Origin of the sequence: Bacillus sp. XT-2 (assembly GCF_025696525.1) — a bacterium.
In the GTDB taxonomy this organism is placed as follows: domain Bacteria; phylum Bacillota; class Bacilli; order Bacillales; family Bacillaceae; genus Bacillus; species Bacillus halotolerans.
In genome coordinates this window covers 115,344-173,014 of the sequence record NZ_JAHVOC010000002.1, presented here as the reverse complement: position 1 = coordinate 173,014, position 57,671 = coordinate 115,344, and the positions used below count along the sequence as shown (strand labels likewise).

The window sequence follows — 57,671 nt, the reverse complement described above, 5'->3', positions numbered from 1 at the left end:
TTGAAGCCCTGCTGTTCGCCTGCTTTTTTGTTTTTCAGGTATTCCTGATACGATTGTTCAATGTAGGCTTTCAGCTCTTGATTGATGTTCTTTTCAAACGCGGCATTCCCGATGTGATGCACCTGAGGATACTTTAATTCCTTGATCTTTTTGTACGTATGGCTGCTGACAGTCGGCGTTTTCGCTTGAACCGCTTGTAAAGATGGGGCCGCATATGCAAATACACTAAAAAGCAAAACAGCAGCAGCTACCGCATATTTCATCATTTTGTTCAATTTCATACAATCTCCTCCTTTTTGATCTTCTTTGTTTATCATTCCCTTTTTTCTGCAACGCACACTTTTATAGACTGATGAAGTGAAAAGAAGTTTCTAGGTCGATCTGCTCGATTTTTCCCAAATAAAAAAGAGACAACATACTGTCTCTTTTTTACTGTTTACGCTCAGCAATCACTTCGTGAACCGCTTGTGCCAAATCAATATTCCCAAACATCTCTAACACCGCAATGACGGTCTGGTCAGGTATGTGTTCTGACTCGTTCTTCGGCACGATCAGTTCTTCCACTGTTTTTTTCAAGCTTTCATTCAGCTTTTGCTGCGGATATGCTTTGGCATATAGCTCCAACGGATCAAGATCATGGTTCACACACCATTGGGCAAACACTAATATCATCATATTTTCGTCGCGCTCGTAAGCCTCTGCGAGCTGTTTTTCGTTCATATGTCATGCTCCTTATGAAAAGTATCTTCCTCTAAGATACAGGAGCGAATCAAATTCGTCTATCCCAATGGCGGTGGGCGGCAACTGCTTCGATAAACGCTTTGCTAAAGCCGGTGTAATCATCTTCGTCTTTTGCTGTCACAACGCCCGGCCCCTCTTTTGTGCCGACAGCTGATTTGAGGAGGTCAACTCCTTCGTTTGCCGCGCCGACCGCCTTATAGTGATTGTAGGCTTCTCTGATAAACGCCATCGCTTGTTTATCTTCTTTTAATTCAGGTCCTCCTGCGGCATAAACCGCGTCATACAGAACAGAGTCTGTCGTCAGGAATGTGGCGCTGACCTCAAGCTGCTGTCCGGCGCCGCTTGTGATGTACCCCAGCGTTTGACTGATGATATCCGCTGTGATCCCTTCTTGTTTTAAGGTATCAAGCACTGTTTGCAGTTCTTTTTCATCAAAACCATTGCCGGCGAGAACCGCGACCTTCCTCGTTGACGCTGTTTTCACTGTACGGGCTTGGCTTAATGCAGGTGAGGTAAGGATTTCTTTTGATGCTTTGCGTTTCGCCGGCGGCGCCACACCTACTCCTTTGGCGATTTCTTCTGCCAAGACAGTATCTACGTTGCTGAAGACATCTACGACCTGCCGCTGCACATCTTTGCTTTTGACCTTCCCGACCTCGAAGCAAAAGGCAGAAATGATGTGCTTTTTCTCAACCGGTGACATGCTGTTCCAGAACAGTTTTGCCTGTGAGTAGTAATTATTGAAACTGTCGCTCCGCTGGCGGATTTTTCTGCCCTCTACTTTCTCCTGATAGTGGACGTAACCGCCTTCTTCGGCTGACGCAGGAGACGGGTCATTGTTCTGCAGAGAGTTTTTATGATAAGCGACCGGCCCCTTGTTGATGGTCATCCGATGATAACCGTCGTACTGGTTGTTATGGAACGGACATACCGGGCGGTTAATCGGAATCTCGTGGAAGTTCGGGCCGCCAAGACGGATCAGCTGTGTATCCGTATAAGAGAAAAGCCGTCCCTGCAGCAGCGGGTCATTTGTGAAGTCAATGCCCGGCACCACATTTCCCGGGTGGAATGCGACTTGCTCCGTTTCAGCAAATACATTATCCTGATTGCGGTTCAGCGTCATTTTCCCAATGATCTTCACCGGCACAAGCTCTTCCGGCCAAAGCTTCGTCGGATCAAGAATATCAAAGTCAAATTTGAATTCATCTTCTTCATCTATCATCTGCACGCCTAGCTCATATTCAACAACGTCGCCGTTTTCAATCGTTTCCCACAGGTCGCGGCGGTGGAAATCAGGGTCTTTTCCGGCAATTTTCTGCGCTTCATCCCATACGAGAGAATGCACGCCGAGCACCGGCTTCCAATGGAATTTCACGAAACGCGCCTTTCCTTGTTCGTTGACAAAACGGAACGTGTGAACGCCAAAGCCCTCCATCATCCGGTAGCTGCGGGGAATGCCTCTGTCAGACATCGTCCACATCACCATGTGAGCCGACTCTGGATTATTGGCGACAAAGTCCCAAAACGTATCATGAGCTGTCGCGGCCTGAGGCATTTCATTGTGCGGCTCAGGCTTAAACGCATGCACCAAATCCGGGAATTTGATCGCATCCTGAATAAAGAACACCGGAATATTATTGCCTACTAGATCATAGTTTCCTTCTTCAGTGTAGAATTTCGTCGCAAAGCCTCTGGCGTCACGCACCGTGTCAGCGGAGCCTTTGGAGCCCGCAACTGTTGAAAACCGGACAAATACCGGTGTCTTCACCGAAGGGTCCTGAAGAAATTTCGCCCGGGTGAATTCTGTCATCGGTTCGTAAACCTGAAAAAAGCCATGCACGCCATAACCGCGCGCATGCACGATCCGTTCAGGGATTCTCTCATGGTCAAAATGGGTCATCTTCTCCCGAAAGTGAAAATCCTCCATCAACGTCGGACCGCGAACTCCGGCTTTTAACGAATGTTCGTCCTCAGACACCCGTACACCTTGGTTTGTCGTCATTTTCTTTCCGCTGTTATCGACCCTGTACTGTTCGAGCTGCTCGTCTTTTGAGTGTTCATTGACTCGTTTGTTTTGATCATCACTCATGTCTGCTCCCCCTTTTCCTATTCCAGATCTCAAAAATAAACATTCTACAGCACATTTACCCGTGGCGATCTGCATATAAACTGCTCATCTGCTCTCTAGGTTTTTAGGTCTACTTGTCAACATGAGGTCATAAATATTTGAAATAAGCCTTCTCGAAGCGTGGAAGCGCTTACTAAAATTGTGCTGTTGAATGGGGGAGGTCATATCGTGCTTGCGATACTTGGTTTTGTGATGATCATTGTCTTCATGTATCTTATTATGTCTAACCGGCTTTCCGCTCTTATTGCCTTGATTGTCGTTCCTGTTGTGTTTGCCCTGATCAGCGGATTCGGCAAAGACCTGGGCGATATGATGCTTCAGGGTGTAACAGGCCTCGCTCCAACAGGCATCATGCTATTATTTGCGATCCTGTATTTCGGCATCATGATTGATTCAGGTTTGTTCGATCCGCTTATTGCCAAAATCTTATCCCTTGTCAAAGGAGATCCATTAAAAATCGCTGTCGGCACAGCGGTGTTGACGATGACCATTTCGCTGGACGGAGATGGGACAACAACGTATATGATTACCATTGCTGCGATGCTTCCGCTATACAAACGGCTCGGCATGAACCGGCTGGTGTTGGCGGGAATTGCAATGCTCGGGTCGGGAGTCATGAATATTATTCCGTGGGGAGGGCCGACTGCAAGGGTTTTGGCTTCTCTCAAATTGGACACGTCAGAAGTCTTCACTCCGCTGATTCCTGCTATGATTGCCGGCATTCTTTGGGTGCTTGCCGTAGCCTATATTCTAGGAAAAAAAGAACGGAAACGGCTCGGCGTCATCTCAATTGAACACCAGCACGCCTCCGATCCGGATACTGCGCCGCTCAAACGCCCCGCTCTCCAGTGGTTTAACCTGCTGCTGACTGTCGTGCTGATGGCCGCTTTGATCACCAGCCTGCTCCCGCTTCCTGTTCTTTTTATGATCGCATTTGCTATCGCCTTGATGGTGAACTATCCGAATGTAAAAGAGCAGCAAAAGCGAATCTCAGCGCATGCAGGAAATGCGTTAAACGTTGTCTCCATGGTATTTGCCGCCGGCATTTTCACAGGCATTTTGTCGGGCACAAAAATGGTAGACGCCATGGCGCATTCTCTCGTATCACTCATCCCTGACGCCATGGGCCCGCACCTGCCCTTGATTACAGCCATCGTCAGCATGCCATTTACCTTTTTTATGTCGAATGACGCCTTTTACTTCGGTGTTCTGCCGATCATCACGGAAGCCGCCGCTGCTTACGGAATAGATGCCGCAGAAATCGGCAGAGCCTCTTTGCTGGGCCAGCCTGTGCATTTGCTCAGTCCTCTCGTTCCCTCCACTTATTTATTGGTCGGAATGGCGGGCGTCAGCTTTGGCGACCATCAAAAATTCACGATCAAATGGGCAGTGGGAACAACCATTGTGATGACGATTGCGGCACTGCTGATTGGGATTATTTCGTTTTAACGTGAGAAAAGGATTTCCGCTGCCGGAAATCCTTTTTTGGTAATTTAGTTGATATATTTTATGACAGGCAAGCTTTCAGCACCTGAAGCATAGTAGTAATTTAAAACACTGAAAAAGTCTATCGCTTTGCCGGTTTTCAGATCAACGATCAATATATGGTCCCCATAGTTCTGATCATCCGCATCAAGCCTTCTAGGTGTTTTTTTACCTAACGTATCAAGGAAAGAATCATCATAACCTACCCCGGACTGATAAGCTGATACATGATGCATAAAAAGCGTGCCTGTGTCTAAGTAAACCATGATGGCTGAGCTTGAACTTGCATAACTCGAACGATAAGTGACAGGGTCAGAAATATTTTTAACCTTCACATCAGAAATGGAATGGGTGCGCTGATTATACCCGCCTCCATAGGAAAAATAATATTCTCTTTCCCAGTCTAATGAAGATGTTTTCGTATTAGAATTGTACAGCAGTGTACCATTAGCATAAACGGAACCGTCTCCATACTCAGCAACAAAGGCTTGTAAATTAGACGTTACCGATTTTACACTTGAATAATTTGAAGGGTTTTTCGCATTTAACTGAATGTTATATGAATCTCCCGTCGTTCCTTCAGAGGAAACCCGGATCATATAATCGCCAGCGGGAAGCTCTTTTAAAAGCACTAAGTTCCCTGCTGCCATTGATATATTAGACGGCTGAGCTTCTCCTGTATCCCAATTGACAACATACAATTTCAGATGGTAATCGCTGTTGTCTGAAAGAATTCTTGTGATAAGGGTTCGATCTGACGAAGTACTGAAAAAGTACATATCATCAGGATTATTTTCATCAAGGACAGAGGTTGTATTGAAAACCTGGTCATCGGAGTTGTACATGGAACTTGTTTTAAAAACATTCTCATTCGAAGGCTTCTTCACTTTCATCTTTTCTGTTTTATTGTCCGTTTTAAGGCTTACTTGCTTCGCTTGATTTAATGAAACATCCTCAGTTTCCTTTTGTTTTTTCAGTTTTTCCTGCTGCTCCATGATTGGTTTATCTTTTAACACACTTTGCGCTGAGGCAGCATTTGAATTCATACATAAACTAAAAACAACAAGCAACACAGTACACAAAAAAGGCAGTGAAACAATTTTTTTGTTCTTCATATACAAACCCCTTTCCAATTTTATACTATACATATCGGCAAGGAGCTCGGATCATTTACATAAATATATTTATTTTCATAAATTGTTTATTTTTTCTATCGGTTCATTGACGCGCCATTCGAAGCAATCAGCTCTTTATACCAATAAAAGCTTTTCTTGCGGATACGGCGCAGGTCTTTCAGGTCGAATTCATCACGATTGACATAGATGAAGCCGTAGCGTTTAGAACAGCCCTGATGAGTGGAAATTAAGTCAATCGCAGACCACGGTGAGTAGCCGAATACGTCAACGCCGTCTGTAATCGCCCATTGAATTTGTTCAATGTGCTGCTTTATATAATCAATCCGGTAATCGTCATTAACTGTATCGTTTTCATCTAGTTGATCGAAAGCGCCTAACCCGTTTTCTGTGATGATCAATGGCAGCTGGTAGCGGTCATAGATTTCACGAAGTGTGGAACGGAAGCCAACCGGATCAATTTCCCAGCCGAAATCGTTTTTCTTCAGGTTCGGGTTGGCGCTGCCGCGGTAGACGCCGTCTTCTCCCGTTTTCAAATGCTGGTCTCCTCCTCGCGCTGCCTCGTCCGAGCCGTCGCCTTTGCTTGCTTCCGCCGTTTGAGACGTGTAGTAGTTAAATGCGATAAAATCAGGCTTCGCAGATCGCAGAATCTCCATATCACCATCTTCAATGACTGGCGTATAGCCTTTTTCTTTCATATATGCCCAAGCTGTCGTGTTATAACGCCCGTGAACCGCCATATCTAAATAGAGCCAGTTGCGGATTGCATTGTAGTTGAAGGCTGCGACAACATCTTCCGGTTTTGAAGATGCCGGGTAAATCAGCGCAATGTTTGGAGCTGGGCCGATCTTGGCTTCCATCAGCATCTCATGGCATAGATTCATAGCCTTCGCCTGTGCCACCAGCATGTGGTGATTTTGCTGATACAGTTCTTTTTTCGGGTTTTTCAGATTCGGATCAAGTGTGCCCAGCGCACTTCCATGCAGGATCATCATGTTTTGTTCATTGATCGTCAGCCAGTACTTGACACGGTCACCGAAGTGTTCAAACAGCACCTTCGAATAACGTTCAAAAGCGTCAATTGTAGATCGCTTTGACCAGCCTCCCTTTTCCTGCAATGCATTCGGCAGATCAAAGTGATACATCGTGACGATCGGTTCAATCTTATATTTGAGCAGCTCATCAATCAGATTACTGTAAAATTCAATCCCCTTTGGATTGATGTCTCCGTCGCCATCAGGAATAATTCGCGTCCAGGCGATAGAAAAACGGTATGCTTTAAAGCCCATTTCAGCAAACAGCGCAACGTCTTCTTTATAACGGTGATAATGGTCGCTGGCTACCTTAAAATCAGTCGTTCCCTCAGGATAGCTGTCGCGGGCGTCAATCACTGAAGGTCCCTTTCCATCTTCGTTCCACGCGCCTTCAACCTGATAAGCAGAAGTTGATGCTCCCCACAAAAAGTTCTCCGGAAATGCCGCAAGTTTGTTATAGTTCATCGTTTGTTCCTCCAATGTTTTAGATTAAAGAAAGAATTCTTTCTTCTGTTTTGACTTGCTTTTGATCAGTTTGAATGACGTCGGTATATTGATCTGTGTTTGTGATGATGATCGGCGTGTTCATATCAAACCCTGCTTTTATTAACTCCTCTAAATCAAATTCAGCCAGCAGATCGCCTTGTTTGACGGCTTGCCCCTGCACCACTTTAGGATAAAAGTGTTTTCCTTCCAGCTTCACCGTATCAAATCCGAGGTGAATCAGGATTTCTGTTTCCTGATGGGTGATCATGCCGAATGCATGGCCAGTCGGGAAAACGGTCGATATCACGCCATCTGCCGGAGCCACCAGCCGGCCTTTCTCCGGCAAAATCGCAATCCCCTTTCCAAGCGTCTCCGATGCGAACACCTTATCCTTCACTTCCGCTAACGGAATCACGCTTCCTTCTAATGGACTGCTGATCTGTTCATGATGTGCGACAGGTGCTGGCGGTTCCGTTTTGGCATCTGCTTTTTCTTCCGCGGGATCTTCAAAACCGACAATGTACGTTAGGATAATTGAGAGAATAAAAGATACCGAGATTCCCAAGATAAAGCCTGCAAACCCCTGTCCGTAGAAAATCGGGATGGTCAATAGACCCGGCGCACCTGAAGCGATGGCCACACTGTGAGCCTGCCCGATAATCGCCCCGCCAACAGCCGCACTGATGACACCGCATACAAAAGGTTTTTTCAGTCGGAGCGTCACCCCATAAACGGCAGGTTCCGTAATGCCGAAAATTCCGGTGACAGCGGCGGAGCCCGCAAGCGTCTTCAATTTTTTATTTTTCGTTTTTAACATGACTCCGATGGCGGCACCTGTTTGGGCAAACACAGCAGCTGCTGTAGCCGGTTTGATAGAATCCTGCCCGTTGACCGCAATATTGTTTAAAATAACCGGCACGATACCCCAGTGAATGCCGAAGATGACAAGGATCTGCCAAAGGGCTGCGATCACGGCACCGGCCAGCATCGGATTAAAATGAAAGATCGCCAGAATCACAGCCGCGATGCCATTCCCGGCATTTACGCCAATCGGCCCGAACACGATTAATGTGAGCGGCACGACCGTCACTAAACAGATCAGCGGCGTGATGAAGGTTTTTACACTGTCATGAATCAGCCTGTTTAGAAACTTCTCCATGCAGCTCATCACAAAAATCGCCAGGATGATCGGTATAACGGTTGATGTGTAATTCATTAAAACAACAGGAATGCCAAAAAAATCGGTATCCGCATTGCCATTCTTCAGTTCAATAATGGTTGGATAGATGAGCGCCCCCGCAACCGTGACAGACACAAACACGTTTGCGCCGAATTTTCGGGCAGCTGTAATGGCAAGCAGCAATGGCAGAAAATAAAACAGGCTGTCTGCGGCGGCATACAAAATCGTGTAAGTTGTATCCTCAGTTTTGAGCCAGCCGGCATTTGTACAGATCATAAGCAGGCCCTTTAAAATTCCCGCTCCCGCCATCACGCCAAGCAAAGGCGTAAAAATGCTCGATACGATATCAACCAGCCGGCCGAACAGATTCCCTTTCTGAGCATAACGCTCTGTTTGGTCATCCTGCAGCACACTTGATATCTTTCCAATCTCGCGATACACTTCGGAAACATGATTACCGATGACCACCTGAAACTGCCCGCCGCTTTCCACAACAGTCACGACATCGTCTAAAGCTTCTATTTTTTCTTTGTCTGCTTTTGAGCGGTCGTTCAGCGTAAAACGCAAGCGCGTCGCACAATGTACAAGCGAACGCACATTTTCTTCCCCGCCGACCAATTGTAAAATGTCTCTGGCTGCTGCCTGAATCCCCATTTCCCCTCATCCCTTCCGCTGAAAAATAAAAAACCTAAACTACCCCTGCCACAATAGGAACAAGTAGTTTAGGTTTTGCCTGCTGACCAGTAACAATCCTATAAAACTTCATCATTCGATTTTTCTTCAATTTTGCACCATCACCATCCCCTGAAAAAAATAAAAACCTAAATTACCACCAGCACAGACAGAGATCCTCCGCACTCATCGTAATTTAGGTTTTGCCTGCTTATCAGTAACAATCCTAAAATCATAATATATTGATGTGAGAAAAAATTAACACACGAAAACAAAAATGTCAACGCTTTCATCATGTTTGTTTGACGACCCTTTCAATATGAATCGTTAAGTACAGCAGCTCGTCCCTGGTGAGTTTGTGTTCATATTCTTGTTCCATATACGCTTTGATTTTCTTCGTGCAGTCATACGCGCGATGATATTTTTCTTTCACCGTTTCCAGCAAAAAATCGTCCTGGCTTTCAAGATAAGTTCCGTTAAAAAGACGCTGCGCGAAAAACTTCAGGTGAGTGACAAACCGGTAATAATGCAGCGATTCTTCATCAAATTCAATATTAAAATGATATTTTACAATACTTAAAATCTCTTGCATCACTTTTGTAATGTTAATGATATTGGGCATCTCTTCATTGAGTTCGGCATTCACGATATGGAGGGCAATAAAACCTGCTTCATCCTCCGGAAGGGAAACACCTGTCTTGTTTTTCACCATGTGCAGCGCTTCTTTGCCAATGGCAAACTCATCTTTGTACAGCCGTTTGGTTTCCCACAGCAAAGCATTTTTGATATCAAGGCCCTTTTTATTGCGCTGTATGGCAAAGTTAATATGATCGGTCAGCGACACGTAGATGCTGTCGTTCAGCTTTTTGCCAAGCTGTAACTTCGCATAGCTGATAATGTCCTCACACACTTCCATACACTCGAGCGGTATTTCATACAAAAGGGTTTTAAATTTCTCTGATACATCCTTGTTATCGAGAGTGAACACCTTCTCAATGCGTGCTTCATCGACCTCGTCGCCGGACTTTTTTTGGAACGCGAGCCCTCTGCCCATGATGACCAATTCTTTCCCTTGTTCATTGACCACACTAATTACGTTATTGTTGATCACCTTCGCAATCTTCATGACATGTCCCTCCAATCAGCTAAGAACAGACTACACCTTGATTGTACATTCTTTTTGTACTAGGTCAATATCTTCAGGGAAAGAGCAGCGATCCGGTCAATATACTTCACTCAGCACCGTCTGCCCGCTCTGTTTCTGAAGCAGCGCCTCAAGATGGCGTTCAAAGGATTCCTTATCTGCCCCCTGCTTCTTGACTATGCCATTCATTAAGTTGATGCTCTCAGCATTGTATTTCGTATATTGTTTTTTCAGCTGATCCAGCTGTTTTCTTGTTTGTTTAGCGTTTTTCGGTGTGACCTGATTGATGAGCGCGATCATGCTGCCGGTAATCTCAAAAAAGGTGTCTCTATTGACTTTAAGCTGCTGATTCTCATTGCGGCTCTTTTCTTGATTGCGGGTTTTTTGAAGCATTGCGAATGCCTCGCTGTTTTGTTTTTTTAGCCGGCCGTTTTCGAGTTTAATTGATTCAAGATTTTTCTTCGCTATATCTGCTTCCTCTTCTGTCATGCTGCTGCGAATGAAATATTCAGGGTTGCCGATCCCATAATCAAACGTCTCGCTTACGTGTACCATAGAACTGAAAACAACCGCCAGCTGCATATCGTTTGATAGGGTCTGAAAGTCTTGCTTTTTCTTGCTGCCCAGTGATTTTATCATGCTTTGTTTGATCGTCTTTTGATCATGTTGGGCAGCGTTCTGAACATTGCTTTCGCTTTCACATGCGCTCATCGCAAGAACAGCGACCAGCAGGCTTATCAACAAGCCTATTCGCCTCATGCTCTGTCTCCTCTCTGCTGAAACCCTTCTGGAAAAAGCGGCAAAATATAGTTAAATCGTACCAGATATTTGATGTGTCAGCAATAAACCAAAAGTATTATTTGACCTATATAGAACATAAACATTTTGTAAAAATTGACCACGGTTCCATCCTTTTCTATGCGTTTTCTCGTACAATAGAAGTATCGTTACTGGGGAGGGGCTCTGCAGATGAAACGTTTTACGAAACAAGAAAACAGCTGGGTTGTATATGACTGGGCAAACTCTGCTTATTCCATTGTCGTCACAACCGCGGTATTTCCGTTGTTTTATAAATCAGCCGCTGCGGAAGGCGGTGTCAGCGCTGCTCAATCAACTGCTTATTTAGGTTATACGATAGCGATTTCTACCTTTATTCTCGCCATGCTCGGCCCGATTTTAGGAACCATCGCCGACTATGAAGGCTGCAAAAAAAAGTTCTTCGGTTTCTTTGTGTCAGCCGGTGTCGCCAGCACCGCGGCGCTTGCCTTTATTCCAAGTGAACATTGGCTTCTTTTGCTGCTGTTCTACACCATATCGGCTGTCGGTTTTTCCGGCGCCAATGTATTCTACGACGCCTTCCTCGTTGACGTCACGCCTGAGGAACGGATGAATCTCGTCTCCGCCCGCGGCTTTGGCTTAGGCTATATCGGCAGCACGATCCCATTTATCCTCAGCATCGCCGTCATCCTGCTTGCACAAGCAGAAACGATTCCGATGTCCGTGTCTGCCGCAAGCCAGCTGTCCTTTTTTATAACGGCCGCTTGGTGGGGACTGTTTACCATTCCGATGCTGAAACACGTTCATCAGCGCTATTACATCAAAAGAGAACCCCGCATCATAGCCAACAGCTTTAAACGCCTCGGGCAAACGATGAAACGGATCCGGCAGTACCGGGCGCTGTTCCTCTTTCTGCTCGCTTATTTCTTTTATATCGATGGAGTCGGCACCATTATTACGATGTCGACCTCTTACGGGTCAGATTTGGGCATCAGCTCCACAAGTCTCCTGATCATCCTGTTTGTCACTCAGGTCGTCGCCGCGCCGTTTGCCATTTTATACGGAAGACTGGCGGAACGCTTCACAGGGAAAACAATGCTGTACGTTGGCATCGTCATATATATGATTGTCTGCGTATATGCGTATTTTCTGGAAACGACGTTTGATTTCTGGATTCTAGCCATGCTTGTCGCCACCTCGCAGGGCGGCATTCAAGCATTAAGCCGCTCCTATTTTGCCAAGCTCGTCCCGAAACACCATGCAAATGAATTCTTCGGCTTCTACAACATTTTCGGAAAATTCGCCTCAATTATGGGGCCGCTGCTCATCGCCGTTACCGCCCAGCTTACTGGAAAATCATCGACTGCGGTGTTCAGCCTGATCATTTTGTTTGTGATCGGGATTGTCATCCTCGCCTTTGTGCCGGAAGAAAACAGCACCAATGTCAGCCATCACGAAAATGACCTGCCCCTTTAACTGGGAGCAGGTCATTCATCATTTATTCGCTTTATTCACCTTAAGCTTTTTCCCTTTGACGGTTGTATCCTTCATGGCTTTGAGAACATGTGGGCCTTTTCCGTTTAAAATTTCCACGTACGAGGCGTTATCCATGATCGTAATGATGCCAATGTCATCAGCAGAAACCCCGTCGATTTTAGCGATCGTTCCGACAAAATCAACGGCTCTGATTTTCTTTTTCTTTCCGCCGTTAAAGTACAGCTTCATGATGTCTTTATTCAGCTCTTCGCTCTTGTCTTTTTTGATCGCCGGACGGTCTTTCAGTTTAGCGAGAAAATCCGGTTTCTTTTTTGCGATTTCCTCTTGGGACGGGGCTTCTAATGTCTGAATCCCGAATCCGATATACTCTTCTATTTCAGCTAGGAACCGCTTTTCAAACGGCGCCACAAATGAAATCGCTTTTCCCTGATTCCCGGCTCGCCCTGTCCGTCCTGTACGGTGTACGTAGCTTTCTTTCTCAAGAGGCAGATCATAGTTGATGACAAGGGCGATATTTTCGATATCGATCCCCCGTGCGGCGACGTCTGTCGCGACTAAATAACGGTACTCGCCTCTTTTAAATTCATTCATGACGTCAAAGCGGTCTTCCTGAATCATCCCGCCGTGAATTTTATCGCATGGATATCCTAAGTCATCCAATTCATCGGTCAGCTGATTCACATGCTCTTTCGTCCGGCAAAAAATGATGCAGCTGTCCGGGTTCTCAGTGATGAGTACATCCTTCAGCAAAGAAAACTTATTCTCTTCTCTGACTTGAATCACCGCATGTTCAATATTCCTTGTGGTGAGGCCGGCCGCTTTGATTTCGATATGCTCTGGGTTTTGCATATATTGGCGGCTTAATTTCTCAATATCCTCTGGCAGTGTCGCAGAAAACAGCATCGTTGTGCGCTTAACCGGAAGATGCTTGATAATCGCCTCCACCTGATCGATGAAGCCCATATTCAGCATCTCATCCGCTTCATCAATGACCAGATAGGAAAGGCGATCCAGCGGCAGCGTGCCTTTTTCAATATGATCCAGAACACGCCCCGGAGTGCCGACAACAATATGGCTTTTTTGCTTCAGCTCGGCTTTTTGTTTATCAAAAGATGATTTTCCAAACACAGCTGTCGCTTTGATTCGTTTAAATCTTCCGATGTTCGTGATATCCTCTTTTACTTGCACGGCAAGCTCACGGGTCGGCGTCAGCACCAGTGCCTGCGGTTTATTTTCGTCCCAATCCGCCAGCTCGCAGAGAGGAATGCCAAACGCAGCCGTTTTCCCGCTTCCCGTCTGTGATTTGACGACAAGATCTTTTCGTTCAAAGGCTGCCGGAATCACGTTTCGCTGCACCTCGGTCGGTTCTGTATACCCCAGTCCTTCCAATGCTCGTAAAATGTCGTGACTGATTTGATAGTTTTTAAAATGACTCATGTATAAACTCCTGTCTCTTGCAGATGTTCTCATTATACTCTAATTTACGGCATCGTATGTGTTTTGCCGAAAAATGACGTTTTAGAAGCCATCAATCCCCTGTCTTTTTAGTTCCTGAACGGCCAATCGCGCCAGTGCATCGGCACCCGCGCGGTTCGGATGCAGCGTATCTCCATTCATATAAAGGGCAAGCGTTTTTTCCGGACCGATCGATGTAAAGTAAGATGAACTGAGGACATTCAGGTCAATAAGCCTTGTTTTTTCTTCATCGGCCAAAGCCAAAATAGAAGCCCTGTACCATCGGTTTACAGAGGAATGGATGCCTTCAGAAGTAAAGTCTGTCGCCCGGCCCTGCGGTGTTGAAAGGATGACTTCCGCTCCCTTTGCTTTCACCTGCCGAATCATATCACGCATAATCTCCTTAAATTCCGCTTCAGATTCATTATGCTTCGGATTTGTATCGTTAATGCCGAGCTGCAAAATAAAGTAATCACCCGGTTTGATGTACTTCAAGATCGCTTCCAACTGACCGTCATTTCGAAACCCTCTCGCAATCTGCCCGCCTGACGCCATGTTTCTCACTTGAAAGGTACGCTTGTCGACATAGTGAGGCAGCATCTGCCCCCAGCCCGCCTGCTTGCTGCTGTTGAGCGGATAATAATTGCACACCGTCGAATCGCCGCCGATATAGATCGTTCGGTTTGTCACCGGCTGATCAGACAATTTCTTGATTTTTAGGGCGCTGAGCGTAAAAGCGGTACCCGCCTTGCCTTCAGTCACCAGCAGATTCAGTTGCCCGTCGGTGACAGGAATTTGAAACGTATCCTCCGCACCGTCTCCCGTCATATTGATGACCTGAAACACACCCTCCGCCGCCACACTTGCCCTCGCCGTATTGCCCAGCGTCACCTTCACCTCATAAAGACCCTTCGGAAGATCCACATTAAACGTGTTGTCGCTTTTCGTCCCATTCGCCAAAAATTGAACCGCGTCACTTTTCACGCCCGTCCCGGATGCCGCCACATCCTTCATATGTTCCGGCGTTTGAAAACCGTAGCCCCTTGACGGGTTATAACGGTCAGACGCCCTTACCCCAATGTAATCAGGCTCAACCGAACCGCTTCCAAAGTCAAACTGATATACCTTCGGCTCTGACGCCTTCAGACTCTCCGCCCCGCTGAAACCCAACATTAACATCATCACAAAACCCGCCGTTATCCATTTTTTCATTAAGAATCCCCCTCTATGAAAACGCATTCATTAATGCATACTCGGTGATTGTTTCTTTATGATGACTGAATGCAGAAAAAAATTGCATTGACAAAGGAAAAGGAAGATTTTATTATATCAATAAGTGATATATCATTAGTTGATATAAGAAATGAGGTGACCGTTTGCCAAAGCAACGTCCGCAGGAAATGGATCAGCTTACCGATCCAGCCTATTATATTGTCTTAACCTTGCTGGAGCCAAAACACGGATATTCGATCATGCAGGAGATTGAGGACATGACCGATGACTCCTTTACGATCGGCCCAGCTACCTTATATACATTGTTAAAGAAACTGTTGCAGGAAGAGATCATTGAGCTTGTCAACAACGACAACCCGCGCCGCAAAGTGTACCAGACAACCCTGCACGGCCAAGAATTACTCAAAAAAGAAATTCAGCGCAGAAAAGTGATGGCTGAACACGGCGAACGCGCTTTTCAGCAATTGAAAGGGGATTCATCATGAAACAGAAAAAATATATGATGTCCGACGGCTTGGCTTTTTCAGAAGAAAAAGATATGAAGAAACTCAGCGATATGGCCAGCAAAGGCTGGTTGCTCGATTCTTTTGCGGTTATGGGGTATAAACTTAGAAAAGCTGAGCCGCGGAAGTTGATTTACAGTATTGATTATCATGATGTTGGGGAAGAAAGCTTGGCGGAATACACCGAGATGTTTGAAGCGGCCGGATGGGAACGTGTTTGCTCTTCACAAGGTATGCATATCTTTTCGGCTGAGCCTGGGACTTCGCCGATATACAGTGATCAATCCACCATGAGAGAGAAATATAAAAGAAGCGAAAAAGACGTTCGAAACGTCACCTGCACCTTGACTTTCCTGACTCTCTTGTCAATTGCACTCCATTATTTGACCGGATTAACAAATTGGGTGCCTGTGGCTTTTCTGGTTGTGACTTTTCCGTTTCTCGTGACATATGCGGCAACAAAAGCAAGAACGCTTGGAAAGTGGGGAAAATCAGTGTGACTTCTTGTCACACTTGATTACATCCCACCCTCCGCAATAGAAACTCATTTGGTTTTCTTGATCATACACATAATAACGGAGCCTTTCCCATTGATCATCAGTCGGTAAAATCTCCAATTCAACCGAATCGATGGATTCAAGATCATCCAGCTTCGATGCACTGATGTCTTCAAACCGTAAATGAATGTCACAGGTTTGAGCAGATAGTTTTAATTCAAACACAGGAATTTGAATATAACGATCATCTTCTTTCATATAGAAAGAAAACTCGTTTAATGTAAATGGACCAGTATCCGTGTGAGAAAGATGCTGTTTCATTTTCTCGTATTGTGTGATATTCATATGGATTCCTCCTCCTTTTATGTTTCATCGCCAACCATATAGATCTCCGCAGCATCGTATTCAAACCACATGATCCGTTCGCCTGAGTCCGTTAGGCACTGGAGTTTGCCTTCGGAAAAATAGTTTTTATCCGGTTGAGGGTCAGTGATCAGAAAAACATCATCATTGATGGAAGCTAACAGAAATAGAAAACCTGCAATGTCCCGATCTGTTTCATGTACTATGCATTGGAAATGAAATTGCCTTTTCGCCAGCTTCGTCACTTTGTAAGCATAGCCTTTGAAAAACTCTGACAGGTCTTCTATAAATGAACCACCCGTTATCACCTGTATCATGATTTGCTCATAGGCAAGCCCCTGCCAAAAACGATAAAAAGACTCAGCATCTTTAAGTTCGCATGATGTAACGGTTTGGTCGGGCTTAAGCTCGACCATGTCCAAATTGCCGATACTGCTTATAGAGGTTTTTTCCTAAAATCCTCCTTATTAGTTGGATAGCGCAGCGCAAATCTCTTGTCTGACTTGCTCGTACAAAAGAATGTGATGATACAAATCAGTATCGTGTTTGATCATATCCAGCGGGATGTCAGGATACAGCTCAAAAAAGCTTTTCTCCAACGAATATTGCTGATGCCGGGGCATCCTTTTATTCGCCAGCACATAACCCAAACTGCCAGCAACAAGCATAAAAAACTCATATATTTCCGATTCAAAGCCGTACAATTCATCAGGATACGGCTTTTCTTCAAGCTCCTGCTGTCTCTTTCTCAGTTTTTCAAACACGCGATCCTCTCCCTTCCACCACCTCATATTGCCGGCAATAAAAGCGGAACGTCTGCTCCTCCCATTCTTCCACAAGGTAGATGCCTTGCGTCTGCGGTTTAATACGGAGAAGCACATCAGACATGTCCTTTAGGGTTTCCAAATCTCGTATCGTAACGGCTGAAACGTCTTTGAATGTAAAAATAATTGAACGGAAATGATAAACAACTGCTAACTCATCGTATAAATGGCGTCCCTATCTGTTTCTCGATAAAGACGCCATTTCTTGATATGCTGTAACAAAATTGGAGAAACTCCAGAAATATTCAATTCATTTGCCAATTTTGATTCCTCCGTTTGATGCTTCCCTATGCTCGATACTCACAGTAAGGCTTCAAATCAGGGAATGCAGCCTTTAACATCCTTTCTATTCCTTCTTCATTAACGGTAAAAATAAGATCTGACGAATCAAAAAAACCGACCTCAAAAACACATTCTTTCACAGGGGAGATATAGTCATCTTCATAAAAGTCAGCATTCCCATCAACAAACGGAACTTGTGTTAAATCGTACGGTATCGTCTCTTTAGGCACAGCAGTTAAAATAGAAAATATCACATAAATCTCAAATTCATTTAATATACGATGAAATTCCTCACCTGTGGTAAAAAGATAGTCTTCACGCTCGCCGATGATATCGTTCCAATGATTCTTATCCTCGGATAAATCCATCATATTCAAAATATCGCCAATTACCCAATTATACTCAGTGATAGGCAGAGGGAATTGTTTGAAAAAATCATTTAAAAGAAAAAGATCAGAATTCGCATATTCCAGACAATACCTGCTCATATGTACCTCGCCCCCAATAAAAGTCCCTTTTTACAACTCATACTTGATCAATTCCTCCATCGAGGTTCCCTTGAAATATTGATTAAGTACATCCTCAATACTCAAATGACCAAATAGCCCAATCGGATTGCTAAAGGTCTTCCCGTGTCTTTCGTCAACTTCTATTAAATCACTCTCTGCCGCTAGTGAATCGTTATGGCTAATGAGGTATTTTCCATCTTCATACATAACAAATGTTATAGCAGATTGATCAAATTTCTTCATCAGATCTATCGGCACCTTGGAAACAACCTTCCAGTTCCCCTGAAGAAAGCCTGTATATCCTGTATTCGCAATAAAAAGGGCTCTTTGCTTTTCTGCCATCATGAGAAAAATGTCTTTTTTACTCAAGCGTTCCTCTGTAAAAGTATCAAAATACTGAATGAGAAGATCATCATTTTTATCTTTAGTTAAATTTCCTTTCACCACTAATGCATATGTAAACTGATTGATTTGCTGTAAAGGGATTTCAATGACAGCACCAGGCCTAACTTCACTTAAAGTAGTTCTGTTTTTCATCTTTAGGTTGATAACGGTGACTTGTTTTCCTTCTAATTCTTTAAAAAATGAATCGCCGTCTGAGTTTAATACCTGAAAGAGAGTATAAACAAATTCATTTAGAGTAGGCTTGCGATCCAATTGTTCAAGGAACACAGCGTGAAAATCTTCGATGGCGTCGTGACAAATATCCAAACCATCATCACTTACGAATATCTTTTTATTCTTATATTTCTCTTCCCAAAAGCCCATGTTTCACCTCCGTTTTTCAGAACACTCATCTATTTGAAACAGAATAGGCGGATATTTATCTATCGCCTTCAATAATTCTTCACCAAACACAGTGATGGTACATTTCCACGGATCACCCAAAAGCCCCCAAGAAAAGCCCTGATGAAAAAAGAAATAGTAGTCTCCGTTTGGAAATACCGGAACAGGCCATTCGCCAAATTCATCCTTAGGCATTGTCTGGTGAGGGCTAAAGATATAGCCGTCATGCTGCCAGTCTAATGCGTACATCACATCGTTCTTTTCAGTACATGATTGAAATGCTTTTAAAATAGAATTCTCTAAATCACTCAGCACTCCGCTCACATCATTATGACCAGCTTTACTGCTCATCCCGCTTGAGATATCAAACACTCGATATGGATCAGGCGGGATGATGTGATGACATCTGCTTCCAGGCTTCCATCTTATGAGCTGGTTCACTTCTGACCAGCTGCTGTCTTGTTTTGTCTGACTTAAAGTGCGCCAATTCATCATGATCTCATCAACACCTTATTGGATATCCTGCTTATAAACACCAGAAGAAGTCACTGCGTAAACAGCGTTACTTGTCAGTTTCAGCTGTTGAACGTCTAGGGCTTCACCGTTCGAGTCACAGCACTTCACCTCTTGCATCGGCAGACTCACATCAGCAGAAATCAAATAAAGAGACGGCTTAAGGTCTGCTCTGTAACAGTTGACCGTCCCGATCCAAAAACCTTCTTTAGTTACTGTGAGCTGATCAAACACTTCTGATTTAGGTGCTTCATCCGACAGAATCCACACCCTTCTCACAACCGTTTCATCAAATGCGGCGACTGCATCTCCGTAATACAGCATATAAATCAATCCGTTTTTTTCTGCAAGCCCATAACAATCATCTACAACCGGCGCATCCATTTCTTCGAGCTTTCTATCAATATACATTTCCTTCTGCTTACCATCTAACGTAAAACACCACACACTATCACCCTTGGGATTTTCATCATGATAAATGCCTTCATCACATAAACCGACCCAAAGGTGTTGCTTCTCATCAAGAAGACAGCAGGAGACCCCTGAAGGCAAACAAAAAGCACTTCTCACTCTTCCCTCTTCTGAAAATACCTTTACCTTCGGCTCATGCGAATCGTAATAAACGAAAACATAGCCATTTGCACATTGTTGAAAGAGCTGAATATCGCTGCATGTAATCTGCTCTTTCACTTTAAAATCCTGAACAACACCGGAAGGATCATAGATTGAAATAGTGAGATCATCTTTCACCCCTTTTCCAATGTAGACACGTCCTTGTGCATCGGCATGAAAAAAACAATCTTGGGTGTCAATGTTGATGATTTTATTCATTTTTAATTTTTTCATTTGTTATGCTCCCAGGTTAGAAATGAAGTGATAAGAATAAGCCATTTATTAACTATTAGTAACGGACAGCCTAGTTTCATTAACGTTTTGATATAAAGCTACTTTCCAATTCAGTCTTAAATCGCGATGACGTTGTCTTTTACATTTCGTCTGGCTGCTGTTATGTTCTAAGTAAGAAAAGAGAGGCTGACAACCTCTCTTTTTTTATTTAGTGTTCAATTGGTATGCATAAAACGATTGATCATCAAAGCGAACTGTTTCAGCTTCTATCGCAATTAACATGCTGTTCATATTTATAAGAAAATTAGCGTTTGAATGGTAGTGTTCAATGTTAGAATTCGACATGTTTCCGATTCCTTCTGGGTGATAACTGAGCTCAAATATTTTCCAATTATATTCTTCCGGATCTATTTTTTCCAATCTCATGTCACCAACATCTGCACTATAATGAGTGGATGCCACATTTTGAAATAATATCTTATGCGTATATTCACCTTCACCTTCAAAAACCTTGATATTAAGGGTGAGCTCTTTTTTAAACACATTAAAACCTAAATGAAGGACACTGCACCCCTCATCTATATAATCAACCCAATCATTAATTGTTTTGTACATTGTCGTCTCCTACCTCGTTTTAACCATTAACGCATTGCAACAAGCAGAAAAACTAATTACTCCGTATATGGTTTGATCCAATCATTTAAATCATCTGTTGAATGCAAATAAGCTTCAGGAGAATCTTTCAAATCAATCCCGCTTAGGAGGATTAACATATCCCAGACTCTATCGTCCTCTACCTCGGAATCATCAGCATAAACATAAGTGCCCGCCCAACCTGACACTTCTTCTCTTGTTGTTTGTCCATTTAAGACACTTTTGATTTTATTTATGCATTCTATTAGCTTTGGCTCGCTCAATTTGATCACCACGTATTCAAGTATTAAATGATTTATTAATAGTATGCAAAGCACCGTACTGATTAGATACATTCCAAAAGGATTCCTCCTAGGAAAGCATCTACCAATAAACAAGCTCGCAACCGTATTCCGTGTGCAATATACATAAACCAAACTGACACTCGGGCTCAACCAAAATAAAACTATGATTGAGAAGCCCTTTGTCGAACTCAATACATTCCAATAAGCCATCAAGGTGCTCGAAACATGTTCCGAAGGTACAAACTAATGCACCAATTTCGTTGCTGTATTGATGAAACAGCAGAACGTCCCTGTCATCATAGGCAACATAGGACTGAGATGTTTTCAAGATCAGCTGTTTCGCTTCCGTTTTTCCGAGAGCATCAACCTCACGGGTGTTGGCTGGTTTTGAATTTGATAAAACCATCTCAAGCAACTGCTTACTTCTCGGCAGATCAGCAAAGCGATAACTGAAGCCTCTTTCTGCGCAAGGGACTAGTTTATCTTTGATTTCGCTTTTCAACAAACGTCTTTTATTCTCATCGAGTTTTTCGATTAATCTTTTTTGCACGAGCCGCAATCCCTCCACCGTCAATTTCTCAAGTTTTTTCATTTGATTAATCTTTCTCTTGTTTTCTTTGTCATTTATCATTCAGATTTGTTCTAAAAAAGCTTGTATCGCTTATTGATACAAGCTTCATATTCTACTACTTAAAACTCACCTAGCGGGTTTTCCCCAAAACGCTCCCACAGTTTTGGAAACCTTTCAGGCAAATCTTCTTCTTCCCAATCCAATTCAATATCTTCTGGTTCGGCAAGCCCCTTTTGTTCAAGCGTATCTAAAAGCTCATCGTATACTTCATCATCCCAATCATCGTCACCAGTCTTCTTGTATGTCAACGCCTCTGTCGCCACCGACAGCAAGTCTTCATTTTGCGGATAGCCTTCCTCGTCAAGCGTTTCCTCCGTGATGTATGCTGCCAAATACTCGTGATCATCCAGCACTTTTTCGAATGTCTCTTTGCCCTGGGCAATCAGCCATCCGCGAAAATAATCAAACGTATCGTCTGAACAACCGTCCATGAGGATGTATGCTGCCGCCCATAGTGAGGACAGATAGCTTTTGTGCATAAATGTCTGAAGCATAAATTCAAAATCAACGATCTCATTGATTTCTTTTTTCAATAATTCATCACGTAGCCATTCATTAGGTTCTTCCTTGCTGCAAGCTTGGTCAATAAGCTGCCAAAAAGATATTTCATTCATTTGCTTTTCCCTCTCTGATATCCCTCTTATAGATCCCCGAGTCTGATATTGCATAAATAGCATTACTTGTCAGTTTCAGCTGTTGTACCGAGAGCTCCCGCCCGTCTGGACCACAGCACTTCACCTCTTGTATCGGCAGACTGACATCAGCCGGAATGAGGGACAGTGAATGTTCATCTTTGCATATCCAAAACCCGTCATCTGAAATTGCAAGCTGGTCATATACTCCAGAATATTCTTTATCAGAAACAATCCACACTCGTCTCACGTCCGTCTCATCAAATGCGGCAATGACTGTATAAGAGTAGTACAGCATGTATATCAGTCCATCTTTTTCTGCAAGTGCATAGCAGTCATCTACCACGGGCGCATATATTTCTGAAAGCTGTTGATCAATGTGAGTTTCCTTTAATTGTCCGTCTAAAGTGAAGCACAGCAAACTTTGTTCACTGGGGTTTTCGTCATCATAAATACCTTCATCACTTAAACCGGCCCATAGGTTTTGTTTTTCATCCAAAAGACAGCAGGAAACCCCTGAAGGCAGAGAAAATACACTTTGTTCTTTTCCATCTGCTGAAAACACCTTAACTTTATACTCATGCAGCTTAGAGTAAACAAATACATAACGGTCATCCGAACTCTGTTGAAACAATATAATATCCTCGCACAGAATTTGTTCATTAATTTCAAATCTCCGGATATCGCCGGACAAATCAAAGATCGAAATTATAATTCCTGTTTTATCCTTTTTTCCGATGTACATGCGTTCATGATTATCCACATGAAAAAAACAACCTTCATTTACTTCCTTTTTTATCTTGTTCATTATTAATTTTTTCATTATATCCCCCTAGTCTCTAGTACGTTAAGAACTGCCTTTAAAAGCAGCTCTATTACAAATTAATATGGAAAACTTGTTACTATTCTCCCATTCCTATCTCTTATAACTCGAACACGTTTAGTTTTTCTTTTATTACCATTCACTCCAACATATCTTTTAAAAGTCTTTTCGTAAACTGTACGACCATATTGTCCTTTACGTGCTTTCCCTGATCTTAATGTACTTCTTGTTGTTCGTTTCAAAGCTCTGTTACTCTTGAATTTCCCCTTTTTCCATATTTTTTATCGGAGCGCTTTGGACCGTGTCTATCTTTTATATGATGCCAAGACTCTTTATTAAACCAACCTCTTTTTGCCTTATTAGCAAAACTATAAGCCCTCTTAGCACCCTTAAATATCTTCCCAGGACCAAAGTTAGAAGCAGCTGCCCAAGCAGCACCTTTCCACCCCTTACCTGATTTATATGCCTTATATCCATCATAAGCTGCAAATCCGGCATTTACCACAAGCCATACCCAATGCCCATCCGGATCAACATTCATCACCGGGTTATTATTTCCATAAGCATACCCATTCTGATCCAATGAGTCTCCGTCGCTGCCCGGGTCTGGGTCGAGCGATAGGAACACGCCGTTTCTTGGCTCGTAGTAGCGGGCCATGAGATAGTACAGGCCGGTTTCTTCGTCGTATTGGTAGCCTGCGTAGCGGTAGCGGTTGTCTTTTACTTCATCACTTGCTTCGGTTTTTGTTGGATTTCCCCATGCGTCATATTGATACTTGGCAACGGTTTTTCCCGTGCTGTCTGAGATTGCAATGACGTCACCTTGTGCGTTGTAGTGATAGAAATATTTCTTGCCATTTTGCGTGAATGCTAGCAGTTGTCCACTATCACCGTATGTGTATGCTTTTGTGAAAGTATACACATTCAGACTGTCGCTGTAAAAATAAATTGTGTCTTTCCCGAATTAATTAAAACAGCTGTCAAATATACTTGACAGCTGTTTTTGTTTATTATTTTAGTTTAAAGATTCATACTCCTGTTATAAGCTTATTAATCAAAATCCTAATTTTTTCATGAAATTCTAAGCATTCACTTAATTCTTGATATTTTAAAATATCACTTTTATAATTCCTAAAATGAGGATAATGTTCATAGAACGTTTTTTTTAACATTTCTCTTTGATATCTAGGAATTTTTTTATCTTCAATTATATAATTTAAACTTCCAGTTATTAAGGCAAAAAATTCATAAAATTCATCTAAAGAAGTATTTGTTTCTTCTTCAAAATCATACATATCATTTGGAAACGGACCATGTAATAATACATAATATTTTTTGAACTCATCTAATGTTTTTTGATCAATATTATATCTTTTAAAAAATTTCATCCATATTCAGGCCCTTCTATATTGTAGAAATTAAAATTAACGCTTTTCTTTTTCTTCCATTTATTATTCACAAATGTAACTACCTTTCCACTTCTTGTGTAATAACCAGTTCTTTTTCCATTCTTAATCCTGCAACCTTTTTTTCCAGTAGCTAGTATTACTTTTTCGCGTAAATGCTTATTAGATCTATAAAATGCTCTAGCAACTTTTGTATATCTCTTTTTACTGTAAGATTTACCATTTCTCACAATATGTTTATTATGATGATAGTCCAATGACTTTCTTTTAGTTTTAAATGTTCCTTTATACCAATGTCTTGAGGTGGCCCATTTTCCGATTTTTTTTGTTAATTTTAACTTTCCACCACCTACAAATCCTGATGCGGCTGCAACCGCTACGCCTTTCCAACCCTTGCCTGATTTATAAGCTTTGTATCCATCATATACCGCAAATCCTGCATTGACAACAAACCATACCCAATGGCCGTCTGGATCGACATTCATGACCGGGTTGTTGTTTCCATAGGTATATCCGTTTTGATCTAGTGAATCTCCATCGCTTCCTGGGTCTGGGTCGAGCGATAGGAACACGCCGTTTCTTGGCTCGTAGTAGCGGGCCATGAGATAGTACAAGCCGGTTTCTTCGTCGTATTGGTAGCCTGCGTAGCGGTAGCGATTGTCTTTTACTTCATCACTTGCTTCGGTTTTTGTTGGATTTCCCCTTGCGTCATATTGATACTTGGCAACGGTTTTTCCAGCTGTCTGAGATTGCAATGACGTCACCTTGTGCGTTGTAGTAATAGAAATATTTCTTGCCATTTTCTGTGTAGGATACAGCTGGCCGCTGTCACCATCTACGCCAATTTCTCAAGTTCTTTTCATTTGATTATTCTTTCTCTTGTTTTCTTTGTCATTTATCATTCAGATTTGTTCTAAAAAAAGCTTGTATCGCTTATTGATACAAGCTTTTTTTGCTCTTATAACAAATTAATTTGTTTCCCATAACCACACTACACTAAGTATTATCCTAAATATTCCTCAATTGTTTTTACATTTGGTAATAGCCTTTTGAGATTAACTATTAACTCAGGGCAGCCCGTGAAGACAATATCAGAGGAGTCAAAAAAACCGACTTCGAATACAGCTCCTTCTACTGGCGAGTTGTAGTCTTTATCCCAATAAGCCCTATTCTCATTAATAACTGGTACCGAGGATAGAGACAGTTTATTCAATGATTTAGAGACAGCTGTAAATACTCCAAAAGTGGGAACGATGTCATAAGTACTGAGTATCTCCTTTAAATTTTCACCTTTTATATACACGAATTCTAAGTGTCTTGAGAATAATTCATGCTCAATATAATTTTTATTTTCAAACAATGTTATATCAGAAAGATCACTGATAAGCCAATTATATTCTTCTATTTTCAAATCTATCTTGTCTAATAAGAGTTTTAAATTAAAGTATTGATCATTATCTTCTAATACAATTCTCATTCTTTGCCTCCTAATCTATACCTTATGGTCTCTCCCATCGTTGTCTTGGCTTCACTTTACTCCAATCCCATCTATGCTTATGAGGAACTATTGGATGTTCTTTTGCATTTCCATGATTAGTATAATCAATATCGTATTTTGCCCATCCTCGATGATCATATCTTCTTTTTTGATGCATTTTCTTCTTCTTTATCCAATATACAGTGCTGTTCCGTTTTCCCCCCTTCGCTACTGGTTTTTTAAATGTAACATATCTATTACTCTTCCTTATTTTCCCTCTATATTTTACACCTTTTGATTTTCGAACGAATTTGTAACTTTTAACCGCTTTATAAACCCGACTAGCACCCTTAAATATCTTCCCAGGACCAAAGTTAGAAGCAGCTGCCCAAGCAGCACCTTTCCACCCTTTACCTGATTTATATGCCTTATACCCATCATAGGCTGCAAATCCGGCATTTACCACAAGCCATACCCAGTGCCCATCCGGGTCAACCTTCATCACCGGATTGTTATTGGCATAAGTATACCCATTCTGATCCAATGAATCACCGTCACTGCCCGGGTCTGGGTCAAGTGAGAGGAACACGCCGTTTCTTGGCTCGTAGTAGCGGGCCATGAGATAGTACAGGCCGGTTTCTTCGTCGTATTGGTAGCCTGCGTAGCGGTAGCGGTTGTCTTTTACTTCATCGCTAGCTTCGGTTTTTGTTGGATTTCCCCATGCGTCGTATTGATATTTGGCAACGGTTTTTCCAATGCTGTCTGAGATCGCGATGACGTCGCCGTGTGCGTTGTAGTGATAGAAATATTTCTTGCCATTCTCTGTGTAGGATAACAGCTGGCCGCTGTCACCGTATGTGTATGATTTTGTGACTTTGTTGTCCGCGTCTGTTTCATACAAGACGTTCAGGCTGTCTCCGTCGTAGAAGTAGTTCGTGACGTTTCCGTTGACGTTTTTTTGGATTCTGTTTCCTTTTTCGTCATATTTGTATGTTGCGAAAGGCTTGTCTTCGCCTTTTTTTGTAACGGCAGTCAGGTTATCCTCCGCATCCCACGTATATGTGAATTTGCCGTCGGATGTGCGGTTGCCGTTTTTATCGTAAGACATGCTTTCATCATTGACTTTTGTCAGCTGGTTCATGATGTTGAAGGAAGCGTTCACCGTTTTACTTGAACCGTTTTTTACAGTTGTAACGGTTTTCCGGTTCCCGAATCCGTCATATGTGTATTCAATGACAGTACCGTCTTCATGGGTTTCTTTGACAAGTTGATTCAGCTTTCCATACTCATATTTCACCTTGCCGCTTGCTGAGCTGTTTATCGTTGTGCGGTTGCCGTTTGCATCGTATTCATAGCTTTCCGTCAGAATGCTTCCGCCATTTTTGTCGCCGATATGCAGCGAGCTTACAAGGTTTCTTTCGTCATATGAAAAACTTGTTCCGCCGCCGTTGCCCGTAATAAAGGTTTGGACGTTGCCATTTTCATCATAATCAAATGAATAGGAAGATGTACTATCTTTCATCTCAACCATTTGATCCAGTTTGTTATACGTAAATTGATTCGTTCCTTTTTGGTCCCCATGGCTCCATGAGAAGGTTTTCAGCTTATCGGAGTCACTAGGATATGTCCAAGTTTGGCTGCCGCCGCGGTCAGTCAATTCGGTTAAACGGTTTTTGTTGTCAAATGTCCGTTTCTTTGTGGTGTTCTGCTCTTTATTGACGACCGATGTTTCATTTCCATTTTTGTCATACGTGAAATTGTACTTTTCTGTACCGTTATACGATTTTGACTTCACCCGGTCTGTTCCATCATAAGAAAGAGACACTTCGTTGCCGTTCGGTGAAATGGTTTTGGTCAGGTTGCTGTTGGCATCATATTCGCTTGCTAGCACATTACCCAGAGGGTCAGTTGTTTTGACAAGCTTGCCCATGACATCATATTCGTATTTATAGGTTTGATCTGCTCCCGCCCGAATGGTTTTGCTTACCTCATTGCCTTCCTTATCATAGCTGTGAAGGATAGACGTGCCGTTAGAGAGCGTCATGTTTGTCAATTGGTCTGCCTGATCATACGTATAGGTTGTTTTTTCACCTTTTGCATCCGTTTCAGCCGTTTTCTTACCAGTTTCATCGTAATCAGTTGAAGTAGAGTATCCTAGTTCATCTTCTTCCTTGGTCACATAATTTCCATTGCTGTCATACGTGCTTTTTGTTAAAAGGCTTCCTTCAATCAGACGGATATCATCAAACCACGCTGTTCCTGTCGCACTCTTTTGGAACAGTATGCTGATATCGACTTTATTAATCGGCTTTGTTTTTGGTATAACAACAGCTGCACGGTTCCATTCCTGTGTTCCAGAAGGGAATTTCGCATTGTATACGCCTGTGCTTCCGTCCGCATAAGTAACATTAGCCTGCAAAGAATAGTCTTTTTCATCTGTGAACTTGACACTGCTTGCTTTCGACATGCCTGTCAGTGTGAGATAAACCGGTTTGTCGTTTGCACTTTGCCCTAAGACAATGGTTTGTTTTGTTACTGATCCAGCTTGGGACGCACTGGTCCGGGCAGCTTTTAATGATACTTCATCATTAAAGCCTTCTTCAGAATCAACGGATGCCCCGCTTGCGCTCCAGTTTTCCGTTGCTGATGTAAAACTGCTGTTTTGAACTGGGTTATAGCTTGATGATACTTCGCCTTTTTCCAGCTGGACTTCATCGAACCATGCTTTTCCTTTGCCGTCTTTATCTCTATGATCGACTTCCATATATACAACGGCTTTTCCTGCATTTGCTGGAGTCGTAAAAGTGATTTGCCGTTTTGTCCAGTCATTTTTTCCGGCTAATGCACTGTATTCATTGTGAATCCATTGAATTCGTTTTTGATCTTTGTCTCGCAAATCAATGTTAAAGTAGGCTCTTGATTTCGCTAGATCTGTTTTGATTTTCCCGCTTAATGTATAGGTTGTATTCGGCTCCAGTTCGACTGTTTGTGTCGCTGACGAATACCCATGATCTGTTCCGGCAGACGTTGATTGGCTCAAGACTTCCAATGCCTTTGATCCGGAAAGAACCCCGCTTTTATCGGCGATGACTGAGATTTTGCCGCTGTCTTTAGATGCGGTCAGATTCCAGCCGGATTTTTGCGCTTCAAAGCTTCCATCTTTCAGGATATTGGTTGAGGCTGATAACTCTTTGCTGGATTGAATCTGATTTCCGTATTTATCATAAACGGCTGCTGAAGATGATTTTCCGCTCTGATCGGTTTCGGATACAGCATCTAGTCCGTCATAGGCAATATCCGTGACATTGCCCTCGGTATCCTTCATCTTTGTGACATCGTTGTTTTTGTTGTATTCGTATGTCTCAGTTCCATATGCGTCTTTAACAGACGTAACGTTGCCATCTTTGTCATATTGATAGCTTTCCGTTGCTTTTCCTGTTCCGACGTCGTTTGGATCTACATCTTCTACGACATTGTTGCCTTCATACTTTGTATTCGTTGTAATTTTTAACCCTTCCGCATCATCAATGACCTGAATCGGATTTCCCGCTTCATTATAGCCGTACTGTACTTTCCGGCCATTCGGCTGTGTCATGAGAAGCGTCTTTTTATCAGCATCATAGCTATAGACATATGTTTCTTTTTTAGCGTTGATCGCTTTTTCGAGACGGTGTCCGCTATACTGATATTCGGTAAAGACAGGCTTTGCTTCGGTACTGTTGGCTGAATATTGTTTGACAAGGCGTCCTTCACCATCGTAGTCATAGCTTGTGACAGTCCCATCTGTATCCGTGACTTTCTTCAGCAAATCATTCTCATATGAGTAGGTGACTTTCTTATTCTTAGGTCCGGTGATGGAAGTCACATGGCCATTTTCATCATATGTGAATGTGAGCTTGCGGCCCGATGCATCTGTAATGGCTGTCAGTTGATTCTTGTCATTGTAAGTGTAGACGGTTGCATTGTTGTGGCCATCCACTATCTTTTGAAGCTTGCCGCCTTTTTTATTGAAATAAGCGTTTGTTTGATCCTTTGTTTTTAATATGAACTGATCAGCTGTTTCTGTTAATTCAAGATAGACACCGGTCGGCGGCTGATACGTGCCATCGGCTTTTTTAGTAAAGCGATGAGTAGTAGCGTCTTCATCAATATACATTGCCCCGCCGTCCGTCGAGATGACAGATGTTTCTGCATCAGCATACCAGCCTTGTCCAAATAAGTGATCGGAGCTGTCAAGACTGTTGTAGGTTCTCGATAAGCCAAGTCCCGGTCCGCGCCCGTCAATTGACATATCTTCTTCATTCACAATGACATTTCCTGTCGCACCGTTTAACTGGCCGCTTGGGATATCAATGATAGACCAGTATTCTTCTGTTCCAAGGAATTCTGCGCCTTCATGGAACGTTGGGTTAAAGGGTGCTGTCGGAATCGTTTCACCATTCGCATCATAGGCGGAAAGAGTGAAGGAATAATTCTTCTTCCCTTTGTAATTTCCATTTGCATTGTTATAGACAGGTGACGGGTCAAGTGCCAATTCACGGCCTTTTCCGTCTGTATGCAGCTTGTAGCTTCCGGCTTTTATTTCCTCAGAAGTCGGCCAAATGTTTTTATTTTGGGTTGTCCAATGATCCACGTCCCCAACATCATAGGACTGATATTCTTTTCCGTTATAGATATTAATTTTATAGCCTTTCGCATTTTGAACCTTTTCCCATATCAAATTCACATAACCGGTTTGGCTTGATTTTGTGTTTGTATACACATAACCGGATAAGTTCTTTGGTTTAGCGATATCAGGAAGTGTCGGGTTGGCAGCCGGTGATGCAATGGCTTCGCCATCTTTGTTATAGGCGATTATTTTAAATGAGTAATTTTTTTTGGCTGCATCCCCACCGGCGTTTTTATAGGTTGGTCCGGGATTGATCGGCAGCTCTGCTCCGTTTCCATCCTTTAGGTGAAGAGCATATTTTCCCGCTTTAATTTCTGCACTTGTCGGCCAGATCTTTTTCCCCTTGGTGGTCCAAGACGTCTGATTTCCGAGATCAAGTGTTTCAAAGCCTTTCCCATTGAACACCTGAACTTTATAGCCAGTTGCACCGGATACAGCTTTCCAAGAAAGATCGAAGTATCCTGTGGCATTCCCATTATTAAATGCCTTTGTTGACGGTGCTTGTGCTTTCCCTACATTAGGGATAACAGGCTTTGCCGGTGCGGACATCGCCCCTTCTCCCTGATCAAAAATCGCGCTGACCCCGATCCAATAGTTTTTGCTTGTGGCATAGGTTCCGCCGGAGTTCTTATACACTGGAGATGGATCTAGCGCTAATTCAGTTCCGCCTTTTCCATCAAGGTGAAGCTTGTACTTACCGGATGAAATTTCTGCACTTGTCGGCCAAATGTTTTTCCCTTTTGTGCTCCAGGATGTCGTGTTGCCGACTGAGATCGCTTGATATTCTTTACCATTATAAATCCATACCTTATAGCCTTTTGCACCCTCGGCCTTTTTCCAACTGATATTGAAAAAACCAGTGCCGTTCCCGTTATTGTATGCCTTAACAGCAGGTGTGCTCGCCTTCGGGATGGTGTATGTCACTTCAATATAAGGCTTATTGTTTGAGTTCGCTGAGGAAATTAGTTTTTTCCAGTATTCCTTACCGTTTCCGTTTGCATGAAGCTTAAATCCATAATTGGCCCCGCCGGAGTTCCATGACTTTACAGCGGCGGTCACATCGTAACTCGCCCACTGTCCTTTATGGACGTCGGCTTTTCCGATATTTTTAGATGCCGGTTTGGTGTTCCATGTTACTTTTGCATGATCATAATTGCTGTTGACTGTATCCAGCCAAAGACCAGTTGCCTTTGTTCCATAATAGGAATGGGCTACGTATGTTTTTAATGTAGCTTTGCTGACTGTCATATTTTGAATCGGTTTTAAATTGTTAAATTTCATAAACGCATAATTGGTGCCTGTTGTTTTGTCGTAATAACCCGTTTTCAGCACATAGGCCTTCAGATTAGCATCCCATTTCTGCGAAGATGCCGAATAGTTGGTCGTCGGGTAGGCACTCATGACAAACGTATCTGATGAAACAGATAAAGACGTTGACGGGTCGATAGACACTGGATACACGCGTTCAGGGTCTTTCAGCCAGTTCTCGTCTGCCGTGAGATGAAGCAAATACCCTTCTTTATTCTTTTCCAGCTTATAGCTGACTTTTTCTGATCGTCCCACCTCGCCGGAAAGTTCATCCAGTTTTGAATCAGTCATAAAAGGTTTAGGCACAGAAAAAACAACTTTTCCTTTTTCATCAGAAAAATCTATTGATCCATCCTCTTGTTCTTTTGCCTGCAAATCGGTTTTCACCTGAAATGAAAATGTGTTGTATCCGTCATACTGATGAAGGACTAAATCTTCTTTTATGTTTTCGTTGAATGTGAAAGTCTGAAGATCAATGTTCGGAAAAACATCCGGATAAACAATCTCATTACCATCAGTCTTATAATCTGCTGGAGTATCTTTCGGAGTAAGTGAAGTTTTATTTGGACCTTTTGCTTCTACAAGTGAATATGTAAGCTTGTGATCATTGTGCTCAAAAGTCGCATAAAGTCCGTTCTTCATTTGCTTTTGAAAATCTGAATTCAAAACAGCATTTTCAGTTTCAACTTGTTTGCTTGTCGTTTCTTTTAATTCAGGAGAAATCTCCTCCCAGTCTGCATTCGTTGTTTCCTTTGTATGAATAGGATCAAGGTATACTTCCTGTTTATAAACACCGTCCCCTTCATAATAAAGCTTTGTGTTTTCCGTTCTTTCTGAGGTGATTTCTCCCTCTTTGTTTATATCCTTCTCATTAAATGGTACAGCTTCCTCTTTTTGATCATTCTGAAGGGTTTCTTCCGGATCAGCAGTTGCGACACGATTTCCGGACTCTTCTTCTGAAGTTTTTGCCAGTACATCTACTGGCAATAATGAAATCATTAGCGCCAACACTAAACATACGGCAATGAATCTCTTAACGTTCCGCCTCTTTCTTTTTTTCATTTTCTCTCTCCTTTTGTAATAAAAGTAATATTTACTCAACAATGTTAACGTCACTGAAATATTATTACAATATTTTTCTAGAAAATTTATCTTATTTTAAGATTTAAAAAGAGCAAAAAGACCCAAAAAACCAAAAAAAGGCCCATTTAAGGCCTTTACACTTTTTTCTATCATGATTGAAATTGTTCTAAATCCTTTTCTTCAGCAGCTGCATCCGCCTTCCCCTGCCTCCTGACAAGCGTCAAAGCCATACCCGCAAAGATCATTGCAATGCCGAGTGTCTGAAAAAGATCCGGGCGGAATCCCGTAAACACGGTATCGAGCACAATCGCGACAGCGGGGTCGAGGAAGACAATGACCGAAATAAATTTCGTTGATAAAAATCGCAAACTGTCAAAAAACAGCAAATACACAATACCTGTATGAATAATGCCAGTGGAGACGACCATGATCCAGTTTCCCTGAGACAGGTTTGCAAAAGCGCCGAAGTGAATAAACGGAATCAGGATGATAACCCCTAAACCGGTTTGCAGGAAGGTGGTCGTGTAAGGGCTGAGGTTTTGAATGCCTTTTCCCAATAAAGTGGTGAACGCATAAAACAGTGCGGCGAGAACTGCCCAAATGATTCCTGATCCCATCAGCTGTGTCAATGAAGTGCTGCCGTTAATCCCGGAAATCAGCGCCGTTCCAAGAAAGCAGATGATAATGGAGCTGACGGAGATCACATTTAATTTTTCTCTATAGATAATACTCCCCAGGAGAAGAACAAGCACAGGTGCAAGGTGGTATACAGAGATGGCAATTGTAACTGACGTTTCTTCAAAAGACTTAAATAAGAAGACCCAATTGAATACCAGAAAGAAACCGCAAGCTAAAGTTTGCAGGACTTCCCGCTTGCTCCATTTTTCAGTTTTATGCTGACCGGACACCAGCCAGCAAAAGCTTAAAAATAGCGTCGCGCACAGACAGCGAACGAATACCAATTCAAACGACGGCAGATTGGTATGCTCAGAGAAAAAGCCAATGGAACCGAAAATCACCATGGAAATGACCATTTTCAGCACGGCTGTTGATTTTTGTTTTTGTAATATGAGATTTTGCTGCATCAAATGCCCCCCAGTATAGCTATCTGCAGATATAAGAGAAAATCCTCTTTTTTACATATTGATACTATTATAAAGGAAGCAGTTCCATAAATCACCCAGAGTTATTTTACGAATCTATACATAAAAAAAGCGCCTTGTAGGCGCTTTTTTCTTCTTATCTATCGAACAATTAATACAGGACAAGGTGATAATTGAGACACTTTATGGCTGACGCTTCCAAGCATCATTTCTTTCAGGCCGCTGATGCCCCGGCTTCCTACTACGATCAGGCTAACGCCTTTCTCTTTTGCGGTATTTAAAATTTCGTGTGCCGGCTCTCCCTGTGCGTAAATGATGTCGGCTTGAACACCGCTCTCGGCCGCTTTCGCTTTCGCGTTCTCAAGGATGTGTAAGCCTTCTTTTTTCACTTCTTGCCTGATTTCATCAATAAAATGTTCTGGTACATAGACAATCCCGGTCAGAGAAGAAGTCGCTACGACGGCTTCTCTCCCCACATGAAGGATGCTTAGTTCTGCCTGCTGTTCTTTTGCCAGATGCACTGCGGCATCAAGGGCTTTTGCACTCATTTCTGACCCGTCAATCGCAACTAACATTTTGTTAAACATACGCTTCCCGCCTTTCGGACTGTGGGTGGTTCATCTTTCTCTTTTATTGTCCGCCTGCTGTCTGTTATTGTCAATTGAGGTGTATGTTTATTCATAAAGTTGTCAGAGACTTTCTCCGTTTGTGGCAATGACCTGCTGATACCAGCCGAAGCTTTTTTTCTTGATGCGATTCAATGTTCCGTTCCCCTCATTGTCTCGATCAACATAAATGTAGCCATAGCGTTTTTTCATTTCGGCAGTGGACGCGCTGACAAGGTCAATCGGTCCCCATGATGTGTATCCGATTAAATCAACGCCGTCCGCAATGGCTTCCCGTGCTTCAATTAAATGTTCTCGCAGATAGTTGATTCTGTAATCGTCCTGGATCGTGCCGTCCTCGTCAACTTTGTCCACAGCGCCAAGGCCGTTTTCCACAATGAACAGCGGCTTTTGATAACGGTCGTATAAGGTATTGAGCGTGATGCGCAAGCCTTTCGGGTCAATCTGCCAGCCCCATTCTGATGATGTCAAATAAGGGTTTTTGACTCCGCCCAGCAGATTGCCTCCTGATTTCGCAAGATCTTCAGGATCAGTGCTCGCCGCCATGGACATGTAGTAGCTAAATCCGATGTAATCGACCGTATGTTTTTTCAACAATTCCTCATCGCCTTCAGCCATTTCAATTTCAATATTGTTTTCTGCCAGATAGCGTTTCATATATCCCGGGTACGCACCTCTTGCCTGCACATCTGAGAAGAAAAGTGTTTTGCGCTCATTCTCCATTGCCGCGAAGACATCCTCCGGCTTAGAGGTCATCGGATAGGTTGTTGTCGCGGCGATCATACAGCCAATTTTTGAGTCGGGAATGATCTCATGCCCCGCTTTAACGGCAAGGGCGCTGGCGACAAACTGGTGATGTGCGGCCTGGTACATCGCGTTCAATTGATGTTCTCCTTCTTCAAAAACAAGACCGCCGCCTGTAAACGGTGCATGGAGGACCACATTAATTTCGTTGAATGTCATCCAGTACTTCACTTTGTGTTGATAGCGTTTGAAAACAGTTCTGGCATAGCGTTCATAAAATTCTATGACTTTGCGGTTCTTCCAGCCGCCATAATGTTTCACAAGACCGAGCGGCATTTCATAATGAGAGATGGTCACGACTGGCTCAATATGATGCTTTAACAGCTCATCAAACAGATCATCATAAAATTTGAGGCCTTCTTCATTTGGCTCCTCTTCATCGCCATTCGGAAAAATTCTTGTCCACGCAATCGAAGTCCGGAACGCTTTGAAACCCATTTCTGCAAATAAGGCAATATCCTCTTTATAACGATGATAAAAATCAATTCCGGTATGATACAGATTTAAAGAAGTCATCGATTCATCAAATGGAGACATGATGCCGTTCGGTGATACATCAGCTGTCGAAAGTCCCTTGCCGCCCTCGTTATAAGCACCCTCAACTTGGTTGGCAGCGACCGCGCCGCCCCATAAAAATCCTTCTGGAAATCGTTTTGCATTTGCACTCATTACAGTTCACCTCATCAGTTTATTTTTTAAGATAAAGCAAGCAGCGCTTCTTTTGTTTGAACCCTGCCGATTTCTTTTACCGGCGAAAATGAATATCGGTCTGTGTTAGTGACGATAACCGGGGTGATCACGTCATATCCAGCTGCTTTAATCTGTTCCAGATCAAAGGAAACGAGAGGATCTCCAGGCGCGACCTTGTCGCCTTCTTTGACATGAGACGTGAACCATTGGCCCTCCAGTTTGACAGTGTCCAATCCAATGTGTATGAGGATTTCAGCTCCCTGATCACTCGTAATGCCAATGGCATGCTTTGTTTTAAAAACAGTGGTAACGCTTCCATTCACAGGAGAAACCACTTCTCCTTCTTCCGGCTCAATAGCAAATCCTTTTCCCATAATCCCGGCAGAAAACACTCCGTCATTGACTTCGCTTAATGCCTTGACTTCACCTTTAATCGGACTGTGAATGATTTCTCCGCTGCCCTCATGGCCATTTGTCACAGAAGGCTGCTGATCACTTTCAGACGGTACATCCTCGAATCCAATAAGATAAGCTGCCGCTGTTCCCGCAACAAACGCAATCACAAGACCAATTATCGCGTAAATAAACGTTGGGCCGATAAAGACCGGGATACTCGGCAGCCCTGCGTTGCCTCCGACAATGTAGGAAGCGACACCCGTAACGCCGTAAAATGCGCCGCCAGCCGCACCGCCAAGTAAAGCGGCCGCAAACGGTTTTTTCAATCGCATATTAACGCCGTACATCGCGGGTTCTGTAATTCCCATCAGCGCCGTCACACTTGTGGTAAGCGCAAGCGATTTAAATTTCTTATTTCTGGAGCGAAGAAAAACCGCAAAAGATGCGCCGGCCTGCCCCATATTCGCCAAAAACATGGCGGGCAGCAAATAATCGTGGCCGTTTTGCGCGATGTTGTTAATCATAATCGGCACCAATGCATAATGCATGCCCGTCATAATGATCAAAGAGAACGTTCCCGCAAGCAAAATCATCGCCACAAGCCCGGCATGAGCAAATAAATAGTTTACGCCGACAGACAAGTATTCTCCTAAAATAGCACCCAGCGGACCAACTGTAATCAATGTCAGCGGCACGACAATCAATAATGTCATGGTCGGAACGACAATCAATTTGAGAGAAGAATGCGTGATTCGGTCAATCCATTTTTCCACATACGATGCGATCCAAATCGCAAGCAAAATCGGGATGACCGTTGATGAATAAGTGGCAGCGGTTACAGGAAGCCCGATAAAGGAAATGCTTTTCCCTGAACTGAGCAGCGCCGTCAGATCCGGATGCAGAATCGCCGCTGCAATCGCCGCCGCTACATACGGATTGCTTCCAAACTTTCTCGCCGCACTCATCGCAAGCAGGAGCGGAAGAAAGTAGAACGCACCGTCACCAACAGCTGACAGAATGACATGGACCTGGCTTTCCTCCGCCATCCAGCCGAATGTGACCGCTAGCGCAACAAGCCCTTTGATCATCCCCGCTCCCGCAATCGCAGGCAGAATCGGTGTAAACACACCAGAAATCACATCAAAGACCGCACTCAGCACATTCTTTTTCTGGCCAGATGCCCCGGCGCTCTTTTCATCACTGAGGCTGCTGTTTTGCAAAATCGCCTGATACACCTTCGGCACATCATTTCCGATGATAATTTGAAACTGCTCGCCGCTGATATTGGTGCCCATCACACCCGGCAGCTGCTCCAATTGACTCCGGTCCGCTTTCGAATTGTCATAAAGATTAAAACGCAGTCTCGTCATGCAATGAATCACGCGCTGAACGTTTTCTTCACCGCCTGCGAGTTGTAATATGTCTCTCGATAATTTATCATAATCCATGTGTATACCTCCTTTTTTTGGGGGAACCGGCTGGATGAAAGGTGGCCGCCTTTCTCCAGCTTTTTTGTATTTAATGCTGCATCACCTCCAAAATGAGAATAAAAAAAACCTAAATGACACAGATTGCGAGAGTCTCCTCCTGCACCTGTACCATTTAGGTTTTGCCTGCTTTCGCAGTAACAATCCTGACGGGTCGCTGTATTTGTTTTGTAGGTATACTTTAGCACTAGATTTATAGAATGTCAACGCTTTCATTTTTAATATTGACTAAGAGTATCGATTCTAGTACAAAGGTAATAATAAAGATTTAAACTTATTATTAACTTCAATAAAAAATTATTGTTATTAAAAAACCTTGAAAGGCATTTTTTCCAATCAAGGTTAAGAATCGTTATCGTTTAAATTTTATTTAAAGACTTCTTTATTTGCACTATTACATTTTTTAGCCAATCAATTGGTTCTAAATTAAACGCAGGAAAATACACGCCATCTGCGCAAGATTGAATGTAATCATTTTTCTCATTGTCTGAATGCTCATTTTCAATAAAACCCGTTAAAAAGACAATAGCATACTCCAAATATTCCTTACTTTCCTCTGTTAATAACTCTTGTAAAGCGTCATCGGGAGATTCAATATCCTGATGGAATGTTCAAGCTAAAAACTGAAAAACAGGGTCCTCTTGTTTATTGATCGATAACATGTCATCTTGCTCCTTTAAGGGAGAGGTAACGGAATAATAATCCTGATAGATATTTCATTTTGGGGTAAATCTTTAAATCATTCATCATCTAATAAATCATAGAAGATCCTGGTTCTTCAAGTGTATGCTCACCCTTTAGAAACTCTATTTATATCCCTCTATATTATTTAATTTTTTTTATAAGTATTCTTTTCCTGAATATATAAATATCTAAAGGGAACAAAAAGAAAAATACACCATATGAAAAACCAGCAATCACATATAACTCTATATCGTGAACTTGATTGACCTTTGCTAACCAGGCTGTCATGATTTATAAAAATATTCCTGCTAGCGGCAAAACAATCTGAATGATTAATAACGATTCATTTATTTTTCTCAATAAAAATTTCTCATCTATTTTCTTCACTCTCTATTATCACCTTAAACTCAAAAGTCCGATTTCTTTAGGCTATGGCTCAATATTTAAAAGCCTTGAAAGGCTAATGCCAATCAAGGTCTCCTACATTTTTTGTTTTTTTTCTGATAATCCCCAGACACAAAATTCATAGTGATATTCTGTGCGTTCTATACATAATCCGAAATTAAAATCTTCTGATGAATGATATTTTTATTTACCTTTTTAGAATGAGGCGTTTTGACAACTGAATCGACTTTAGACTTTTCTTTCTCGGCTAATTTCTTCAACATCAACTCCATCAGTGATTCATCCGGCTGTTTCATTTGCGGGTTAATCGCGCCGAAGGTTTGGTTGATGTTTTCTTCTTCCTGTGATTTCAAGATGGAGCCGCTTTTGTAGCCTGTGATTTCAATTTTCGGACCGGTGTACATGGTTTCGAGCTGGTCTATATATTTTTTCATCGTTTGAAAATCTGATTTTGCCGTTTCTAGTGCTTGAGTTTGCTGGCCGTCAAATTGAAAGAGCTTATTCAGGGTGTCCGAAATCAGTCGCTCAGCCTGTTCATCCGGAAAAAGGAGTCATTGACTGTCGGCAGGCTGACGATGTGGTCGCTAGCTGATGTCTGGCGATTCACTGCGTCAGTGAGCTGTTCTGTCACTTCTCGTGCATGCTTGCCCCCGTGTCTCGCGTCGTGTGAGAGAAAAGCCTCTGCGATCATGCCGTGGGAGTCAGATTCTACAGAGGAAATCGCTTGCTGTGTTTGTTTCAGCACTTTTTTGTATTCGTCGATAAACATGCCAGAGAAAAGGAGAAAGGGTTTATGAATTAGCTTTATAAAAGATTATTTTTATTAAAAAACCTTGAAAGACACTTTGCCAATCAAGGTAAAACAGTTACCACTACACTAAGGAAGCAAACCAGAGGGTCCTCAAAACCATTTAATTAAAATAGTTATGACGTGAGATTTTTATAACCAGGAATCTCTTCTAACATGAAAAACCTCTAGTTGTTTATCATATAACATGTGTATTAAATCCGAAATTGATTACAGTTCCGATATATTCATATTCTTTTAGTATAACTATAAGCGACTAGCCAACAACTCTTTTGGTGTTATCCTTGTAATTTAAAGTATTGAGCTAAATTATTCATATACTTATCATAGTCATCGTCTTTACATTTATTCATGATAGTCTCTACAGTAGAATTGACAGTTTTTATATTAAAATCTCTCATTATGAGATATCCATGACCTAATTCAATTTTTGTACTTTCAAGTATCTTATCCAATCTTTTAGGGCTAATAATATTAAAAGTAAATAAATCAGAAGCACCTGGTATATCAGTCAATCCTACGTCAAGTTCAAATGAAACGTAGAAATCATCAGCGTCCTCACCCCAATTTTCATAGTCTTTAGTTAAAGCTTTAATTTCTAACATAATTATATCCCACCTTTTAATCTAAAATATCAACATGTACATTTCTTAATTCTGTTTTTGATCCTACAACAGTAATTTCATTTTCAGTGAAGTTCGCTCTCCACATTTTTTCCTTTGGTTTATATTGCAATCTGAAAGCTCTCATTTTATCTACACTTTTGTACCCTAAAAAATTTCCTGCTTTATCATACATTTTTTCCGCTCCTTGACCAACCCAGCCTTTTCCTGCATCTAGTGCATTCTGACGTGTTGAGCTACCAAGAGTTGATAAACCTTTAGGGGAATTTTTTATTCCTATAACCGTTTGGGAAGAGCTTAAATTATCTACATATCCAGGATGCCACCACTTACTATTAACACTGCCTTTAGAAGGTTTCTTTTTTACGTCTCCCTTTATATCCTTCTCCACTACATGTTTAGCCACATCTGTAACAACACGCTTCCCGCCTCGGACCGCCAACTTTTTAACAGCACCCTGAGGGCTTACCCACTCAATAAATTCATATTGAGTTCCGGCAAGAAACGAATCAATTGGCTTAGCTCCGCCTACTTTATCCTCTGGAATGTAAGACACTTCTTCTAGCCGCTTTTTCCCTCCAGCGTAGAGTTCTCTCACAATTTGGCCGTTTTCATATACAAAATATTTGCCGCCGACGTAGTCGATGCTTGCAGTATCACGAGTTAGTTCGTCAATCACTTCTATCGTATCTATCTTTTTTAATCCTTTATGATTATATAGTTTATCATTTATCACCCGTATGTCTCCATAGACTTTCGGGTGGGCTGCTGCTTCTTTCTGCAGTACCGTCAAGTTACTGTCATCACCATAAATCTCACGCTCGATCTTTTGTTGTTTGTCATCCATTATCACAGAATCAACGTTTGATTGCTTATGTTTCTCCAGTTTCTTCAGCATCATCTCCATCGGTGATTCATCCGGCTGTTTCATTTGCGGATTGATGGCGCCGAAGGTTTGGTTGATCTTTTCTTCTTCCTGTGATTTCAAGATGGAGCCGCTTTTGTAGCCTGTGATTTCAATTTTCGGACCGGTGTACATCGTTTCGAGCTGATCGATATATTTTTTCATCGTTTGAAAATCTGATTTTGCGGTTTCTAGTGCTTGGGTTTGCTGGCCGTCAAATTGAAAGAGCTTATGCAGGGTGTCCGAAATCAGTCGCTCAGCCTGTTCTGTTTCCATCCGGAAAAAGGTATCATTGACTGTAGGCAGGCTGACGATGTGATCAACGGTTGATGTCTGGCGATTGACTGCGTCTGTGAGCTGTTCTGTCACTTCTCGTGCATGCTTGACCCCGTGTCTGGCATCGTGTGAGAGAAAAGCCTCTGCGATCATGCCGTGGGAGTCAGATTCTACAGAGGAAATCGCATGCTGTGTTTGCTTCAGCACTTTTTTGTATTCGTCGATAAACATGCCAAAGAAAAGGAGAAAAGGCTTGTGGCACTCCTCGTAAAAGGTCCGGATGGCATCTCCGCCTTTTCCTTTTAACGCATCCTTCATGCCTGCCAGATGCTCAACACTTTTTTCCAGCTTCTCCAGCTGCTGTTTTTGCTTGTCCAGTTTCTCAATCGTATGCTGAATGCCCTCGTGAAGAGCGTGGACATCTAATGTTTTCAATCCCTTGTCCTCCCGCGCTTTATTTCATGGAAGATGATATGTTTTCGTCCGTTTCCTTCATGGCGTTTACCGCGCTTTCCGTTTGTGCGATATGCTTGGCCAGAACGGATGCATATGCTTCAGTGAGCTCTTTGATGTCCTCATTTAATTGCTCGATGGACTTCACAACGTTTAAATGATTTCTGCCTGAGAGATGGCCGGGCACGGAGGACTTGAGTTCAGCTGAATTCTTGAGCTGAGAAAGCCCTTGCTTCACTGTGCCATAGACCATTTTAATTTCCTGAGCCATTTGTGCTCACCTCACTTTTTATGTTTTTCCTTCTCTATTTCATGCTCTATTCTCGTGATTTGGCGTCTGATGGAATAGACATCGCTCTCTAATGAGTGGATTTTCCCTTCGATGCTTTCGATAATGACGCTGACCTGTTCGCTTTTAATTTGTTGATATGCTTTGTTCATTCCTTCACGAATATCTTCAAACCGCTCCGCATGTGTTCCTCTCCACGCCTCTCGGTTAAGATGAGGCCGGTGAATGAGATGCTGAGCCTCGGAAAATTCGTGTTTGATTTGCCTGATTTCGTGCAGCACTCGTTTTAACTGATGGATCTGTTCCTGCTTTTCATGTAAGTCGGCTTTTACCGAATGTAACAACATTTCACTATGCATGCCGCAACACCTCTGTTTCTATCAAACTGTGTCAATTATTTACAATACAGACTATTTTCATATTACATGATGGGTCATATTGGATAAATAGGTAAAAGGGTTTGTCTTGAAGAGGATTTGAATAAGCCTAAATATCTACTGATCTCTTTGTTTTATTTTCTCCTGATTGAAATCCAGCATACAAAGGACTATGTATCTAGGCTAATTAACCTCATTCAATTCGATAAAATTAGGATCTATCTAAATTTCGAGGGGAAAATGTTATTTCAATGGGAATTAATTTAAGAGAAACAATTTAAAACCTGGATAACTAATCCTCTTAGTGTCTTTTAGAGAATTCATCTTTTGTTTCTTTTATAAACTTTTCAATTTTATCTATTGCCATGTTAAAATCTTTCTTAAATTCATGTTCCCATATCCTTAAGATATTCCATCCTTTCTCTTTGTAATAAGACGTTACTTCACTGTCCCTAACTTTATTGCGTTTTAGTTTAGCCTCCCAATATTCTTTATTGCTCTTTGGCATATTTCCATGAATGTCACAACCATGCCAAAAACAAGAATCTATAAAGACCACTATTTTATATTTTTTTATTGCAATATCAGGTTTTCCGAAGAGAGATTTTACATTCCTTCTAAAACGCATTCCTCTTCTCCATAATTCAGCAGTTGCTTTATCTTCTAACTTAGATTGTGATTTTATAGCCTGCATGTTTTTTCTTCTTTGTTCTTTTGTATGTTTATCAGCCATTAAATCATCCCTTTCAACTTTTGAATATTCATTTTTCCCCGTTTAATTTCACTTAAATCTTTTAAAAAGGTAAAAACAAACGTTCCCCTTGCTGCAAAAAAATATGTTATAGTTTATAATATGTATTACTTAGATTAATTAATGGAGGTTTTTATATGATCTTCCGTAAAGGAGAGCTTTTTAGCGGACCCGGAGGACTTGCTTTAGGTTTAACAAGCGCGTGTATTGTTGATGATTCTGGTAATGAATATAAAATCAAACACGAATGGTCTAATGATTATGATGAATCAGCTTGTAAAACATACAGACGTAATATTTGCCAGAACATAGATGACTCGAGTGTAATTGAAGGTCCTGTTCAGGAACTTGACATTGAAAGCCTCCCGCCAATAGATGCTTTAGCGTTTGGATTCCCTTGCAATGATTACAGTGTAGTAGGTGAGCACAAAGGGATGAGCGGTGATTATGGTCCGCTTTATTCTTATGGTGTTAAAGTTCTTAATTATCATAACCCTAAATTTTTTATTGCTGAAAATGTAGGCGGACTTCAAAGTGCAAATGAGGGAAAAGCGTTTATACAAATATTAAAAGAACTGGCCTCTGCAGGACTGGGCTATCATTTAACACCTCATTTATATAAGTTTGAAGAATATGGTGTTCCTCAAAAAAGACACCGAATCATAATAGTTGGTATTAGAAAAGATCAGGACTTAGTATTTAAAGTGCCTGCACCTATTACACCAGATAAATACGTAACTGCAAATGAGGCTCTTAATAACCCTCCAATTCTAGATTTTACAGAGAATCATGAGCTAACAAAACATAATCCTAAAACAATTGAAATGTTAAACTATATTCCTCCCGGCAAAAATGCTTGGTATGAAGGAATTCCTGAAGAGTTGCGGCTAAAGGTCAAAGGGGCGCGAATGAGTCAGATTTATAAAAGGCTCCATCCAGATGAACCTTCTTACACCGTAACTGGCAGCGGAGGTGGAGGAACTCATGTTTATCACTGGGATGAACCAAGAGCATTAACTAATAGAGAACGTGCTCGCCTTCAAACCTTTCCGGATCATTTTGTTTTTGAAGGAAAAAAAGAAAAAGTAAGACAGCAAATTGGAATGGCTGTCCCTCCTAAAGCAGCTAAAATTATTGCGGAAGCTGTTTTAAAAACCTTTGCAGGTATTGAATATCCCTTTGTCAAACCTAAATGGACATTTGATGAGTTAGTCCATGAAGGAAAAGTACCTTACACTGTCTAAGCTTATTAAAAGCTTGTAGAAGTTTTACTTCTACAAGCTTTTTTGATAGGGTTAGCAACTTCCTCCTATACAACTTTTAAAGTTAACTAAACATTTCATTCGCGGAAAACATAAAATATGTATTTCCATCAGGAAATCTTAGATTTGGAACCCATAACGGCTTGTTATCAGTCCAGCCCTTATCTAAAGAACCAGTATATTTATACATTATCAACGTAGGACCATCTGGGTTATACAATTGATTATCATCTGAAGATAACATTGACCTTGCATACTTTTGTATATCTCTATTTCTTCGTACAGCAAGATAACCACGATTATTATACATATTTTTCATATTTTTCAAACATGCTAATACAGCCTCATCATCCCAGCTGCCTCCTTCAAAATTCTCTGATTTAGTTAGATTTATAATCTCAATCAGAGTCTGAATCGGCACCATAGTTAGTCCCTGATCACTCTTGTAACTTGCTAATAGTTGATCTAATAAACTAACATTACTCACTAATGGATTTCTAGGAAAATACCGTTTTCCTGACATATAAAAAAGTACTGAATCCAAATAAACAACGTTTGATCTTGTCGGTTTAATTATAGAATGTTTTGTTCTTGATAAAACTAATGCCTGCAAGTCATTCGGATTAGATTTATCAATTACTTCTCGAAGCCTTTTTTCTGAAAGATAAACCTCCTTAAAAATGTCTGAAATTGAATGAGATGTATAAAACCTCAAAGCGCCCAAATCTTTTTGTCTATAACCGTACATCCTTGCATGTTGAAGAATAGTGTCAACCTTGGGAGCTTGGCTTGTACGCCCATAATAGGTTACTAGCAACCTTTTAATCGTTACTCCTCGTCCTAGCTTATTTCCACCTATCAATATATTAAATGGAGCACTGTAGTTTGGTCTTTTAAAATGACTTCCAGATATAATTAATTGTGATTGTGTACTAGTAATATTATCTGCAATTTCGCTTATAACTGATTCAAAAGAAGGTACTCGACTATTAGTCTGAGATAAGTCACGGTAAGCTTCATTCAAATATGTATAAACAATATCTCGTTCTTCCTCACGATTTTCCTCATGTAAAGCTATAGATAAACTCGTAATAAAACCATTAATTATAGCTTCAAGTCTTTTATGATCATCCTGTTTATGACTGACATGGCATAAGAATGTATAATTTGTTTCCTCTTCATTACATATTTTCATAGCAGCCCCTACAAAAAAGGTGCACAGTGCCTGTCTCAAGCCAGTGGGAATTGCCAAACCGCCTGTGTAAAAGGACAGATTGGAATTTTCATTCATTATGTCATCTATTTCTGTATCTGCAAATGACTTCATAGCAAATGATTCGTCCTCAAAAAAAACTTCTCCTCCTACATAACCTACTCCCGGATCAAATTTTTCAATAAAATCTGGACGAAAAGCTTTATTAGCACCTTGTAAAAAGAGAGCTTGAGGGGTAGCCGTAACCTGTACGTACACATGTTTCGGAAAATAATCTCTTAACTTAACTATAGAAGCACTTACTTCACTTAACTTACTTTGCATATCACTGTTTGCAAATGTATTTAGACTAGCTTGGTCAGCTTCATCATCAAATATTATTGCTCTGGTAGAAGTCGAAATATACTGATCAATAAACTCTTGCATTTTGGGCAAGATCAATTTATTCTTGGTTGTGACCAATACTATCCCACTATGCTGAAGAGCTGTACGGATTCTGGTTGTCATTGATTCAATTCCCCAGGAGTCCTTACCAAGTGTTAACAATCCAGGTAATGCTTCTTGTATACGTTCAAGTGTCTGATCATATAACCAAAGATTATCAGAAGTTAATACTATAAATAATCGGTGCCCATTATCAGCTGCTTTTGCGATTGTCATTAGCATATTGTTAGTTTTACCGCTTTGAACCTGGCCAAAAAGCAATCCTTGACGAGTTTCATCATAAGGTTTCCCTATTTTTATATTCATTTTCTCTGCAGTTGTCATTATTCTATCTATTTCTTCTTGTGGCAAATCCCTTTTAAGGACCCGATTGAATTTTTTCACCTTACTAATACCTGATTGAATCATTTACAGTCTCCTCAGCTAAAATCCATAAAATACGTTTCATTATTTATTTTATAAATAGTTACATAGTGTCTACCATACCTATCTAAATCTTCAATACTTACAAAACCTCCCAATGGGACACCAAGGCGATTTCTAAAATATTTACCCAAAATACTATTATCTCTACATGTCTCAAGAGCCTTATTATCATCTTGAGCTACCACACAAATAAAACTCTCTCCATCATCAGTAATAACCGTAAATTCTATCTTCTTATCTGGAAAGAAGTCTGTTTTTCTCACTTCTTTAGGTACAGGTATGTATGCTTGATTTAATTCTCTTCCTGGTCTTTGTCCCCAATTCAAACCCGACTTTTCATGAATTTTTCTTCTGTTATTATTTACGGTTAACGGAAAATTAAAATGGCAATAACCTTTTTCTTTTACTAAGTTTCCCAGTGCAGAACCATCAATATTTGAATTGTTAGAATTTGATTGATATGTGAATTTCATAGTTTTTTCAAGACTTGGTTGATCAAACGGTACATAATCTTTTAAATTAGAAAATATGTTTATCACTTGCGAAGGATTAACACTAGCCATTGTTTCACTATAATTAGAGTATCCATTTCTTGTGAAATTAGCAGATCCTACAAAAGCTGATTCAGAAATAAATAAACTTTCCTGTTCCCACAAAACTATTTTAGAGTGTACAGGTTTATTGCCATTATGATAATTCACAGTCAGTCGCTTTGTATCATCTGCCATCTTCAAATATTCTTTGTGGTCCCAAATAGTTATTGGCTGGACTTTTGTCATGCCTATAAATAACTCAATTTCTACTTCATTAAGAGTATAAAGTACATGATGTAAAAAAGAAGGAGAAGCATAAGCAGTAATAATTTTCAACTTTCTCCTTCCTTCATTGTAAGGATTAAGTATTATGTTATTAAATAAATTGCTATTAAATACAGAAATAGCGCTGACCTCCAATCAATATTTTTATACAAAATAGAATCTTAAGTATCATAGATTTTTAACAAAATATGCTTTTCACTTATTATATATTGTTTAAACTAGTAGAGTCTAGAATTTCACACCTTTATTTGAAAAAATCAGTTCACTCCCCAAACAGCCTCACCGCTGCCATTCAACACACTAAACGTCATCACGTTCTTCTCTCTCACCGAATCCCACTGGCGTAAAAATACGCCATTATACGTCTTGCCGGCTAACGTGATTTCGGCTGCGTCATTTCCAGTTTTCTTCCACGTTCCGGTCATTTCCCCGGAAATGGTGTGGTCTTTGTTGAGCTGAATGTTGATGGTTTTTTTGATGTCGGCTGAGATGTCTTTTCCGTGCTGGATGAGTTTGTATGTTCCTGTGATGTCTTTTTGCTTTACTTTTTTCAGTGTTTCACCTGCGTATCGATATGGCGCTGCTACCGGCCAGCCGTCTTTGTTCATGAACATCTGGTGGACTCTGACTTCGTGTTCTTCACCTCTGCCCGGGAAGCGGGTGTGGAAGATTAAATAAGAACGGCCGGTTTTTTCGTCATAATAGGCTGAGTTGTGGCCCGGTGAGACGTATCCGGCTCCTTTTTCAGTTTCTGTTTCAAATGAATAGCTGCCCATGAGTTTGACGCCGTACGGCTCAATGGAGCGGTCATCGAAGAATGTGCCTTCTTTGCCTTTGCCATCAATCATTGGATTGCCCTCTGCGTCATAATACGGGCCATCTGGTTGTTTGGAGCGGGCGACACGGATGTTGTAGCCGCCTGTTGCGTCTAGACCGCCATATGATAGGTATAAGTAGTAGTAGTTGGTGTCTGGATTGTAGAGGATATATGGGCCTTCGATTCTGCTGTGGTTGCCGCCGAGCAGTTTTTTGCCGTACCCCTGTCCAGGGAGCGGGAAGCCCGTTTTCGGATTCATTTCCAGGATGAAAATGCCGCCTGAATATGAACCGTACACCATCCACAGCTTGCCGTTTTTATCAAAAAAGGTGTGCGGGTCTACGACGTTCGGGTGTTTTGTTGCGTCATACGGTGTTCCATCATTGCTTGTGCCTTCCATGCCTGATTTCAAAAAGATGCCCTTGTTTTTATAGGGCCCTTCGATGTTGTCAGCGACGGCCACTCCCATGGCGGATCTTGGTGAGTCACCGCGGCAGGCATTGTAGTACATATAGTATTTGCCGTCCGCCAGCTGCGCGACATCAGCCGCCCACAGGGTATCGGATTGCGCCCATTCGAAGGTATCTTTTAATTCTTCATAGACATTGGGAATAAGAGGGTTATTGTTGCTGACACTGCCAGTCAGCTGCTGCCATTGCATGAGGTCATTTGTTTTCGCTGAAGCTAAGTGAGATCCGAAAACGTAAAAGCTGCCGTTCGTCTCAATGATGGAAGGATCATGGACGCTGACTTCTTTAAAGACGGGTTTTTCTGCCTTTTGTGCATGGGCAGCATTGGGCAGGGTGAAAGCCATGAGAAGAGCAGCAAGAAAACATACACGAAACAATCGGTTGAACATCTGTACAGTTCGCCTCTCTTTTTTATTAAATTTTTAAGCGCTTACATTTCATGAAGGAACACCCGCCCTTTAGGAAGGCCGGATGTTTTCATATTCAAACGGATAGGTGATTCCCCACTGTTGTCTTACATTGTCCATGATGCTCATGACATCCAGGGAGAGACTGATGGTTTGGCTGCCTGTTTGATGCAGGACTGCATTTTGCATATCCTCTACTTCATAGTTCAACCCTTTTGCAGTTTCTCCTTCTTCAATCACCTCTGTTTTTCCATTGGCGTACGTAATGAGTGCTTTGTCCGGCCTTGTAAAATCGTCGACTGTGATAAAGCCGTTTTCTCCAGCGACTACGCCTCTTTTTGGCATTTTTGCGCGCATGGTCAGCGATATGACGGCTATTTCGCTGTCGGTGTTTTTTAAGATGATGCCTGACTGCTCGTCTACACCTGTATCAGCCGGCTTGGCCGTGCTGAGGATCTCATTCGGCTGGCTCGTGAGAAAATATCTTGCGAACGAGAGCGCATAGGCTCCTGTGTCTAAGAGTGCGCCGCCAGCCAGTTCCTGATTAAAGAACCGGTTTGTGACGTCGTATGGCTTGCACGTTCCAAAGGAGACTTGAACCATTTTAAGGGGCCCGATGCGACCCGCCTTTACGATCTCCCGGAGTTTTTTATACAGCGGCATATGGTAGATGGTCATCGCTTCAGATACAATAAGCTGTTTTTCTTTAGCCAAACCGATGATCTCCTTTAGCTGTCTCGCATTGACGGTAATGGCCTTCTCACAAAGAACATGCTTGTGATGCTGAAGGCTTTTCATCATATATTCATAGTGGTTTAAATGCGGAGTGGCAATGTAGACAATATCAACATTCTCATCTAGCAGCAGTTCTTCGTAGCTGCCATAGGCTTTTTCCACATGATGCTCCTTGGCGAACGCCTTGGCTTTATCCAAGCTTCGTGACCCTGCAGCATAGACCGTTCCGTTTACTTCTCTCAGCGCTTTGGCGAAATCTGAGGCGATTGCGCCAAGGCCGATGATTCCCCAATGTAAGCTCTTCACTGCACTTCGCTCCCCTTCTATTTGAACTCATATCTAGAGTACGACAGCAGCCGCCCGCACACCTGTCTTGCTATGGTGTGCAATGTGCTAGATTTCTGCGTCACGATATCACAATACCAATCTAACTTGTTAAAGACTGTAAAAAACCTTTTGACTTCTATTGCTGAAACAATTAATATAATACTCAGTTAATAGTTATCAGAATTTTTAGGAATTGAGTGATTCATATGACACTGCACAAAGAGCGCCGGATCGGCCGGCTGTCTGTTCTTCTGCTGCTTCATGAAGCTGAAGAACGTTCACAGGTCGAGGAGCTGGAGCGAGATGGATGGAAGGTCTGTCTCGGCAAGGTAGGATCAATGGACGCGCATAAAGTAGTAGCCGCAATTGAAACCGCTTCCAAAAAGAGCGGAGTCATTCAATCCGAGGGGTACCGTGAGTCACATGCGCTTTATCATGCGACGATGGAGGCTTTACATGGCGTGACCAGAGGTGAAATGCTGCTTGGATCACTGCTTCGGACGGTTGGCCTGAGGTTCGCCGTTTTGAGGGGAAATCCTTATGAAAGCGAAGCGGAAGGCGATTGGATTGCTGTCTCGCTTTACGGAACAATCGGGGCGCCGATTAAAGGACTTGAGCATGAAACATTCGGCGTTGGAATTAATCACATATGAAACAGCCCATAGATCTTAGACGATAGGGGGCTATGCGTGAAATTAAATTTTCACAGCATAGCCCCTTTTTGTATGGGCGCTTTATCAAAGTAAAGACAAAGGAGTTGGGCTTATGGTGACATTAGACGGTTCTTCATTGACAACAGCCGACGTCGCGCGAGTGCTGTTTGATTTTGAAGAGACAGCGGCTTCCGAAGAAAGTATGGAGCGTGTGAAAAAAAGCAGAGCGGCAGTGGAGCGGATTGTTCACGAAGAAAAGACAATATACGGCATTACCACCGGATTTGGCAAATTCAGTGATGTCCTGATTCAGAAGGAAGACTCGGCGGCGCTGCAGCTGAATTTAATTCTTTCTCATGCCTGCGGAGTCGGCGATCCTTTTCCTGAGTGTGTTTCCAGGGCCATGCTGCTTTTGCGCGCCAATGCGCTGTTAAAAGGGTTTTCCGGTGTACGTGCTGAGCTGATTGAGCAATTGCTTGCTTTTTTAAATAAACGTGTCCATCCTGTCATTCCCCAGCAGGGATCACTTGGTGCAAGCGGGGATCTGGCGCCGCTCTCCCATCTGGCGCTTGCACTGATCGGGCAAGGAGAAGTCTTTTTTGAGGGAGAAAGGATGCCGGCAATGAAAGGCTTGAAAAAAGCCGGCATTCAGCCGGTAGCGCTGACATCCAAGGAAGGGCTTGCCCTGATTAACGGCACACAGGCTATGACCGCTATGGGTGTGGTCGCATACATTGAAGCGGAAAAACTAGCCTACCAAACAGAGCGCATTGCCAGCTTAACGATTGAAGGGCTCCGCGGGATTATCGATGCGTTTGACGAGGATATTCACTCCGCACGCGGTTATCAGGAGCAGATCGATGTCGCAGAACGAATCCGTTTTTATCTATCTGACAGCAGCCTGACGACCTCTCAAGGAGAACTGCGGGTCCAGGATGCCTATTCATTGCGCTGTATTCCGCAAGTGCACGGTGCGACCTGGCAGACGTTAGGCTACGTGAAGGAAAAATTAGAGATTGAGATGAATGCAGCTACGGACAATCCTCTTATTTTCAATGATGGTGACAAAGTCATTTCTGGCGGAAACTTTCACGGGCAGCCGATCGCCTTTGCCATGGATTTTCTAAAAATCGCAGTATCAGAGCTTGCGAATATCGCAGAGCGCAGGATAGAGCGCCTTGTGAACCCGCAGCTGAATGACCTGCCGCCATTCCTAAGCCCTCATCCCGGTCTGCAATCCGGTGCAATGATCATGCAGTATGCCGCTGCCTCACTTGTTTCTGAAAATAAAACACTGGCCCATCCCGCAAGTGTGGATTCTATTCCGTCATCTGCCAACCAAGAAGACCACGTCAGCATGGGAACCATCGCCGCTCGGCATGCTTATCAGGTGATCGCGAATACGAGAAGAGTGATTGCGATTGAAGCGATTTGCGCATTGCAGGCTGTTGAATACAGAGGCATAGAACATGCAGCGTCCTATACCAAACAGCTTTTTCAAGAAATGAGAAAAGTCGTGCCGTCTATTCAGCAGGACCGCGTTTTTTCCTATGACATCGAACGCTTGACTGCCTGGCTGAAGAAGGAATCTTTATTACCATATCAACAGAACGAAGAATTGAGGGGGATGAACATATGACTGATGTAAAAAAATCAATCCGTGCCAACCGGGGGACAGAGCTTGAATGTTTAGGGTGGGAACAAGAGGCGGTGCTTCGGATGCTTCGCAACAACCTTGATCCAGATGTCGCCGAGAAGCCCGAGGACCTTATCGTATACGGCGGGATTGGCAAAGCCGCTCGGGATTGGGGTGCATTTCGCGCCATTGAGCATTCTCTGAAAACACTAAAACATGATGAGACTTTGCTCGTGCAATCCGGAAAGCCCGTTGGCATGTTCCGTACGCACCCGCAGGCGCCGCGCGTGCTTTTAGCAAACTCTGTTCTTGTTCCAAAGTGGGCGAACTGGGAGCATTTCCACGAGCTTGAGAAAAAAGGGTTAATGATGTACGGGCAAATGACAGCTGGCAGCTGGATTTACATTGGCTCACAAGGCATTTTGCAAGGAACGTATGAAACCTTCGCTGAGCTCGCGAGACAGCATTTCGGAGGAACCTTAAAAGGGACATTGACGCTGACAGCAGGTCTCGGCGGAATGGGAGGCGCCCAGCCGCTGTCTGTCACGATGAATGACGGAGTTGTGATTGCCGTCGAGGTTGATGAAAAACGAATCGACAAACGAATTGAAACGAAATACTGTGACCGTAAAACTGCGTCGATTGAGGAAGCCTTAGCGTGGGCTGAAGAGGCAAAGCTGGCAGGAAAACCTCTCTCCATCGCTCTTCTCGGAAACGCTTCAGAGGTTCACCATACCCTTCTGAACCGCGGCGTCACCATTGATATCGTCACCGATCAGACGTCTGCCCATGACCCATTAATCGGTTACGTTCCCGAGGGCTATTCACTTGATGAAGCCGATCGCTTGCGCCAAGACAATCCAGACCTTTATGTGCGCCTTGCGAAACAAAGCATGAAAAAACATGTGGAAGCCATGCTGGCATTTCAACAAAAGGGCTCAATTGTATTTGACTACGGCAACAATATCCGGCAAGTTGCTAAAGATGAAGGCCTGGAGAATGCCTTCGATTTTCCGGGGTTTGTCCCTGCTTACATCCGTCCCTTATTTTGTGAAGGAAAAGGACCATTCCGCTGGGCGGCGCTTTCCGGTGATCCGGCAGATATTTACCGTACGGATGCGTTATTAAAAGAACTGTTCCCGGCAAACAAGGCCCTTCACCGCTGGATCGATATGGCACAGGAAAAAGTCACGTTCCAAGGCTTGCCGTCCCGCATTTGCTGGCTTGGATATGGAGAACGAAAAAAGATGGGCCTTGCCATTAACGAATTGGTCCGAAACGGGGAGCTAAAAGCGCCTGTCGTGATTGGGAGAGATCATTTGGACTGCGGGTCTGTCGCCTCTCCAAACCGGGAAACTGAAGCGATGAAGGATGGAAGTGACGCTGTCGGCGATTGGGCTGTGCTCAATGCGCTTGTCAACACGGCGGCGGGTGCAAGCTGGGTTTCCTTCCACCATGGCGGCGGCGTCGGAATGGGCTATTCTCTGCATGCCGGTATGGTCGCAGTTGCCGATGGAAGTGAGCTGGCTGACGAACGGCTCGCCAGGGTCTTAACGAGCGATCCAGGGATGGGCATTATCCGCCATGCGGATGCGGGTTATGAACGTGCCGTTGAAGTAGCGAAGAAGCAGGACATTATCGTGCCGATGCAAAAATAAGGGAGTGATAACATGTCGAAACAAATTGATACGATTCTCATCAACATCGGTCAGCTTTTGACGATGGAAAGCAGCGGCCCGCGCGCGGGCAAAAGCATGCAGGATCTTCATGTGATCGAAGACGCTGTTGTCGGAATCCACGAACAGAAGATTGTGTTCGCCGGAAAAAAAGGGACTGAAGCCGATTACGAGGCAGACGACATCATTGACTGTTCGGGACGGCTTGTAACGCCGGGCCTCGTCGATCCGCATACCCATCTTGTATTTGGCGGATCTCGGGAAAAGGAGATGAATCTAAAGCTTCAGGGCATCTCCTATTTAGATATTCTGGCGCAGGGAGGCGGTATTTTGTCCACTGTCAAAGACACCCGGACCGCCTCAGAAGAAGAGCTGCTGCAAAAAGGCCGTTTTCATCTGCAAAGAATGCTGTCATACGGCACGACCACGGCTGAAGTGAAGAGCGGCTACGGCTTAGATAAAGATACTGAGCTGAAACAATTGCGTGTCGTGAAAAAACTGCATGAGAGCCAGCCCATTGACCTTGTCTCCACATTCATGGGGGCTCATGCCATTCCTCCTGAAGATAAGGACAGCCCCGATGAATTTTTAGATCGCATGCTGGATCTCTTGCCAGAAATAAAAGAGGGGGAGCTCGCAGCCTTTGCAGATATTTTTACAGAAACAGGCGTTTTTACAGTCAGTCAATCCCGACGTTACTTAAAAAAAGCGGCTGAGGCGGGATTCGGATTAAAAATCCACGCTGATGAAATTGATCCTCTTGGAGGAGCTGAATTAGCGGCTGAGCTAAGAGCTGTCTCAGCCGATCACTTGGTGGGCGCCTCTGATGAAGGCATACAGCAAATGGCTGAATCAGGAACCATCGCCGTCCTCTTGCCGGGCACGACATTTTATCTCGGCAAACACACATATGCCAGGGCAAGAGACATGATTGATGCGGGCGTACGTGTGAGCCTGGCAACGGACTTTAACCCGGGCAGCTCCCCAACTGAAAATATTCAGCTGATCATGTCGATTGCCGCGCTTCATCTGAAAATGACCGCAGAAGAAATATGGCACGCGGTCACAGTCAACGCCGCATATGCCATAGGAAAAGGCGAAGAAGCAGGGCAGCTCAAAGCTGGCCGCTCAGCTGATCTAGTCATTTGGCAAGCCTCGAATTACATGTATATTCCGTATCACTACGGCGTCAATCATGTACATCAAGTCATGAAAAACGGAACAATTGTTGTCAACAGGGAGGGAGCCATTCTTGGATAAATACCCTTTTCTCAGAGAGGCCGGTTCATCGTTTAAAGACCGGGATGTAACGAAAATGAGCGATCTGATAGAAAAATGGGATGGCCAAGGCATTAAGGGGCCGGCGCTGATAGGTGCCCCCCTGTCAAAATCATCCATCAGTCATTCCGGCGCTTCCTTTGCCCCCGGAACAATCCGCCAGGCTCTAAAACATTCATCTGCTTATTCTGCGGAGCTTGGGGAACATGTCGTATCAGATTTTCTTTATGATCTGGGGGATGTCGATATTCATGTGACTGATATCGTGAAATCACATGATCAAATCTTCCAAACCATGCATGCTCTGCTTTCAGATCACCCAGATTGGGTACCGCTCATACTCGGGGGAGATAACTCTATCAGCTACTCCACCATAAAAGCGATTGCGCAAACGAAAGGAACGACAGCCGTTATTCAATTTGATGCCCATCATGATGTGCGGAACACGGAGGACGGAGGGCCGACAAACGGCACCCCCTTCCGCCGCCTTTTGGATGAAGAGATCATAGAAGGCCAGCATTTAATTCAACTGGGTATCAGAGAATTCAGCAACAGCCTGGCTTATGAAACATACGCGAAAAAACATCACGTGGATATCCGCACGATGGGAATGATTCGTGAAAAAGGACTGATCCCGACCATTAAAGAGATCCTGCCTGCCGTTCAAACTAGAACAGACTTCATTTTTATATCTGTTGATATGGATGTCTTAGACCAGTCCCATGCCCCCGGCTGTCCAGCGATTGGCCCGGGTGGCCTCTATACAGACGAATTACTCGAAGCAATCAAGTACATCGCACAAGAGCCCAATGTCGCAGGGATCGAAATCGTTGAAGTTGATCCCACCCTCGATTTTCGAGATATGACAAGCAGAGCCGCAGCTCACGTTCTGTTACACGCATTAAAAGGAATGAAACGCTCCCGATTCAAGTGATCTTCCGGCAGGTTGTATTTTGGTTACAAGAAAACTCATCTGCCTGATAAACGGCAGCTAAAAGGAGGACGAAACGGTGGGTCTTCAAGAGAAAAGCGGCCATCAGCTAAAACGGACAATGAAAAGCAGGCACTTATTTATGATTTCATTGGGAGGCGTCATAGGAACAGGACTTTTCCTCAGTACGGGCTATACGCTCAGCCAAGCCGGTCCCGGCGGTACGATACTCGCTTATTTAATCGGCGGATTGATGATGTACCTCGTCATGCAATGTCTCGGTGAATTGTCGGTCGCCATGCCGGTGACCGGTTCCTTTCAAAAATACGCCACAACATTTATCGGGCCATCTACCGGTTTTATGGTCGGCATCATGTACTGGGTGAATTGGGTGGTGACGGTAGGATCTGAGTTTACCGCATCCGGTATTCTCATGCAGCGCTGGTTTCCTGACAGCAGCGTATGGATGTGGAGTGCGATTTTTGCAGCTCTCCTTTTCGTATGCAACGCATTTTCAGTCAAATTATTTGCGGAAACTGAATTTTGGTTTTCGAGCGTGAAGATTGTCACCATCATTTTATTTATCATTTTAGGAGGCGCCGCCATGTTTGGCTTGATCTCTTTAAACGGGACGGCTGATGCCCCTATGTTTTCAAATTTCACAGGTCATGGAGGATTGTTTCCGAACGGCTTTCTCGCTGTATTTATCGCCATGATATCTGTGAGTTTTGCCTTTTCCGGAACAGAATTAATCGGAGTCACAGCAGGTGAATCCGCAAATCCTCAAAAGGATATTCCGCGTTCCATCCGCAATGTCGCATGGCGGACAGTCATTTTTTTCATCGGT

48 protein-coding genes and 6 pseudogenes (2 of these 54 cut by a window edge) are annotated in these 57,671 nt (G+C 42.9%); 11 read left to right on the top strand and 43 right to left on the bottom strand.

Annotated elements, in window-relative coordinates:
- The 3 genes from KXD37_RS06935 to KXD37_RS06925 form a co-directional block, all read right to left on the bottom strand.
- Positions 1-281, bottom strand: partial view of a DUF3298 and DUF4163 domain-containing protein gene (locus KXD37_RS06935; RefSeq protein ID WP_151174627.1) — the 5' portion only. 394 nt of this gene lie to the left of the window's left edge; only the first 281 of its 675 coding nucleotides appear in the window; the start codon lies at positions 279-281; its stop codon lies off the left edge, out of view.
- A 148-nt stretch (positions 282-429) separates the two neighbouring features.
- Positions 430-720: a hypothetical protein gene (locus KXD37_RS06930; RefSeq protein ID WP_024123376.1), complete on the bottom strand. Its 291-nt coding sequence runs from the start codon at positions 718-720 to the stop codon at positions 430-432.
- A gap of 49 nt (positions 721-769) precedes the next feature.
- A complete protein-coding gene (locus tag KXD37_RS06925; protein ID WP_151174628.1) occupies positions 770-2,830 on the bottom strand; it encodes a catalase in 2,061 nt (686 codons plus the stop codon).
- Between the two features lie 207 nt (positions 2,831-3,037).
- On the opposite strand from KXD37_RS06925, the gene citH reads away from it, so the two are divergent.
- The gene (citH, locus tag KXD37_RS06920; RefSeq protein ID WP_010332446.1) at positions 3,038-4,318 is read left to right on the top strand and encodes a citrate transporter CitH; all 1,281 of its coding nucleotides are present in this window, start codon (positions 3,038-3,040) and stop codon (positions 4,316-4,318) included.
- A 44-nt stretch (positions 4,319-4,362) separates the two neighbouring features.
- On the opposite strand, the gene KXD37_RS06915 is transcribed toward citH, so the two are convergent.
- The 5 genes from KXD37_RS06915 to KXD37_RS06895 form a co-directional block, all read right to left on the bottom strand.
- Positions 4,363-5,469, bottom strand: a complete 1,107-nt coding sequence (locus KXD37_RS06915; protein ID WP_151174629.1) for a hypothetical protein — start codon at positions 5,467-5,469, stop codon at positions 4,363-4,365.
- Positions 5,470-5,564: 95 nt separating this feature from the next.
- On the bottom strand, positions 5,565-6,986 hold the full coding sequence (locus tag KXD37_RS06910) for a glycoside hydrolase family 1 protein (protein WP_151174630.1): 1,422 nt from the start codon (positions 6,984-6,986) through the stop codon (positions 5,565-5,567).
- A gap of 19 nt (positions 6,987-7,005) precedes the next feature.
- Positions 7,006-8,841, bottom strand: a complete 1,836-nt coding sequence (locus KXD37_RS06905; protein WP_127696325.1) for a beta-glucoside-specific PTS transporter subunit IIABC — start codon at positions 8,839-8,841, stop codon at positions 7,006-7,008.
- A gap of 310 nt (positions 8,842-9,151) precedes the next feature.
- A complete protein-coding gene (gene licT, locus KXD37_RS06900; protein WP_024123382.1) occupies positions 9,152-9,985 on the bottom strand; it encodes a BglG family transcription antiterminator LicT in 834 nt (277 codons plus the stop codon).
- A gap of 96 nt (positions 9,986-10,081) precedes the next feature.
- The gene (locus KXD37_RS06895; RefSeq protein WP_263463443.1) at positions 10,082-10,762 is read right to left on the bottom strand and encodes a hypothetical protein; all 681 of its coding nucleotides are present in this window, start codon (positions 10,760-10,762) and stop codon (positions 10,082-10,084) included.
- Positions 10,763-10,972: 210 nt separating this feature from the next.
- Between KXD37_RS06895 and KXD37_RS06890 the strand changes: the two genes are divergently transcribed.
- A complete protein-coding gene (locus KXD37_RS06890) occupies positions 10,973-12,256 on the top strand; it encodes an MFS transporter (protein ID WP_106019804.1) in 1,284 nt (427 codons plus the stop codon).
- Between the two features lie 18 nt (positions 12,257-12,274).
- Here the strand turns inward: KXD37_RS06890 and KXD37_RS06885 are convergent, their stop codons facing one another.
- Entirely contained in the window at positions 12,275-13,714 is a 1,440-nt protein-coding gene (locus KXD37_RS06885) for a DEAD/DEAH box helicase (protein WP_263463442.1), read from the bottom strand.
- An 81-nt stretch (positions 13,715-13,795) separates the two neighbouring features.
- The gene (locus KXD37_RS06880) at positions 13,796-14,944 is read right to left on the bottom strand and encodes a rhamnogalacturonan acetylesterase (protein ID WP_127696321.1); all 1,149 of its coding nucleotides are present in this window, start codon (positions 14,942-14,944) and stop codon (positions 13,796-13,798) included.
- Positions 14,945-15,108: 164 nt separating this feature from the next.
- Between KXD37_RS06880 and KXD37_RS06875 the strand changes: the two genes are divergently transcribed.
- Both KXD37_RS06875 and KXD37_RS06870 read left to right on the top strand, forming a co-directional pair.
- Positions 15,109-15,450: a PadR family transcriptional regulator gene (locus KXD37_RS06875; RefSeq protein WP_046161026.1), complete on the top strand. Its 342-nt coding sequence runs from the start codon at positions 15,109-15,111 to the stop codon at positions 15,448-15,450.
- On the top strand, positions 15,447-15,968 hold the full coding sequence (locus KXD37_RS06870) for a DUF2812 domain-containing protein (protein WP_106021877.1): 522 nt from the start codon (positions 15,447-15,449) through the stop codon (positions 15,966-15,968). Before KXD37_RS06875 ends, KXD37_RS06870 begins: the two co-directional genes overlap by 4 nt.
- Before the next feature lie 213 nt (positions 15,969-16,181).
- Here the strand turns inward: KXD37_RS06870 and KXD37_RS06865 are convergent.
- From KXD37_RS06865 to KXD37_RS06725, 29 genes and pseudogenes are all read right to left on the bottom strand, one after another.
- Positions 16,182-16,310: pseudogene (locus KXD37_RS06865) on the bottom strand (hypothetical protein); the annotation flags it as partial.
- A 17-nt stretch (positions 16,311-16,327) separates the two neighbouring features.
- Positions 16,328-16,744, bottom strand: coding sequence for a hypothetical protein (locus KXD37_RS06860; protein WP_127696928.1), 417 nt, complete (start codon positions 16,742-16,744; stop codon positions 16,328-16,330).
- Positions 16,745-16,795: 51 nt separating this feature from the next.
- Positions 16,796-17,092, bottom strand: a complete 297-nt coding sequence (locus KXD37_RS06855; RefSeq protein ID WP_263463441.1) for a YxiJ-like family protein — start codon at positions 17,090-17,092, stop codon at positions 16,796-16,798.
- Positions 17,093-17,439: 347 nt separating this feature from the next.
- Positions 17,440-17,922 (bottom strand): hypothetical protein, encoded by a 483-nt coding sequence (locus tag KXD37_RS06850; protein WP_263463440.1) that lies wholly within the window; start codon positions 17,920-17,922, stop codon positions 17,440-17,442.
- Between the two features lie 30 nt (positions 17,923-17,952).
- On the bottom strand, positions 17,953-18,711 hold the full coding sequence (locus KXD37_RS06845) for an Imm26 family immunity protein (protein ID WP_263463439.1): 759 nt from the start codon (positions 18,709-18,711) through the stop codon (positions 17,953-17,955).
- 3 nt (positions 18,712-18,714) lie between these two features.
- The gene (locus tag KXD37_RS06840; RefSeq protein ID WP_263463438.1) at positions 18,715-19,224 is read right to left on the bottom strand and encodes a DUF2716 domain-containing protein; all 510 of its coding nucleotides are present in this window, start codon (positions 19,222-19,224) and stop codon (positions 18,715-18,717) included.
- Between the two features lie 15 nt (positions 19,225-19,239).
- A complete protein-coding gene (locus KXD37_RS06835; RefSeq protein ID WP_263463503.1) occupies positions 19,240-19,689 on the bottom strand; it encodes a hypothetical protein in 450 nt (149 codons plus the stop codon).
- Between the two features lie 72 nt (positions 19,690-19,761).
- Positions 19,762-20,088 (bottom strand): annotated as a pseudogene (locus tag KXD37_RS06830) (DNA-binding protein); the annotation flags it as partial.
- A 204-nt stretch (positions 20,089-20,292) separates the two neighbouring features.
- Complete coding sequence (locus KXD37_RS06825) at positions 20,293-20,703, bottom strand: hypothetical protein (RefSeq protein ID WP_263463437.1); 411 nt, start codon at positions 20,701-20,703, stop codon at positions 20,293-20,295.
- Positions 20,704-20,759: 56 nt separating this feature from the next.
- Positions 20,760-21,077: a hypothetical protein gene (locus KXD37_RS06820; RefSeq protein WP_263463436.1), complete on the bottom strand. Its 318-nt coding sequence runs from the start codon at positions 21,075-21,077 to the stop codon at positions 20,760-20,762.
- 28 nt (positions 21,078-21,105) lie between these two features.
- Entirely contained in the window at positions 21,106-21,576 is a 471-nt protein-coding gene (locus tag KXD37_RS06815) for a hypothetical protein (RefSeq protein ID WP_263463502.1), read from the bottom strand.
- Positions 21,577-21,716: 140 nt separating this feature from the next.
- A complete protein-coding gene (locus KXD37_RS06810) occupies positions 21,717-22,271 on the bottom strand; it encodes a DUF4240 domain-containing protein (RefSeq protein ID WP_168749160.1) in 555 nt (184 codons plus the stop codon).
- Entirely contained in the window at positions 22,264-23,112 is an 849-nt protein-coding gene (locus tag KXD37_RS06805) for a DNA-binding protein (protein ID WP_263463435.1), read from the bottom strand. The genes KXD37_RS06810 and KXD37_RS06805 overlap by 8 nt, the downstream gene beginning before the upstream one ends.
- A gap of 59 nt (positions 23,113-23,171) precedes the next feature.
- Positions 23,172-24,073, bottom strand: a pseudogene (locus KXD37_RS06800) (RHS repeat-associated core domain-containing protein); the annotation flags it as partial.
- 67 nt (positions 24,074-24,140) lie between these two features.
- Positions 24,141-24,500, bottom strand: a complete 360-nt coding sequence (locus KXD37_RS06795; protein WP_121643646.1) for a YxiJ family protein — start codon at positions 24,498-24,500, stop codon at positions 24,141-24,143.
- A pseudogene (locus KXD37_RS06790) lies at positions 24,497-25,351 on the bottom strand (RHS repeat-associated core domain-containing protein); the annotation flags it as partial. The gene KXD37_RS06795 and the pseudogene KXD37_RS06790, both read right to left, overlap by 4 nt.
- 170 nt (positions 25,352-25,521) lie before the next feature.
- A complete protein-coding gene (locus KXD37_RS06785; protein WP_129550932.1) occupies positions 25,522-25,995 on the bottom strand; it encodes a hypothetical protein in 474 nt (157 codons plus the stop codon).
- 22 nt (positions 25,996-26,017) lie between these two features.
- A complete protein-coding gene (gene wapA / locus KXD37_RS06780) occupies positions 26,018-33,034 on the bottom strand; it encodes a tRNA nuclease WapA (RefSeq protein WP_263463434.1) in 7,017 nt (2,338 codons plus the stop codon).
- Between the two features lie 170 nt (positions 33,035-33,204).
- Positions 33,205-34,140 (bottom strand): DMT family transporter, encoded by a 936-nt coding sequence (locus KXD37_RS06775; RefSeq protein ID WP_263463433.1) that lies wholly within the window; start codon positions 34,138-34,140, stop codon positions 33,205-33,207.
- 158 nt (positions 34,141-34,298) lie between these two features.
- Positions 34,299-34,745 (bottom strand): universal stress protein, encoded by a 447-nt coding sequence (locus KXD37_RS06770; RefSeq protein WP_101864243.1) that lies wholly within the window; start codon positions 34,743-34,745, stop codon positions 34,299-34,301.
- Positions 34,746-34,847: 102 nt separating this feature from the next.
- Positions 34,848-36,257: an aryl-phospho-beta-d-glucosidase gene (gene bglH / locus KXD37_RS06765; protein WP_127696315.1), complete on the bottom strand. Its 1,410-nt coding sequence runs from the start codon at positions 36,255-36,257 to the stop codon at positions 34,848-34,850.
- A gap of 26 nt (positions 36,258-36,283) precedes the next feature.
- The gene (locus tag KXD37_RS06760; protein WP_263463432.1) at positions 36,284-38,122 is read right to left on the bottom strand and encodes a beta-glucoside-specific PTS transporter subunit IIABC; all 1,839 of its coding nucleotides are present in this window, start codon (positions 38,120-38,122) and stop codon (positions 36,284-36,286) included.
- 398 nt (positions 38,123-38,520) lie between these two features.
- A pseudogene (locus KXD37_RS06755) lies at positions 38,521-38,823 on the bottom strand (contact-dependent growth inhibition system immunity protein).
- Positions 38,824-39,423: 600 nt separating this feature from the next.
- Positions 39,424-40,052: pseudogene (locus KXD37_RS06750) on the bottom strand (T7SS effector LXG polymorphic toxin); the annotation flags it as partial.
- Between the two features lie 284 nt (positions 40,053-40,336).
- Positions 40,337-40,663: an Imm8 family immunity protein gene (locus KXD37_RS06745; protein ID WP_106019814.1), complete on the bottom strand. Its 327-nt coding sequence runs from the start codon at positions 40,661-40,663 to the stop codon at positions 40,337-40,339.
- 16 nt (positions 40,664-40,679) lie between these two features.
- Positions 40,680-42,296: a ribonuclease YeeF family protein gene (locus tag KXD37_RS06740; RefSeq protein ID WP_263463431.1), complete on the bottom strand. Its 1,617-nt coding sequence runs from the start codon at positions 42,294-42,296 to the stop codon at positions 40,680-40,682.
- A 19-nt stretch (positions 42,297-42,315) separates the two neighbouring features.
- Positions 42,316-42,585, bottom strand: a complete 270-nt coding sequence (locus KXD37_RS06735; RefSeq protein WP_044160050.1) for a YwqI/YxiC family protein — start codon at positions 42,583-42,585, stop codon at positions 42,316-42,318.
- Positions 42,586-42,596: 11 nt separating this feature from the next.
- Positions 42,597-42,962, bottom strand: a complete 366-nt coding sequence (locus KXD37_RS06730) for a DUF5082 domain-containing protein (RefSeq protein WP_263463430.1) — start codon at positions 42,960-42,962, stop codon at positions 42,597-42,599.
- 319 nt (positions 42,963-43,281) lie between these two features.
- Entirely contained in the window at positions 43,282-43,713 is a 432-nt protein-coding gene (locus KXD37_RS06725; RefSeq protein ID WP_041334049.1) for a very short patch repair endonuclease, read from the bottom strand.
- 155 nt (positions 43,714-43,868) lie between these two features.
- On the opposite strand from KXD37_RS06725, the gene KXD37_RS06720 reads away from it, so the two are divergent.
- Entirely contained in the window at positions 43,869-44,975 is a 1,107-nt protein-coding gene (locus KXD37_RS06720) for a DNA cytosine methyltransferase (RefSeq protein ID WP_041334046.1), read from the top strand.
- Positions 44,976-45,057: 82 nt separating this feature from the next.
- On the opposite strand, the gene KXD37_RS06715 is transcribed toward KXD37_RS06720, so the two are convergent.
- The 4 genes from KXD37_RS06715 to KXD37_RS06700 form a co-directional block, all read right to left on the bottom strand.
- A complete protein-coding gene (locus KXD37_RS06715; protein WP_071578884.1) occupies positions 45,058-47,058 on the bottom strand; it encodes a Z1 domain-containing protein in 2,001 nt (666 codons plus the stop codon).
- Between the two features lie 11 nt (positions 47,059-47,069).
- Positions 47,070-48,029 (bottom strand): restriction endonuclease PLD domain-containing protein, encoded by a 960-nt coding sequence (locus tag KXD37_RS06710; protein ID WP_411910717.1) that lies wholly within the window; start codon positions 48,027-48,029, stop codon positions 47,070-47,072.
- A 122-nt stretch (positions 48,030-48,151) separates the two neighbouring features.
- The gene (locus KXD37_RS06705; protein WP_263463428.1) at positions 48,152-49,570 is read right to left on the bottom strand and encodes a glycoside hydrolase family 43 protein; all 1,419 of its coding nucleotides are present in this window, start codon (positions 49,568-49,570) and stop codon (positions 48,152-48,154) included.
- A 69-nt stretch (positions 49,571-49,639) separates the two neighbouring features.
- Positions 49,640-50,629, bottom strand: coding sequence for a Gfo/Idh/MocA family protein (locus KXD37_RS06700; protein ID WP_127696306.1), 990 nt, complete (start codon positions 50,627-50,629; stop codon positions 49,640-49,642).
- A gap of 227 nt (positions 50,630-50,856) precedes the next feature.
- On the opposite strand from KXD37_RS06700, the gene hutP reads away from it, so the two are divergent.
- The 6 genes from hutP to KXD37_RS06670 all read left to right on the top strand — a co-directional run.
- Complete coding sequence (hutP, locus tag KXD37_RS06695) at positions 50,857-51,303, top strand: hut operon transcriptional regulator HutP (RefSeq protein ID WP_127696305.1); 447 nt, start codon at positions 50,857-50,859, stop codon at positions 51,301-51,303.
- 112 nt (positions 51,304-51,415) lie between these two features.
- On the top strand, positions 51,416-52,942 hold the full coding sequence (gene hutH, locus KXD37_RS06690) for a histidine ammonia-lyase (RefSeq protein WP_101865013.1): 1,527 nt from the start codon (positions 51,416-51,418) through the stop codon (positions 52,940-52,942).
- Positions 52,939-54,597, top strand: coding sequence for a urocanate hydratase (gene hutU, locus KXD37_RS06685; RefSeq protein ID WP_263463427.1), 1,659 nt, complete (start codon positions 52,939-52,941; stop codon positions 54,595-54,597). Before hutH ends, hutU begins: the two co-directional genes overlap by 4 nt.
- Before the next feature lie 12 nt (positions 54,598-54,609).
- Positions 54,610-55,875: an imidazolonepropionase gene (gene hutI, locus KXD37_RS06680; protein ID WP_263463426.1), complete on the top strand. Its 1,266-nt coding sequence runs from the start codon at positions 54,610-54,612 to the stop codon at positions 55,873-55,875.
- Positions 55,868-56,827 carry a formimidoylglutamase gene (gene hutG, locus KXD37_RS06675; protein ID WP_127696302.1) on the top strand — a complete coding sequence of 320 codons (960 nt, stop codon included), beginning with the start codon at positions 55,868-55,870 and terminating at the stop codon, positions 56,825-56,827. The genes hutI and hutG overlap by 8 nt, the downstream gene beginning before the upstream one ends.
- Before the next feature lie 76 nt (positions 56,828-56,903).
- On the top strand, positions 56,904-57,671 hold the 5' portion of the coding sequence (locus KXD37_RS06670) for an amino acid permease (protein WP_151174634.1). Its footprint extends 660 nt past the window's final position; only the first 768 of its 1,428 coding nucleotides appear in the window; its start codon is at positions 56,904-56,906; the stop codon falls past the right edge of the window.

What these genes read in the sequence shown, in the direction of transcription:
- licT (WP_024123382.1), bottom strand. Translation starts at nt 9,985, where the DNA reads ATGAAGATTGCGAAGGTGATCAACAATAACGTAATTAGTGTGGTCAAT.
- KXD37_RS06870 (WP_106021877.1), top strand. Translation starts at nt 15,447, where the DNA reads ATGAAACAGAAAAAATATATGATGTCCGACGGCTTGGCTTTTTCAGAA.
- hutH (WP_101865013.1), top strand. Translation starts at nt 51,416, where the DNA reads ATGGTGACATTAGACGGTTCTTCATTGACAACAGCCGACGTCGCGCGA.
- KXD37_RS06910 (WP_151174630.1), bottom strand. Translation starts at nt 6,986, where the DNA reads ATGAACTATAACAAACTTGCGGCATTTCCGGAGAACTTTTTGTGGGGA.
- bglH (WP_127696315.1), bottom strand. Translation starts at nt 36,257, where the DNA reads ATGAGTGCAAATGCAAAACGATTTCCAGAAGGATTTTTATGGGGCGGC.
- KXD37_RS06745 (WP_106019814.1), bottom strand. Translation starts at nt 40,663, where the DNA reads ATGTTAGAAATTAAAGCTTTAACTAAAGACTATGAAAATTGGGGTGAG.
- wapA (WP_263463434.1), bottom strand. Translation starts at nt 33,034, where the DNA reads ATGAAAAAAAGAAAGAGGCGGAACGTTAAGAGATTCATTGCCGTATGT.
- KXD37_RS06805 (WP_263463435.1), bottom strand. Translation starts at nt 23,112, where the DNA reads ATGAAAAAATTAATAATGAACAAGATAAAAAAGGAAGTAAATGAAGGT.
- KXD37_RS06825 (WP_263463437.1), bottom strand. Translation starts at nt 20,703, where the DNA reads ATGTACAAAACAATTAATGATTGGGTTGATTATATAGATGAGGGGTGC.
- KXD37_RS06760 (WP_263463432.1), bottom strand. Translation starts at nt 38,122, where the DNA reads ATGGATTATGATAAATTATCGAGAGACATATTACAACTCGCAGGCGGT.
- KXD37_RS06715 (WP_071578884.1), bottom strand. Translation starts at nt 47,058, where the DNA reads ATGATTCAATCAGGTATTAGTAAGGTGAAAAAATTCAATCGGGTCCTT.
- KXD37_RS06885 (WP_263463442.1), bottom strand. Translation starts at nt 13,714, where the DNA reads ATGAGTCATTTTAAAAACTATCAAATCAGTCACGACATTTTACGAGCA.
- KXD37_RS06725 (WP_041334049.1), bottom strand. Translation starts at nt 43,713, where the DNA reads ATGGCTGATAAACATACAAAAGAACAAAGAAGAAAAAACATGCAGGCT.
- KXD37_RS06930 (WP_024123376.1), bottom strand. Translation starts at nt 720, where the DNA reads ATGAACGAAAAACAGCTCGCAGAGGCTTACGAGCGCGACGAAAATATG.
- KXD37_RS06720 (WP_041334046.1), top strand. Translation starts at nt 43,869, where the DNA reads ATGATCTTCCGTAAAGGAGAGCTTTTTAGCGGACCCGGAGGACTTGCT.
- hutP (WP_127696305.1), top strand. Translation starts at nt 50,857, where the DNA reads ATGACACTGCACAAAGAGCGCCGGATCGGCCGGCTGTCTGTTCTTCTG.
- hutU (WP_263463427.1), top strand. Translation starts at nt 52,939, where the DNA reads ATGACTGATGTAAAAAAATCAATCCGTGCCAACCGGGGGACAGAGCTT.
- KXD37_RS06895 (WP_263463443.1), bottom strand. Translation starts at nt 10,762, where the DNA reads ATGAGGCGAATAGGCTTGTTGATAAGCCTGCTGGTCGCTGTTCTTGCG.
- KXD37_RS06915 (WP_151174629.1), bottom strand. Translation starts at nt 5,469, where the DNA reads ATGAAGAACAAAAAAATTGTTTCACTGCCTTTTTTGTGTACTGTGTTG.
- KXD37_RS06880 (WP_127696321.1), bottom strand. Translation starts at nt 14,944, where the DNA reads ATGAAAAAATGGATAACGGCGGGTTTTGTGATGATGTTAATGTTGGGT.
- KXD37_RS06785 (WP_129550932.1), bottom strand. Translation starts at nt 25,995, where the DNA reads ATGAGAATTGTATTAGAAGATAATGATCAATACTTTAATTTAAAACTC.
- KXD37_RS06730 (WP_263463430.1), bottom strand. Translation starts at nt 42,962, where the DNA reads ATGCATAGTGAAATGTTGTTACATTCGGTAAAAGCCGACTTACATGAA.
- KXD37_RS06795 (WP_121643646.1), bottom strand. Translation starts at nt 24,500, where the DNA reads ATGAAATTTTTTAAAAGATATAATATTGATCAAAAAACATTAGATGAG.
- KXD37_RS06925 (WP_151174628.1), bottom strand. Translation starts at nt 2,830, where the DNA reads ATGAGTGATGATCAAAACAAACGAGTCAATGAACACTCAAAAGACGAG.
- KXD37_RS06845 (WP_263463439.1), bottom strand. Translation starts at nt 18,711, where the DNA reads ATGGGCTTTTGGGAAGAGAAATATAAGAATAAAAAGATATTCGTAAGT.
- KXD37_RS06810 (WP_168749160.1), bottom strand. Translation starts at nt 22,271, where the DNA reads ATGAATGAAATATCTTTTTGGCAGCTTATTGACCAAGCTTGCAGCAAG.
- KXD37_RS06840 (WP_263463438.1), bottom strand. Translation starts at nt 19,224, where the DNA reads ATGATGAATTGGCGCACTTTAAGTCAGACAAAACAAGACAGCAGCTGG.
- KXD37_RS06820 (WP_263463436.1), bottom strand. Translation starts at nt 21,077, where the DNA reads ATGTATCTAATCAGTACGGTGCTTTGCATACTATTAATAAATCATTTA.
- KXD37_RS06890 (WP_106019804.1), top strand. Translation starts at nt 10,973, where the DNA reads ATGAAACGTTTTACGAAACAAGAAAACAGCTGGGTTGTATATGACTGG.
- KXD37_RS06705 (WP_263463428.1), bottom strand. Translation starts at nt 49,570, where the DNA reads ATGTTCAACCGATTGTTTCGTGTATGTTTTCTTGCTGCTCTTCTCATG.
- KXD37_RS06775 (WP_263463433.1), bottom strand. Translation starts at nt 34,140, where the DNA reads ATGCAGCAAAATCTCATATTACAAAAACAAAAATCAACAGCCGTGCTG.
- KXD37_RS06905 (WP_127696325.1), bottom strand. Translation starts at nt 8,841, where the DNA reads ATGGGGATTCAGGCAGCAGCCAGAGACATTTTACAATTGGTCGGCGGG.
- KXD37_RS06735 (WP_044160050.1), bottom strand. Translation starts at nt 42,585, where the DNA reads ATGGCTCAGGAAATTAAAATGGTCTATGGCACAGTGAAGCAAGGGCTT.
- KXD37_RS06850 (WP_263463440.1), bottom strand. Translation starts at nt 17,922, where the DNA reads ATGAGCAGGTATTGTCTGGAATATGCGAATTCTGATCTTTTTCTTTTA.
- KXD37_RS06860 (WP_127696928.1), bottom strand. Translation starts at nt 16,744, where the DNA reads ATGGTCGAGCTTAAGCCCGACCAAACCGTTACATCATGCGAACTTAAA.
- KXD37_RS06770 (WP_101864243.1), bottom strand. Translation starts at nt 34,745, where the DNA reads ATGTTTAACAAAATGTTAGTTGCGATTGACGGGTCAGAAATGAGTGCA.
- hutI (WP_263463426.1), top strand. Translation starts at nt 54,610, where the DNA reads ATGTCGAAACAAATTGATACGATTCTCATCAACATCGGTCAGCTTTTG.